54 protein-coding genes, 1 tRNA gene and 1 pseudogene are annotated in these 52,443 nt (G+C 71.2%); 37 read left to right on the top strand and 19 right to left on the bottom strand.

Annotation, left to right across the window (positions count from 1 at the left end):
* Positions 1-202: 202 nt before the first annotated feature.
* A complete protein-coding gene (locus tag ACFFCA_RS04385) occupies positions 203-709 on the top strand; it encodes a heme-degrading domain-containing protein (RefSeq protein WP_375482186.1) in 507 nt (168 codons plus the stop codon).
* Between the two features lie 247 nt (positions 710-956).
* Positions 957-2,240: an ice-binding family protein gene (locus ACFFCA_RS04390; RefSeq protein ID WP_375482188.1), complete on the top strand. Its 1,284-nt coding sequence runs from the start codon at positions 957-959 to the stop codon at positions 2,238-2,240.
* 32 nt (positions 2,241-2,272) lie between these two features.
* Here ACFFCA_RS04390 and ACFFCA_RS04395 read toward each other — a convergent pair whose 3' ends face one another.
* Together ACFFCA_RS04395 and ACFFCA_RS04400 are read right to left on the bottom strand one after the other, a co-directional pair.
* Positions 2,273-3,301: a hypothetical protein gene (locus ACFFCA_RS04395; protein WP_375482189.1), complete on the bottom strand. Its 1,029-nt coding sequence runs from the start codon at positions 3,299-3,301 to the stop codon at positions 2,273-2,275.
* Positions 3,301-3,819: an RNA polymerase sigma factor gene (locus ACFFCA_RS04400; RefSeq protein ID WP_375482191.1), complete on the bottom strand. Its 519-nt coding sequence runs from the start codon at positions 3,817-3,819 to the stop codon at positions 3,301-3,303. The genes ACFFCA_RS04395 and ACFFCA_RS04400 overlap by 1 nt, the downstream gene beginning before the upstream one ends.
* Positions 3,820-4,521: 702 nt before the next feature.
* Between ACFFCA_RS04400 and ACFFCA_RS04405 the strand changes: the two genes are divergently transcribed.
* Both ACFFCA_RS04405 and ACFFCA_RS04410 read left to right on the top strand, forming a co-directional pair.
* Positions 4,522-5,331 (top strand): TIGR04255 family protein, encoded by an 810-nt coding sequence (locus ACFFCA_RS04405; RefSeq protein WP_375482192.1) that lies wholly within the window; start codon positions 4,522-4,524, stop codon positions 5,329-5,331.
* Positions 5,328-5,873: a hypothetical protein gene (locus ACFFCA_RS04410; RefSeq protein ID WP_375482193.1), complete on the top strand. Its 546-nt coding sequence runs from the start codon at positions 5,328-5,330 to the stop codon at positions 5,871-5,873. Before ACFFCA_RS04405 ends, ACFFCA_RS04410 begins: the two co-directional genes overlap by 4 nt.
* 556 nt (positions 5,874-6,429) lie before the next feature.
* Here the strand turns inward: ACFFCA_RS04410 and ACFFCA_RS04415 are convergent.
* Entirely contained in the window at positions 6,430-6,555 is a 126-nt protein-coding gene (locus ACFFCA_RS04415; RefSeq protein ID WP_375482194.1) for a hypothetical protein, read from the bottom strand.
* Between the two features lie 216 nt (positions 6,556-6,771).
* Between ACFFCA_RS04415 and ACFFCA_RS04420 the strand changes: the two genes are divergently transcribed.
* A complete protein-coding gene (locus ACFFCA_RS04420) occupies positions 6,772-6,969 on the top strand; it encodes a hypothetical protein (protein ID WP_375482289.1) in 198 nt (65 codons plus the stop codon).
* Positions 6,970-7,273: 304 nt separating this feature from the next.
* On the opposite strand, the pseudogene ACFFCA_RS04425 reads toward ACFFCA_RS04420, so the two are convergent.
* Together ACFFCA_RS04425 and ACFFCA_RS04430 are read right to left on the bottom strand one after the other, a co-directional pair.
* Positions 7,274-7,420, bottom strand: a pseudogene (locus ACFFCA_RS04425) (DUF5615 family PIN-like protein); the annotation flags it as partial.
* A gap of 117 nt (positions 7,421-7,537) precedes the next feature.
* Positions 7,538-7,768 carry a DUF433 domain-containing protein gene (locus ACFFCA_RS04430; protein ID WP_375482195.1) on the bottom strand — a complete coding sequence of 77 codons (231 nt, stop codon included), beginning with the start codon at positions 7,766-7,768 and terminating at the stop codon, positions 7,538-7,540.
* A gap of 104 nt (positions 7,769-7,872) precedes the next feature.
* On the opposite strand from ACFFCA_RS04430, the gene ACFFCA_RS04435 reads away from it, so the two are divergent.
* Both ACFFCA_RS04435 and ACFFCA_RS04440 read left to right on the top strand, forming a co-directional pair.
* The gene (locus ACFFCA_RS04435) at positions 7,873-8,061 is read left to right on the top strand and encodes a hypothetical protein (RefSeq protein ID WP_375482197.1); all 189 of its coding nucleotides are present in this window, start codon (positions 7,873-7,875) and stop codon (positions 8,059-8,061) included.
* Positions 8,062-8,085: 24 nt separating this feature from the next.
* Positions 8,086-8,970 (top strand): tyrosine-type recombinase/integrase, encoded by an 885-nt coding sequence (locus ACFFCA_RS04440; RefSeq protein WP_375482199.1) that lies wholly within the window; start codon positions 8,086-8,088, stop codon positions 8,968-8,970.
* Between the two features lie 59 nt (positions 8,971-9,029).
* Here ACFFCA_RS04440 and ACFFCA_RS04445 read toward each other — a convergent pair.
* A tRNA-Lys gene (locus tag ACFFCA_RS04445) sits at positions 9,030-9,102 on the bottom strand.
* A gap of 162 nt (positions 9,103-9,264) precedes the next feature.
* On the opposite strand from ACFFCA_RS04445, the gene ACFFCA_RS04450 reads away from it, so the two are divergent.
* Entirely contained in the window at positions 9,265-9,900 is a 636-nt protein-coding gene (locus tag ACFFCA_RS04450; RefSeq protein ID WP_375482201.1) for a GNAT family N-acetyltransferase, read from the top strand.
* A gap of 18 nt (positions 9,901-9,918) precedes the next feature.
* Here the strand turns inward: ACFFCA_RS04450 and ACFFCA_RS04455 are convergent, their stop codons facing one another.
* Both ACFFCA_RS04455 and ACFFCA_RS04460 read right to left on the bottom strand, forming a co-directional pair.
* Positions 9,919-10,143 carry a hypothetical protein gene (locus ACFFCA_RS04455; RefSeq protein ID WP_375482203.1) on the bottom strand — a complete coding sequence of 75 codons (225 nt, stop codon included), beginning with the start codon at positions 10,141-10,143 and terminating at the stop codon, positions 9,919-9,921.
* A 102-nt stretch (positions 10,144-10,245) separates the two neighbouring features.
* The gene (locus ACFFCA_RS04460; protein ID WP_375482205.1) at positions 10,246-11,073 is read right to left on the bottom strand and encodes a class I SAM-dependent methyltransferase; all 828 of its coding nucleotides are present in this window, start codon (positions 11,071-11,073) and stop codon (positions 10,246-10,248) included.
* 23 nt (positions 11,074-11,096) lie between these two features.
* Between ACFFCA_RS04460 and ACFFCA_RS04465 the strand changes: the two genes are divergently transcribed.
* Positions 11,097-12,116, top strand: a complete 1,020-nt coding sequence (locus ACFFCA_RS04465) for a UDP-N-acetylmuramate dehydrogenase (protein WP_375482207.1) — start codon at positions 11,097-11,099, stop codon at positions 12,114-12,116.
* Positions 12,117-12,122: 6 nt separating this feature from the next.
* Here ACFFCA_RS04465 and ACFFCA_RS04470 read toward each other — a convergent pair whose 3' ends face one another.
* Entirely contained in the window at positions 12,123-12,905 is a 783-nt protein-coding gene (locus tag ACFFCA_RS04470; protein ID WP_375482209.1) for an SDR family NAD(P)-dependent oxidoreductase, read from the bottom strand.
* A gap of 82 nt (positions 12,906-12,987) precedes the next feature.
* On the opposite strand from ACFFCA_RS04470, the gene mshA reads away from it, so the two are divergent.
* The 5 genes from mshA to ACFFCA_RS04495 all read left to right on the top strand — a co-directional run bounded on the left by mshA (position 12,988) and on the right by ACFFCA_RS04495 (position 18,029).
* Positions 12,988-14,247 (top strand): D-inositol-3-phosphate glycosyltransferase, encoded by a 1,260-nt coding sequence (mshA, locus tag ACFFCA_RS04475; RefSeq protein ID WP_375482285.1) that lies wholly within the window; start codon positions 12,988-12,990, stop codon positions 14,245-14,247.
* Entirely contained in the window at positions 14,244-14,735 is a 492-nt protein-coding gene (locus tag ACFFCA_RS04480; protein ID WP_375482211.1) for a YbjN domain-containing protein, read from the top strand. The genes mshA and ACFFCA_RS04480 overlap by 4 nt, the downstream gene beginning before the upstream one ends.
* A 110-nt stretch (positions 14,736-14,845) precedes the next feature.
* Entirely contained in the window at positions 14,846-16,654 is a 1,809-nt protein-coding gene (locus ACFFCA_RS04485) for an MFS transporter (protein ID WP_375482213.1), read from the top strand.
* Entirely contained in the window at positions 16,651-17,235 is a 585-nt protein-coding gene (locus ACFFCA_RS04490) for a TetR/AcrR family transcriptional regulator (protein ID WP_375482215.1), read from the top strand. Before ACFFCA_RS04485 ends, ACFFCA_RS04490 begins: the two co-directional genes overlap by 4 nt.
* Before the next feature lie 50 nt (positions 17,236-17,285).
* Positions 17,286-18,029: a phosphoglyceromutase gene (locus ACFFCA_RS04495; protein WP_375482217.1), complete on the top strand. Its 744-nt coding sequence runs from the start codon at positions 17,286-17,288 to the stop codon at positions 18,027-18,029.
* Positions 18,030-18,044: 15 nt separating this feature from the next.
* Here ACFFCA_RS04495 and phoU read toward each other — a convergent pair whose 3' ends face one another.
* Complete coding sequence (gene phoU / locus ACFFCA_RS04500; RefSeq protein WP_375482219.1) at positions 18,045-18,716, bottom strand: phosphate signaling complex protein PhoU; 672 nt, start codon at positions 18,714-18,716, stop codon at positions 18,045-18,047.
* A 144-nt stretch (positions 18,717-18,860) separates the two neighbouring features.
* Here phoU and ACFFCA_RS04505 point away from each other — a divergent pair, with 144 nt between their 5' ends.
* Both ACFFCA_RS04505 and ACFFCA_RS04510 read left to right on the top strand, forming a co-directional pair.
* Positions 18,861-20,159 carry a sensor histidine kinase gene (locus ACFFCA_RS04505; RefSeq protein WP_375482221.1) on the top strand — a complete coding sequence of 433 codons (1,299 nt, stop codon included), beginning with the start codon at positions 18,861-18,863 and terminating at the stop codon, positions 20,157-20,159.
* 54 nt (positions 20,160-20,213) lie between these two features.
* Positions 20,214-20,894 carry a response regulator gene (locus ACFFCA_RS04510; RefSeq protein WP_375482223.1) on the top strand — a complete coding sequence of 227 codons (681 nt, stop codon included), beginning with the start codon at positions 20,214-20,216 and terminating at the stop codon, positions 20,892-20,894.
* A gap of 13 nt (positions 20,895-20,907) precedes the next feature.
* Here the strand turns inward: ACFFCA_RS04510 and ACFFCA_RS04515 are convergent, their stop codons facing one another.
* Positions 20,908-21,735: a hypothetical protein gene (locus ACFFCA_RS04515; protein WP_375482225.1), complete on the bottom strand. Its 828-nt coding sequence runs from the start codon at positions 21,733-21,735 to the stop codon at positions 20,908-20,910.
* A gap of 57 nt (positions 21,736-21,792) precedes the next feature.
* On the opposite strand from ACFFCA_RS04515, the gene ACFFCA_RS04520 reads away from it, so the two are divergent.
* The 8 genes from ACFFCA_RS04520 to ACFFCA_RS04555 all read left to right on the top strand — a co-directional run bounded on the left by ACFFCA_RS04520 (position 21,793) and on the right by ACFFCA_RS04555 (position 28,124).
* Positions 21,793-22,725: a hypothetical protein gene (locus tag ACFFCA_RS04520; protein WP_375482227.1), complete on the top strand. Its 933-nt coding sequence runs from the start codon at positions 21,793-21,795 to the stop codon at positions 22,723-22,725.
* 28 nt (positions 22,726-22,753) lie between these two features.
* Complete coding sequence (locus tag ACFFCA_RS04525; protein WP_375482229.1) at positions 22,754-23,581, top strand: sugar phosphate isomerase/epimerase family protein; 828 nt, start codon at positions 22,754-22,756, stop codon at positions 23,579-23,581.
* A gap of 24 nt (positions 23,582-23,605) precedes the next feature.
* Positions 23,606-24,550 carry a proline dehydrogenase family protein gene (locus ACFFCA_RS04530; RefSeq protein ID WP_375482230.1) on the top strand — a complete coding sequence of 315 codons (945 nt, stop codon included), beginning with the start codon at positions 23,606-23,608 and terminating at the stop codon, positions 24,548-24,550.
* Between the two features lie 5 nt (positions 24,551-24,555).
* Positions 24,556-25,368: a pyrroline-5-carboxylate reductase gene (gene proC, locus ACFFCA_RS04535; protein WP_375482232.1), complete on the top strand. Its 813-nt coding sequence runs from the start codon at positions 24,556-24,558 to the stop codon at positions 25,366-25,368.
* A 194-nt stretch (positions 25,369-25,562) separates the two neighbouring features.
* Positions 25,563-25,829, top strand: a complete 267-nt coding sequence (locus ACFFCA_RS04540; RefSeq protein ID WP_375482234.1) for a helix-turn-helix domain-containing protein — start codon at positions 25,563-25,565, stop codon at positions 25,827-25,829.
* 92 nt (positions 25,830-25,921) lie between these two features.
* On the top strand, positions 25,922-26,020 hold the full coding sequence (locus ACFFCA_RS04545) for a 30S ribosomal protein bS22 (protein WP_012854759.1): 99 nt from the start codon (positions 25,922-25,924) through the stop codon (positions 26,018-26,020).
* A 14-nt stretch (positions 26,021-26,034) separates the two neighbouring features.
* The gene (locus ACFFCA_RS04550; RefSeq protein ID WP_375482236.1) at positions 26,035-27,069 is read left to right on the top strand and encodes an NAD-dependent epimerase/dehydratase family protein; all 1,035 of its coding nucleotides are present in this window, start codon (positions 26,035-26,037) and stop codon (positions 27,067-27,069) included.
* Between the two features lie 26 nt (positions 27,070-27,095).
* Complete coding sequence (locus ACFFCA_RS04555) at positions 27,096-28,124, top strand: lysophospholipid acyltransferase family protein (RefSeq protein WP_375482238.1); 1,029 nt, start codon at positions 27,096-27,098, stop codon at positions 28,122-28,124.
* A 22-nt stretch (positions 28,125-28,146) separates the two neighbouring features.
* On the opposite strand, the gene ACFFCA_RS04560 is transcribed toward ACFFCA_RS04555, so the two are convergent.
* The 3 genes from ACFFCA_RS04560 to ACFFCA_RS04570 form a co-directional block, all read right to left on the bottom strand.
* Entirely contained in the window at positions 28,147-29,079 is a 933-nt protein-coding gene (locus tag ACFFCA_RS04560) for an HAD family hydrolase (RefSeq protein WP_375482240.1), read from the bottom strand.
* Positions 29,080-29,122: 43 nt separating this feature from the next.
* Positions 29,123-30,304, bottom strand: a complete 1,182-nt coding sequence (locus ACFFCA_RS04565) for a DUF5667 domain-containing protein (protein WP_375482242.1) — start codon at positions 30,302-30,304, stop codon at positions 29,123-29,125.
* 145 nt (positions 30,305-30,449) lie between these two features.
* Positions 30,450-31,283 carry a sigma-70 family RNA polymerase sigma factor gene (locus ACFFCA_RS04570; protein ID WP_375482244.1) on the bottom strand — a complete coding sequence of 278 codons (834 nt, stop codon included), beginning with the start codon at positions 31,281-31,283 and terminating at the stop codon, positions 30,450-30,452.
* Positions 31,284-31,509: 226 nt separating this feature from the next.
* Between ACFFCA_RS04570 and ACFFCA_RS04575 the strand changes: the two genes are divergently transcribed.
* The 7 genes from ACFFCA_RS04575 (at position 31,510) to ACFFCA_RS04605 (ending at position 38,488) form a co-directional block, all read left to right on the top strand.
* Positions 31,510-31,758, top strand: a complete 249-nt coding sequence (locus ACFFCA_RS04575) for a glutaredoxin family protein (RefSeq protein WP_375482246.1) — start codon at positions 31,510-31,512, stop codon at positions 31,756-31,758.
* Positions 31,759-31,931: 173 nt separating this feature from the next.
* Entirely contained in the window at positions 31,932-32,627 is a 696-nt protein-coding gene (locus ACFFCA_RS04580) for a redox-sensing transcriptional repressor Rex (RefSeq protein WP_375482248.1), read from the top strand.
* The gene (locus ACFFCA_RS04585) at positions 32,624-33,922 is read left to right on the top strand and encodes a glutamyl-tRNA reductase (protein ID WP_375482250.1); all 1,299 of its coding nucleotides are present in this window, start codon (positions 32,624-32,626) and stop codon (positions 33,920-33,922) included. The genes ACFFCA_RS04580 and ACFFCA_RS04585 overlap by 4 nt, the downstream gene beginning before the upstream one ends.
* On the top strand, positions 33,919-34,839 hold the full coding sequence (gene hemC / locus ACFFCA_RS04590; RefSeq protein ID WP_375482252.1) for a hydroxymethylbilane synthase: 921 nt from the start codon (positions 33,919-33,921) through the stop codon (positions 34,837-34,839). The genes ACFFCA_RS04585 and hemC overlap by 4 nt, the downstream gene beginning before the upstream one ends.
* Positions 34,836-36,413: a uroporphyrinogen-III synthase gene (locus tag ACFFCA_RS04595; RefSeq protein ID WP_375482254.1), complete on the top strand. Its 1,578-nt coding sequence runs from the start codon at positions 34,836-34,838 to the stop codon at positions 36,411-36,413. The genes hemC and ACFFCA_RS04595 overlap by 4 nt, the downstream gene beginning before the upstream one ends.
* A gap of 99 nt (positions 36,414-36,512) precedes the next feature.
* Positions 36,513-37,511, top strand: a complete 999-nt coding sequence (gene hemB, locus ACFFCA_RS04600) for a porphobilinogen synthase (protein WP_375482256.1) — start codon at positions 36,513-36,515, stop codon at positions 37,509-37,511.
* Entirely contained in the window at positions 37,508-38,488 is a 981-nt protein-coding gene (locus ACFFCA_RS04605) for a GNAT family N-acetyltransferase (protein ID WP_375482257.1), read from the top strand. Before hemB ends, ACFFCA_RS04605 begins: the two co-directional genes overlap by 4 nt.
* Here the strand turns inward: ACFFCA_RS04605 and ACFFCA_RS04610 are convergent.
* Both ACFFCA_RS04610 and ACFFCA_RS04615 read right to left on the bottom strand, forming a co-directional pair.
* The gene (locus tag ACFFCA_RS04610; RefSeq protein WP_375482287.1) at positions 38,451-39,371 is read right to left on the bottom strand and encodes a DUF389 domain-containing protein; all 921 of its coding nucleotides are present in this window, start codon (positions 39,369-39,371) and stop codon (positions 38,451-38,453) included. The genes ACFFCA_RS04605 and ACFFCA_RS04610 overlap by 38 nt on opposite strands.
* Before the next feature lie 23 nt (positions 39,372-39,394).
* Positions 39,395-40,216, bottom strand: a complete 822-nt coding sequence (locus ACFFCA_RS04615; protein ID WP_375482259.1) for a hypothetical protein — start codon at positions 40,214-40,216, stop codon at positions 39,395-39,397.
* Between the two features lie 94 nt (positions 40,217-40,310).
* Between ACFFCA_RS04615 and hemL the strand changes: the two genes are divergently transcribed.
* From hemL to ccsB, 6 genes are all read left to right on the top strand, one after another.
* Entirely contained in the window at positions 40,311-41,618 is a 1,308-nt protein-coding gene (hemL, locus tag ACFFCA_RS04620; RefSeq protein ID WP_375482261.1) for a glutamate-1-semialdehyde 2,1-aminomutase, read from the top strand.
* Between the two features lie 164 nt (positions 41,619-41,782).
* A complete protein-coding gene (locus tag ACFFCA_RS04625; RefSeq protein ID WP_375482263.1) occupies positions 41,783-42,409 on the top strand; it encodes a histidine phosphatase family protein in 627 nt (208 codons plus the stop codon).
* Positions 42,410-42,502: 93 nt separating this feature from the next.
* Positions 42,503-43,075 (top strand): TlpA family protein disulfide reductase, encoded by a 573-nt coding sequence (locus tag ACFFCA_RS04630; RefSeq protein WP_375482265.1) that lies wholly within the window; start codon positions 42,503-42,505, stop codon positions 43,073-43,075.
* Positions 43,075-43,860: a cytochrome c biogenesis CcdA family protein gene (locus ACFFCA_RS04635; protein WP_375482267.1), complete on the top strand. Its 786-nt coding sequence runs from the start codon at positions 43,075-43,077 to the stop codon at positions 43,858-43,860. Before ACFFCA_RS04630 ends, ACFFCA_RS04635 begins: the two co-directional genes overlap by 1 nt.
* A 52-nt stretch (positions 43,861-43,912) precedes the next feature.
* Positions 43,913-45,490, top strand: a complete 1,578-nt coding sequence (locus ACFFCA_RS04640; protein ID WP_375482269.1) for a cytochrome c biogenesis protein ResB — start codon at positions 43,913-43,915, stop codon at positions 45,488-45,490.
* Between the two features lie 2 nt (positions 45,491-45,492).
* Positions 45,493-46,566, top strand: a complete 1,074-nt coding sequence (gene ccsB, locus ACFFCA_RS04645) for a c-type cytochrome biogenesis protein CcsB (RefSeq protein ID WP_375482271.1) — start codon at positions 45,493-45,495, stop codon at positions 46,564-46,566.
* 82 nt (positions 46,567-46,648) lie between these two features.
* Here ccsB and ACFFCA_RS04650 read toward each other — a convergent pair whose 3' ends face one another.
* From ACFFCA_RS04650 to ACFFCA_RS04660, 3 genes are read right to left on the bottom strand one after another with little or no spacing between them, the layout of a single operon-like run.
* Positions 46,649-48,880 (bottom strand): ArnT family glycosyltransferase, encoded by a 2,232-nt coding sequence (locus ACFFCA_RS04650; protein WP_375482273.1) that lies wholly within the window; start codon positions 48,878-48,880, stop codon positions 46,649-46,651.
* Positions 48,881-51,058: an ArnT family glycosyltransferase gene (locus ACFFCA_RS04655; RefSeq protein WP_375482275.1), complete on the bottom strand. Its 2,178-nt coding sequence runs from the start codon at positions 51,056-51,058 to the stop codon at positions 48,881-48,883.
* Positions 51,055-52,365, bottom strand: coding sequence for a glycosyltransferase (locus ACFFCA_RS04660; protein ID WP_375482277.1), 1,311 nt, complete (start codon positions 52,363-52,365; stop codon positions 51,055-51,057). The genes ACFFCA_RS04655 and ACFFCA_RS04660 overlap by 4 nt, the downstream gene beginning before the upstream one ends.
* Positions 52,366-52,443: the final 78 nt, after the last annotated feature.

A 52,443-nucleotide genomic window follows, 5' to 3' on the forward strand; every position in this document is an offset into this window, starting at 1 on the left:
CAACTGCCCCCCCGGCCGCAACGCCCGCCCCGCCCCCCCGCCTGGCGCGGCATTTCGCTGTCCGGGGGTCGGCCGTGCGCGTCAGGTGCCGAACCCACGCAGCCGCCTACGCAGCCGCCCGCGCTGCCGCCCGCGTAGGCCACGGTGGGAGACCGGCCGAGTAGCGTCCGCACGTCCCACCGTCCGTTCGACAGGAGTGCTCGTGGCCGGCACCGAATCACCCGTCCCGACGATCGCCGAGCTGGAGGAGCAGGAGTCGCGGCTGGAGTTCACCCACTTCGACAACCTCGACGCCTGGAACCTCGGCGTGCGGCTCGTCGGCCTCGCGACGGAGCGCGCGCTTCCGGTCGCGATCGACATCCGCCGGCACGGCCAGCAGCTGTTCCACGCCGCGCTGCCGGGCACGACACCGGAGAACGACGCGTGGATCGAGCGCAAGATCCGGGTGGTCGATCGCTTCGCCGCGGCCTCGTTGCTGGTCCGCCTGCGGCTGGCCGAGTCGGGGCAGGCCCTCGACGCGGGTCTCGGCGTGGACCCGGCGCAGTACGCCGCGCACGGCGGCTGCGTCCCGCTGCGCATCCGGGGCGTCGGGGTCGTCGGCACCGTCACCGTGTCCGGGCTGCCCCAGGTCCAGGACCACGCGCTCGTCGTCGAGGCGCTCGAGGGCGCGTTGGCCGCCGCCACCGGAACGCACCGGCCTGAGGAATAGCGACGACCGCGACGGTCCCCGATCGACGACGGCGTCGCGAACGGTGTGAAGCTTTCGTTCAGCGCACACGTGCGCGGGCTGCTATGTTCAGCGAGGCGTCGGGCAAAGGCGCGAGAGCTCTGGGATTTCACCCGACCGCACGAGCGGTTCCGTGCCTTTCATTGCCCTGTCACGAAGTGTGACCACGCCGGGGTACCCGGACGTGACTTTCCCGGCCGGGGGGCGGGTCCGAAGACAGGCGTGCCTCATGGGCTTCCCCACCCCTTCGCAATCCACCGCGGCCTCCGCCGGCTCCACCCGGCGACCGGCCTTCCGACGACTGGCCGGGACACTGGCCGCAACGACGAGCGTCGCGCTGCTGATCGCCTTCGGGACAGCGGGTTCCGCGGCAGCGGCCGGCGCCCAGGTCGATCTCGGCACCGTCGCGGCGTACTCGGTGTTGGGCGGCCAGACCGTGACCAACACCGGGCCCAGCCGGTTGAACAACGATCTGGGTGTCAGCCCCGGCACCGCCATCACCGGCTTCCCGCCAGGACGGACCGCCGGCGCCACCCACGCCGCCGACGCTCCGGCCGAGCAGGCCCAATCAGATCTGACCATTGCCTACAACGATGCCGCGGGTCGCGCCAAGACGGCGAGCGTGGCCGGTGACCTGGTCGGACGCACCCTGACCAGCGGGGTCTACAACTCGACCGGACCACTGTCGTTGAGCGGCACGCTCACCCTGAACGGTCAGGGCGACCCGAATGCGGTCTTCATCTTCCAGGTCGCCTCCACGCTGATCACGGCCTCGGCCAGCTACATCAACATGATCAACGGCGCGCAGGCGTGCAACGTCTTCTGGCAGGTGGGCAGTTCCGCGACGTTGGGCACCGCGTCGGTGTTCCGCGGAAGCATCCTCGCGCTCACCTCGATCTCGGTCACCACGGACACCGTCGTCCAGGGCCGCGCGTTGGCTCGCAACGGCGCCGTCACCCTCGACAACGACACCTTCACCTCGCCGGCCTGCGGCACGACGGTCGAGGCCACTCCGAGCACCACCACCGCGTCCGTCACCCCGTCGACGACCGCCACCGGCGGCACCGCCACCGTAACGGCCACCGTCACCGGCGCCGGCTCCCCGACCGGAACGGTCGTGTTCACCAGCGGCGGCACGCAGGTCGGTTCCGCGCCCGTCGACAGCACCGGGCACGCCACCGTGACGATCCCTGCGGGTGATCGCGCCGGCACGAAGACCATCACCGCTACCTACACGGGCAGCACGACCCTGCTGCCGTCGACGTCGCGCCCGACCTCGCTGACTGTTCGCGCCGCCCCGTCCTCCGGGTCGTCGACGAGCCCTGGGTCCCCAGGGGTTACGGGCGGCGGTACGTCACCCGGCACGCCGTCGCCCTCCGCGACGTCGCCGCTTGCCTCCACCGGAACGACGCACCTGGCTGCGTTGATCTCAGCCGCTGTCGCGCTGATGGCGCTGGGCGGGGTGTTGAGCTGGACGGGCCGAGGGCGACGCCGCGCACACCACCGCCGATAGACGTTCCCTCGTTCGATGCGGACCCGGATCGGTCAACGCGGCTGGCGGACCGCTCTGGCGCGGACGGACGCCGGCACCGAAGCGGTCTGCCTCTGCTCGATCAGGGTCTCGGTGTAGTGGGAGCGCTCGGCCCGGCAGACGTTCGGGTCGGCGACCGGGGCTTCGCTCTTGCGCGGCGGGTCGGGCGGACAGGAGCCTGCGGCGAGGTCCAGGTCGATCTCGGTCTCGAGCAGCTCGGTGCTGTGCGGGTCGAAATACAGCGACTCCTTCTCACCGGGCCGGTAGGTGGGGTCCACGAAGTCGGCGCGGACGGCTGGCCGCCCCAGTGAGTCGGTGGTGGTGCTGGTCGTCACGCGCCCGGTGTGTTGCAGCACCGTGAGCGCCGCGGCACGCAGGTCCGGTGAGGCCCAGCCCGACCCGACGATGGTCTGGACGTAGTCGAAGACCGCCTCATCCGTAGACGTGCTGCCGCTGACATGAGCTCGCAGCGTCCGCTCCAGGGCGACGGGATCTGTCGGCAGGTGGCTCAGCGTGCGCGGCGTCGGGTCCTCGAAGTCACCGGTGCCGGGAGCGAACAGCAGGTACGAGACGCTGCCGTCGTGCTCGGTGTCCCTGCGCCAGACGCGGCCGCGACCGTCGGTCCAGCTCTCCTGGACGGCCGTCCCGCCGTCTTCGGTGTCATGGCGGACGACGTGCCAGTAACCGCCGGTCACCAGTGCCGGAGCCACCCGCGCTCGCGCAGCGAGCAGGACGAACTGGTTGCGCGTCGGGCTGACCGCTGGGCTCGAGGCGGGTGACGGGTGGTTCGCCTCCGGATTGTGACCTGCGGTTCTGCTCGTAGCGTTGCCGACCAGTGCCACGCCGGCGACCACGGCCACTACGGCCGCCGCGGCGAGACCGCCGGTGAGCGTCGCCGGCTTCCACCGCAGGCGCATCGACGTCGCGGTCTGCGCACGATCGAAGACAGCCGCGCGACGGTCGGCAGGCCATAGATCGTCGAGCTGCTCGTCGGTGGGCCGGTACCCGGACACGACACTGACGGGATCGAAGGGGTGGCTCATCAGGCTTGCTCCAGATCCGTGAGATGCGCAGAAGCCATGTGGTGAAGTCGCTGCCGCGCCCGTTGGAGGCGAACGGTGAAGGCATGCGGGGAGCACCCGGCCACCGTCGCCGCCTGGACGGCGGTCAGGCCGTCCCAGGCGACGAGCAGCACCGCCTCCCGTTCGAGGTCGGTGAGTGCGGCGAGCGCCGACAGCACGTCCTGGCGGGCCAGCACGGCGCTGTCGGCAGACGACACCGGCGCCGCTAACCGCTCCAACGCCATCAGCTCCAGGGTCAGACGGGCCGACCGTGCCGTGGTGCGCCGCCGGTTCGCGATGGTGTTCCTGGCGACCACCAGCAACCAAGGAAGAGGGTCGTCAACAGGGACGTCGGGCAGGCGGCGCCACGCCACCAGGAAGGTGTCGGCGACGACGTCGTCCGCTCCCGACGCGTCCGTCTGCCGGCGCGCGAAGGCGTAGACGCGGGTACTGCACTCGGCGAACAGCTCGGTGAACCTCTGATGGTCCCTGCTGCGCACCCTCACAATGAGTACTGTCCGCCACCACCGGATAAGTCACACCGGCCCGACGATCAGACCCCGGCGTGTGGCGCGCTCGGTAGGTCAGCTGCGGACTCTTTGCGTACCAAGCTGAGTTGATCATGTTTCCGGAGCTGGACCGAGACGCTGCAGGCCGGTGATTACGGGGGAAATATGAGTGGGCCCCGTCGGGCTCGAACCGACGACCTACGGATTAAAAGTGTCATGCGCAGGCTCTTTGGCGCTCCCAGAGATTCGGGCTCAAGTGCCTGCAGGTCCCAGCTTCGCTGGGCTACGTTGTGTTGGCCCGTGTTGGCCGATCACGGCTCGTGACGGCCAGTTATGAACCTCTTGCGGACTTTTTGCGGACCAGATCAAGATCATCCTCACCAAGGAGCCGAAGATGCCTCGATCGGCTTCGACCGAGGTTCTGACCTCCTCAAGTCCGCGAGTCGTAAAAGCGGCCCCAGCCGCGTGGGACCGCTGCGCCATGGCCGCCACGCTCGATTGTCCGCGCCACTGTGGTCGATGAGTCGACCCTGACAGCGAGTCCGAGCGATCGTCGATCCGCTGCCCGGAACGGGAACCGGTGCCACCCGCCTTCCGTTGCGTTAATGTAAGGCCATCTAAGTTAGGGAGCCGTCACATCACGCAGATGAGCCGAGGGGCGGCTACAGTCCGAGTTCGTGAGAGGCGGGTCGAATGACGGTCTATGAGCCGCAGCAGGTTCAATTCTTGAGACCGCCAGTGGTCGAGGTTGCGCTCTCGTTGCAAAGCTTGCCAGTTCCTGGCGTCACGACGGCGCATTTTGGACTTTTCTGGAATGCATATTTGCGTGACGACTACCCGTTTGTTCAAGAACAACCCCCGATCATGTCTCCACCGGAAATAAACGAGGACGGATCGTTTTCGCCGCAGATTTTTTTCGGTGCTCCCAACTTCAGTCGGCATTGGTACCTATCCCCCGACAACACGCGTCTAGTACAGTTGCAGCAGGATCGCCTCGTCGTCAATTGGCGCCGGCTGCATACCGATGTTTATCCGCGTTATGATGTTCTTCGCGCGGAATTCGTGAGGATCCAAAACGCATGGACGCAATTTCTCAGGGACAGCGGTTTCGAGATCTATCAAACTACCCGCATAGAAGTGACTTATATAAATCATCTTGCTCGGGCGTCAGTCGATGGTCGTAGCTCGGTGCTCGATATTCTGGATGGCACGGTGCGGCCGCATTGGCCCACTAAGATGGGTAATCCGCGCGATCTACAGTTGACGCAAACCTTCGCGTTAGGGGAGCTTGCGAAAGGCGGCAGCCTCACGGTAACTGCTGGGCCCGCAGTCGATTGGACGAGCCAACCGGTCGTGGGCCTAAACCTCGTTTTCCAAGCCTCTGGTACAAATGAGTTGGAAGCGTGTATGGATTTGATGGACCGAGGACATAATCAAATTGTTAATAGCTTTGCGCAGATAACGGCTGCCGATCTGCGCGATGAGTGGGGAGAGGTCGTATGACCGCGCCGCAGACGACCACCACGTCTGAGCTGAAACAGGGCTACGAGATACCCGACGATTCGACAGTGGAACAACCTTATTCCCGCGTGCCGGCCAACGACGTTCTGGCGACAATTGGGTACACAGAATCGGGTTGGCCCGCTGTCTCTTCCGTCGTCGTTCCGGCTAATACTAGCCGTGACCCCGAGTACCGTCGTCGAATCATCGAGTTCCTGAGTGAGCTCAATCGCGTAATGAGCACGCCCTCGACGATAGACACTAACCTGGCGGCAATCGACCAGGTCATTGGAAAGCGCGTTACGGAATACATGCTAACCCTATCGGTGACCAGCACGATGATTCCGTCTATCTACCCACTCTCCGATCGCGGCGCTCTCCTTCGTTGGACGCGAGGGTCCGACAGCTTAGATGTTGAATTCGACACAGAAGGTGACGTTGTCGCGTTGCTTAAGGTCGACGGCCGAAAGAGCTCGGGTTTCTTGCATAGCGTTTGGCGTGACCTAACGCAATGGATGTTTCAGACGGTGGCAGCTGCAGCGTGACAAGCGAAGCCTCTGAGCCATCTCAGGGGGATTCTGTGGCGGAGACGGAGGTCTATCTCCGATTTAGCCCGCCGACGCCCGCTCAGTGGGATTCAGATGGCCGACCCACTCTGGCTGCTCTATCGCTACAGCGTGGAGAAGATGGACTCTCGGGTAACGCCCAACACCTGATGGCGTCGAAGGGGCTCGGCCCTAATGCAATATTGGCTAGCCGTGAGGGGTATGGTCTATTCGCAGTACCGGTGATGAACATCATCTCTACCGGTTGTCAGCCCGTACACAAGCCAATCGACCCGCCCAGTCGCCCTGAGGATTTCAGTCATGTGGTCGTGCCGCGGCCTAACGTCACCAAACCGGCGTGGCAACGAATACGCGACGAATGGATAGAAGCGGCAACTGTAATTCGTCCGCCCCAAGCGCCTCTTGGGGCGAGGGGTACTGGTAGCGCAACCGCTACGTGAACAGCGACTGACCGCAGGCCATCCTAGGGTCGATCTAAGCTATTCATTATCCGACGGTCGAATGCCAAAAATTGCGCGTCGGCTGTGGCTATAGGTTAGGCATTAGTTCGGCGCTCGAAAGCGGTGAGCACGTTGTTCAGGGCGCGAGCGAGGGGCTGGATGTCACGGCTGTAGATCGCGCCGGTGTCGAGCTGGTGGGCGAGCTCGGCGAGCACTGCCACCCACTTGTCGTGACGAGGCGTCGACGCAGCGGCGCCTTGCACCTGCCGTTCGACGATCTCAACTGCTGACCGGCCGGATCGGGCGGCGCGCTCCTGCTCCCAGGCTCGCTGTCGACAGGTCGCGGAACACCACTTGGGGATGCGCCCTCGGGCCTTTGGCTCGATGGGTCCCTTGCACCAGCCGCAAGTCAGCGCGGCTCGCCGGCGGGGTCCAGCTTGAGCGAGAACCGCATCGCGTCGCTCGGCGTCACTAGGTGGCCCGACCTCGCGTTTGATCGTTCGCTCGAACTCGCGCCGGTCCCGCTCCTGCTGCCGCAGGCGGGCTCGACGAAGAGCTTCCTGTTGTCTGCCGACCTTGCGCGCCATCGACGGATTCTAATTCGTCACGACGGATTCGACGGCCTGAATGCATGAGGTGTGTCGGGCCAATTCGGACGTGTGAGGTGTCCTTGGCCTGGCCAGATTGGAGGGGCTGTTCGCTCGGGCTTGGATTACAGACGTCAGCGAGGCGTTTAGGCAGGGTTAGCCGGTGTTCAAAGTTCGGCGTGGCCTGTTCGGGCTCGCGCGCGGCCAAGACGAAAGGCCCGCATGCGAGGCCTCCGCTCTGGGCGGAGTGGCTACACCAGCGGTAAGCGGCGGATGCGCAGGGGCGTTCGCCCAGGACGACGACGGCCCCGGCGTCGAGATCCTCTGCGACGGCCGCGAGGTCGTTCAGCACCAGCGCGGCCTGCTCCGCCGGCCGCTCATTTGCAGCGCGCCGCATGAGGATGAAGGACGGCGACGCAGCTTTCGTGCGGGCGAGGATGGCGCCGAAGTCCGTGTCTGCGCTGACGAGCACCCGCTGCTCCGCGCGAGCGGTCGCCATGACGACGTCATCGGTGGCCCGACTCAGCCCCGACCTCGCAAGCGACAGTCACGTCGTGCCCCGCGGCGCGCAACGGCTCGGCGACCTTTGGCGAGATGTTCTTGTCGAGCAAAGACCTCATGCCGGTTCGCGCAGCGGCAGCTCTCGCTCGCGGACAGCAGCGGCGGCGTATCGCAACGCCTCGGCTACGTCCTCGGCCTGGAGGTCCGGGAAGTCGTCGAGGATCTCGGTCACCGACATGCCGTCGGTGACCATGCCGACCACCGTGGCCACCGGCATGCGCATACCGCGGATGCAGGGCAGTCCGCCCATCACATCCGGGTCGGTGGTGATGCGCTCGAAGGCCACGGATGAAGCGTAACGGCGTTGGTGTCGTTGGCGGCGAATTGAGCCCTGGGTCGTGGCAGAGGCTCGTGGTACACGCAACGCACCGACACCACTCGGAGGCGACCATGGCCAGCCTGGCGAAGCGTGCAGACGGACATTGGCGGACGCGGTACCGCGACGCTGCGGGCAACCAGCACTCGCGGCACTTCAAGCCCAAGGTCTACGCCCAGCACTGGCTGGACGAGGTGACGACAGCTGTCACGACCGGCATGTACGTCGACCCAGGCCGCTCGTGCATCACCTACGGCGATTGAGCCGCCAAATGGATCGCGACCAAGGTGGACCTCAAGGCCACAACCCGCGCTCGGTACGAGGGCATCCTGCGCGCGAACGTCCTGCCGCAGTGGCGCACGGTCCGCCTCCGCGACGTCACCCATGGCGACGTCGCGGCCTGGCTCGTTGTGCTCACCGCCTCGGGTCTCGCGCCGTCCACTGTTCGGGAGATCCGCCGCGTCTTTTCGCTTAGCCTCACGCTGGCGGTCCGCAACGGCCAGTTGGCGCGCAACCCGGCCGACCACGTGCCGCTGCCGCGTCCTCGGCCACGCGAGAAGGTCTTCCTCACCGTCGACCAGGTCGAGGACCTCGCCGTGGCCGCCGCCGACTACCGCGTCGCGATCCTGTTCCTCGCCTACACCGGTGTCCGCTTCGGCGAGCTGTCGGGACTGCGGGTGCGCCGGCTCGATCTGCTGCGCCGCCGTGCCGAGATCGTCGAGGCGGTGGCCGAGGTGTGCGGCGCGGCGATCTTCAGTTCGCCGAAGTCCCACCAGGTCCGCAGCGTGCCGATCCCGCGCTTCCTCGTCGACGACCTGGCGCAGCTGACCGCCGGCAAGGCGCCGGAGGACTTCGTCTTCACCTCACTGCGTGGGGGACTGCTGCGGCTGACGAACTTCCGCCCGACGGTGTTCGACCCCGCGGTGCGCGCGGCCAGGCTGGACGGGCTGACACCGCACAGCCTGCGCCACACCGCGGCGTCCCTGGCCATCACCAGCGGCGCCGACGTCAAGGTCGTGCAGCAAATGCTCGGGCACGCCAGCGCCACGATGACCCTCGATCTGTACGGCCATCTCTACGGCGATCGGCTCGACGAGGTGGCCGATCGGATGGACGCGTTGCGGACCGCCCGCGGACCTGCTGCGGACTTTTGCGGACCAAAGGCGAGTTGATCATGTTTCCGGAGCTGGACCGGGACGCTGCAGGTCAGTGATTACGGGGGATATATGAGTGGGCCCCGTCGGGCTCGAACCGACGACCTACGGATTAAAAGTCCGCTGCTCTGCCAACTGAGCTAGAGGCCCGCAACGGAGCCGAGACTACGGCAGGCCGGGGTCGCCGGCACCCGCGCCGCCGGCGGACCCCCGGTACACCGACACGCCCGGCGGACCAATTCTCGGGAACGTGTTGCACGCCGGTACACGGGCCGACATGTTGCGGAAACGCCGCGGTGTGAACGTGTCCTCATGCCCAGCGCAACCCAGACGACCTGCATCCGCCCGGTGATCGACAACGACCCGGCCGAACCGACCCGCACCGAGATGACCGCCCTCGTCGAGGTGTCGCGCCAGCCGTGGGCGACGCGCGTCGGCAACAAGCCGCTCATCGTCCGGCCGAGCACCGCACGCGACATCGCCGGGGTCGCGCAGATGCACCGCCGCTGCTCCGCTCGCTCGCTGCTCGACCGCTACCGCTCCGGTGGTCGCCCGCCCGCCCCGGCCGCCCTCGACTGGACGCTGCGCAACCCGCTCAGCTTCGTCGCCGTCACGACCGACGGCTCGGTCATCGCGACCGTCAGCGCGCAACGCGACACCTCGCACGGCTACCTCTGCGCCGAGGCGCAGCTGCTCGTCGAGGACCGCTGGCAGCGGCTGGGCATCGGCACCGAGCTGATCTCCCACATCGCCGGGGTCGCGCAGGTCGCGGGCTACCACGAGCTGATCGCCTACCCGGCGACCGCGGTGCCCGCCGCGCAGCGGCTGATGGTCGACGTCGGGCGCACCCGGATGGTGCCCGAGGCCGGCAACGCCCACCTGCACACCTACCTGCCCGACGACGCGACCCTCGGCCTGGGCTCGGTGCGGCAGCGCCTGGCCGGCTGACGCCGCCGCACCCCGGGCTCAGCCCTGCTTCTGGCCGAGTGCGACGAGAACGCCGGCCAGGGCGAAGTACTTGTTGCTGCCCAGGTCGGCGATGGTCTTGATGTTCAGCGCATCCGCAAGCGCTGCGTCGTGCTTCTCGGTGAGCCCGGCCAGCGCGGACGGCGGCGCGGCCAGGATCTCGTCGAGCGATTTGTTCTCCCAGGCCTTGTCGAGACCCTTCTCCAGGTTGACGGACACAGCCATGTGTTCCTCCTCGGGTCGTGCAGCGGTGTTGCCGACCGGCTGGTGGCGTGACCCAGCGTCGTCCTCCGCGACGGACCCGGCAAGGGCCGCATCGGCCGAGGCTCAGGACGGCGCGACGGCCGCCCACGGCACGCCGAACTCGCCGTGCCGGGCCCGGCCCGTGTCCACCGCCCAGCCGCGGGCGGCGAGCCCGTCGACGGCCGCGACCCACCGCTGCCGCGCCCCGAACGGCGTCAGTGCGGCCGCTGCGTCCCATGCCGCGTCGAGGTCGCGCAGCAACGCATGGACGGCCTGCCCGGGCACGTTGTGGTGGATCAACGCCTTCGGCAGCCGCTCGGCCAGTGTCGACGGCCGTTCGAGATGCTCGAGCGAGCAGGCGAAGGTGACGCCCCGCGGGCCGGCCGCGTCCAGCAGCACCCAGCAGCCGAGGCGGCCCAGCTCGTCGCACGTGCCCTCGACGAGCAGCCCACCCGGGGCCAGGCCGTCGCAGATCGTGCGCCACGCGGCCAGCGCCTCGTCCTCGGGATACTGCCGCAGCACGTTCGCGGCGCGGACGAGGAACGGGCGGGCGCCGGCCAGCTCGAAACCCCCACGCGCGAACGTCAGCCGGGGCGCGTCGGTGGCTGACTGCGCCGCCGCCACCCGGGCGGGGTCGATCTCGAGCCCCAGCACCCGCACGTCCGTGCGCACCCGGGCCAGCCGCGTGGCCAGCTCGACCGCGGTCACCGGGGTGGCGCCGTAGCCGAGGTCGACGACGAGCGGGTCGGCGGCCGCGCGCAGCGGCGCCGCGAGCGCCGAGCAGATCCAGTTGTCCATGCGCCGCAACCGGTTCGGGTTGGTGGTGCCGCGCGTCGGCAGGCCGAGCGCGCGGGCGCGGCCGGCCGCGAGCCGCGGACGGCGCCCGCCCGCCACGGGTGCGCCAGCCGCCATGCCGGGAACGGTAGCGTCGAGCCGTGTCGCAGCCGCTCGCCGAGTTCACCACGCTGCGCCTCGGCGGTCCCGCCGAACGAGTCGTCACCGCGACCTCGACCGCCGACCTCGTCAACGCCGTCCGCGCTGCAGACGCCCGGCGTGAGCGTGTCCTGGTCGTCGGCGGCGGCAGCAACCTGGTCGTGGGCGACAACGGTTGGGCCGGCCCCGCCGTCCTCGTCCGGACGACCAACGTCGCGGTACGGACCACGGCCACGCAGGCGACCGTGACCGCGGACGCCGGCGTCACCTGGGACGACCTCGTCGCCGACAGCGTGGCCGCCGGGTGGTCGGGGTTGGCCGCGATGTCCGGCATCCCCGGTTCCACCGGCGGCACGCCGGTGCAGAACGTCGGCGCCTACGGCAGCGAGGTGGCCGACGTCGTCACCGGCGTGCAGGTGCTCGACCGGCACACCGGCGCCGTCGAGGACTGGCCCGCCGAGCGCTGCGCGTTCAGCTTCCGCAGCAGCGCGTTCAAGCACACCGACCGCTTCGTCGTCCTGACCGTCACCTTCGGCCTACCGGTCGAGACGGACGCACCACCGATCCGCTACGCCGAGCTGGCCCGGCGGTTGGACGTCGAGGTCGGTGAGCGGGCCGCGTCGAAGGACGTGCGCGAGGCGGTGCTGGCGCTGCGGGCGAGCAAGGGCATGGTGCTCGACGCATCCGACCACGACACCTGGAGCGTCGGGTCGTTCTTCGTCAACCCATTCGTCGACGAGACGCTCGTGCCCGACGGCTGCCCGCACTGGCCGACCGACGAGGGCATCAAGCTCTCGGCCGCCTGGTTGATCGAGCACGCCGGGTTCGGCAAGGGCTTCGGGCTCGACCGCGGCGACGGGCGGGTCGCGCTGTCGACCAAGCACACCCTCGCGCTGACGAACCGCGGCGGCGCCACGACCGCCGAACTGCTGGCGCTGGCCGCGGTGATCCGCGACGGCGTCGAGGGCCGCTTCGGCATCCGGCTGCGCCCCGAGGCGCACCTGGTGGGCGTCGAGTTCTAGGCGGTCCTACCCGATCGGGCCGCGCGCCACCTTGTACGGCGCGGCCTGCGCGATGGGCTTGACCACCAGCAGGTCGACGTTGACGTGCGCCGGCCGCGTCACCGCGAAGCTGATGACGTCGGCGATGTCGTCGGCGACCAGGGGTTGTTCGACGCCCTCGTAGACCTTGTCGGCGGCCGCCTGGTCGCCGCGCAGGCGGGTCAGCGAGAACTCCTCGGTGTGCACCATGCCCGGGGCGACCTCGGTGACCCGCACCGGCTGCCCGTTGAGCTCGAGGCGCAGCGTCTCGGCCAGGGCGGTCTCGGCGTGCTTGGCCGCCGTGTAACCCCCGCCGCCCTCGTAGACCAGGTGCCCGGCGATCGACCCGACCATGACGACGTGCCCGCCGGCGCCGGCGCGCAGGGCCGGGAGCAACGCCTGCGTCACCCGCAGCGTCCCGAGCACGTTCACCTCGTACATCCATCGCCAGTCGTCCGCGGCGGCGTCGGCCACCCGCTCGGTACCCAGTGCGCCGCCGGCGTTGTTCACGAGCACGGCGACATCGTTCAGCGAGGCCACGAGCTCCGCGACCGAGTCGTCGGAGGTGACGTCGAGCGTCACCGCCCGGACCCCCGGCACCGTCGCGGCCAGCTCGTCGAGCCGCTCGCGGCGCCGGGCCGCGGCCACCACCGCAAACCCGTCGGCCGCGAGCCGGCGGGCCGTCGCGGCTCCGATCCCGCTGCTCGCGCCGGTGACGACGGCCGTGCCGCGAGAGGTGGGCGAGGGGGTTGCCGGTGTGCCTGACGTCATGGCGCGATTCTCCATCGCGGCGAGGAGGGCATGATGCAAGGGGCCGACCGAGGGAGGGCATGTGGGGCTGCACCGCGTGGCCATGCTCAGCGTGCACACCTCTCCGCTGGACGCACCGGGCGGCGGCGACGCCGGAGGCATGAACGTCTACATCGTCGAGACGGCCCGGCGCCTGGCCGATGCCGGCGTCGAGGTCGAGATCTTCACCCGTGCCACGTCCAGCGAGCAGCCGCCCGAGTACCCGCTGTGCCCGGGGGTCTCCGTCCGTCATGTCACGGCCGGGCCGTTCGAGGGCCTGGCCAAGAACGACCTCCCGGCCCAGCTGTGCGCCGTCACCGCGGGCGTCATGCGCGCCGAGGCGCGCCACGAGCCCGGCTGGTACGACCTCATCCACTCCCACTACTGGCTCTCCGGCCAGGTGGGCTGGCTGGCCCGCGAGCGTTGGGGCGTGCCGCTCGTGCACTCCGCGCACACCCTGGCCAAGGTCAAGAACGCCCTGCTCGCCGACGGCGACGAGCCGGAGCCGCGGGCCCGCGTCATCGGCGAGGAGCAGGTGGTCGCCGAGGCCGACCGCCTCATCGCCTCGACCGTGGACGAGGCCGGCCAGCTCGTCGAGCTCTACGGCGCCGACCCGCGCAAGGTCCGCACCATCGCGCCGGGCGTCGACCTCGACACCTTCGTCCCCGGCGACGCCCTCGCCGCGCGCCGCCGCCTCGGCCTGCGCGCCGACGCGCTCACCCTGCTGTTCGTCGGCCGTATCCAGCCGCTGAAGGCACCCGACGTGCTGCTGCGCGCGGCGGCGATCGCGTCCGCCGATCCGGCCCTCGCCGGGCGGCTGCAGGTCGTGATCCTCGGCGCGCCCAGCGGGTCCGGTCTCGAACAGCCCCAGCGCCTCGAGCAGCTGCGCGACGAGCTGGGTCTCGGCGGCGTCGTCGAGTTCCGGCCCCCGGCCCCGCGCTCCGTCGTCGCCGACTACTACCGCGCGGCCGATCTCACCGTGGTGCCCAGCTACAACGAGTCCTTCGGGCTGGTGGCGCTGGAGTCGCAGGCCTGCGGGACGCCGGTCGTCGCGGCGGCGGTCGGCGGCCTGCCGACCGCGGTCGCCGACGACGTGTCCGGGGTCCTGGTCGACGGGCACGACCCGGACCAGTGGGCCAAGGTGCTGCTCGAGGTGCTCCGCTCGTCGGACGTCCTGGCGCGGCTCGCCACCGGGGCGCGCGCCCACGCCGAGCGGTTCTCGTGGGAGCGGACCGCCGACGGCCTGCTCGTGGCCTACCGCGAGGCGATCCTCGAACTCCGCAGCAACTCCGCAGCGAACCAGGAAGTGGTGATCCGGTCATGACGTCCGTCCCGGAGACGATCGAGGCCGCACTGCGTGACCTCGACCTCGAGTGGGAACGCCTCGACGACGCCACCTTCGCGGTCGCCCTGCCCGGGGAGAAGCGGCTCAAGACCGCCTGCATCCTCACCGTCGGTGCCCACGCCCTGCAGATCGAGGCGTTCGTGATGCGGGCCCCGGAGGAGAACCGCGAGCAGGTCTACACGTGGCTGCTGCAGCGCAACGCCCGCATGTACGGCGTCGCCTGGTCGATCGACAGCACCGGCGACGTCTACCTCACCGGCCGGGTGCCGCTGGGCGGGGTCACGGCCGACGAGCTGGACCGGCTGTTCGGCGCGGTTCTCGAGTACTCCGACGGGTCGTTCAACCTGCTGCTCGAGATGGGCTTCGGGTCCTCCATCCGCCGGGAATGGGCCTGGCGGGTCAAGAACGACGAGCCACTGCACAACCTCATGGCCTTCAAGGACTTCGCGCAGCGCGCCGTGGACTGAGCCGTTCGGACCGGCCCGTTTTACGCAACGCTTGCGTAGCGGAAGTACTCGTGCTTCACTGGTCGCATTGCGCTACGCAGGTGTAGCGAATTGATGCGGCGGAGGTCGACATGGACGACGAGACCATTCAGAAGCGGCGCTGGGGCATCCTCGGCGTGCTCGTCCTGTGCCTGCTGGTCGTGATCCTCGACAACATGATCCTCAACGTCGCGTTGAAGACCATCCAGGCCGACCTGAACGCCTCGCAGACGGCGATGCAGTGGGCTGTCGACAGCTACGCGCTCGTCTTCGCCGGGCTGCTGATCACGTGGGGCGTGCTCGGCGACCGGCTCGGGCGCAAGAAGGTGCTGCTCACCGGGCTCGTGCTGTTCGGTGCGATGTCGGCGCTGTGCTCGTTCGCGAGCTCGGCCGGCGAGCTCATCGCGTTCCGAGCCCTGATGGGCATCGGGGCGGCCGCGGTCCAGCCGCAGACGCTGTCGATCATCCAGAACGTCTTCGAGCCCAAGGAACGACCGAAGGCCATCGGCATCTGGGCGGGCGCGTCCGGCATGGCGATCGCGCTCGGGCCGATCACCGGCGGCCTGCTGCTGCGTTACTTCTGGTGGGGCTCGATCTTCCTGGTCAACGTCCCCATCGTCATCGTGGCCGTCGTCGCCATCGTGGTGCTCGTCCCCGACTCGAAGGACCCCAGGCCCGGACGCCTCGACCCGTTCGGCGTGCTGCTCTCGATCGTCTCGCTGGCCGTGCTCGTCTACGGCGTGATCCAGGGCGGGAACAAGAACGACTGGCTGCAGTGGGACACCAGCGGTGCCATCGTGCTCGGCCTCGTTCTGCTCGCGGTGTTCGTGTGGACGCAGAACCGCAGCACGCATCCGACGATCGACGTGTCGCTGTTCACCAACCGCGCGTTCAGCGCCGGCTCGTTCGCAATCGCCATGGCGTTCTTCGCGCTGCAGGGCGCGACGTTCTACCTGGCCTACTACCTGCAGGCCATCCGCGGCTTCTCGCCGCTGTCGGCGGGGCTGTGCCTGATCGCGGTCGCCGCGGCGGTGATGACGGCGGCCCCGCTCTCGGCGCGACTGTCCGCACGCTTCGGGCCGTCGAGGGTCGCGGGCACCGGCCTGTTGATCTTCGGCCTGGCGCTCGCCGGGTACGGCGTCGTCGGCCAGTCGACCCCGATCTGGGCCATCGAGGTCATCCTGGCCGGCACCGGTCTCGGCATGGGCCTGACGATGTCGCCGGCCACCAACGCGATCATGAGCGCGGTCCCGCGGGAGAAGGCCGGGGCGGGCTCGGCGGTCAACAACACCGTCCGTCAGGTGGCCGGTGCCCTGGGCGTCGCCATCCTCGGCTCGATCCTCGCCGTGCTGTTCCGCGGCCACCTCGGCAGCGACGCCCCGCAGCAGGTGGCGAGCACGCTGGACCGGCCCGCGGCCGTCGTGCAGCAGCTGCCCGCGAACCAGCGGGTCGGCACCTACGTCAGCGGCGACACCAGCCAGTCCATCGGCGACGCGCTGCCGTTCGCGCAGAAGGCCCAGCAGGCGTTGCAGCGCCGGCAGGCCGCGAGCAGCTCGCAGCCGTCGCCGCAGCAGGTCGCCGCCGCGCGGTCGGCGCTCGGCGGGTTCGTCGACAAGTCCCGCAGCTCGTTCATCTCGGCCATGCGGCTGACGTCCGTGCTCGCCGGCATCATGGCGTGGATCGGGGCCGTGGTCGCGTTCCGCTACCTCCCCAACCGGCGCGCCTTCGCCCAGGTCAACGCCTCGCCGCCGCAGGCCGAGGACGAGATGATCGAGCCCGCCGGCACGTCGGCGGACCCGACGCTCGACGACGTGCCGGCCGCGGAGCCGCGCCACCTCGACACCGAGCACCCGCCGGTGCCCGAGCACGCGGACCACGAACCGCAGCACGCGCAGTCATGACGGCGACCGAGACGCGGCGCGGCCGCCCGCGCAGCGAGGCCATCGACGCGGCCATCCTGGACGCGACGGTCGACGAGCTGGTCGACCACGGCCGCAACGGCTTGTCGATGGAGCGGGTGGCCGACCGGGCCGGCGTCGCGAAGACGACCGTGTACCGCCGCTACCCGGACGCGGACGAGATGATCGTCGCCGCGCTGCGCGGCATGAAGGGCGGGCCGCCGACGATGCCGGACGCCGGCGTCCGCGACCAGCTCGTGGCGTTGCTCGACAGCATGCGGCAGACGTGGAGCGAGCCGCGGTTCGCAGCGGTCATGCGCCGCGTCGCGGCCGACGGCACCACGGCGCCCGAGGCCTACGCCGAGCATCGGGAGCGCCTCGTCGGGCCGCACATCGCGCGGTTCCGCGAGGTGCTCGAGCAGGGTGTCGTCCAGGGGCTCATCCGTGGCGACGTCGACCTCGAATGGGTGCGCACCATGATCGTCGCGCCGGTGACGGCGACAACCATGACCCTGCGCCCGGCCATGACCGCCGCCCAGGTCGAGACGACCGTCGACACCGTGCTGCGCGGCGTCGCGCCCTGACCTGCCGCGGTCCCTCGGACCGGCCGGACCGCCGCTGGCAGGATGACGGTATGGCGACTTTGGTGCTGCTGCGGCACGGCGAGAGTGACTGGAACAACAAGAACCTGTTCACCGGGTGGGTCGACGTCGACCTGACGGCCGAGGGCGAGGCCGAGGGCCGGCGCGGCGGTGAGCTGCTGGTGTCCAACGACCTGCTGCCGGACGTGGTGCACACCTCGCTGCTGCGCCGGGCGATCCGGACCGCACAGATCTCCCTGGACGCCGCCGACCGGCACTGGATCCCGGTGCGCCGGTCGTGGCGGCTGAACGAGCGCCACTACGGCGCCCTGCAGGGCAAGGACAAGGCCCAGGTGCGTGACGAGTTCGGCGAGGAGCAGTTCATGCTGTGGCGCCGCTCCTACGACCAGCCGCCACCGCCGCTGGCCGACGACGACCGCTACAGCCAGGTCGGCGACCCCCGCTACGCCGACCTGCTGGAAACGGTGCCACGGACCGAGTGCCTCGCCGACGTCGTGACGCGGATGCTGCCGTACTTCTACGACGCGATCGTGCCGGACCTGCGCGCGTCGGGCGTCGTCCTCATCGCGGCCCACGGCAACTCGCTGCGCGCGCTGATCAAGCACCTCGACGGCATGTCGGACGAGGACGTCGTGGGGCTCAACGTGCCCACCGGCATCCCGCTGCACTACGACCTCGACGACACCACGCTGATGCCGACCGGCCCGGGCACCTACCTCGACCCGGACGCAGCGGCTGCGGCGATCGAGGCCGTGGCCAACCAGGGCAAGAAGTAACCGGCAGGCCGGCCGTCAGCGGGCCGTCGTGCCGTTCGCGACCGGGCCGGGTCGCACACCCGTGACGATGAAGATCGTGCGCCGGGCCACGGCCACGGCGTGGTCGGCGTAACGCTCGTAGTAGCGCCCCAGCAGCGTCATGTCGATCGCGGCCTCGGTGCCGTGCGCCCACCGGGGCGAGAGCACGAGCGTGAACAGCTTGCGGCGCAGCGCGTCCATCGAGTCGTCCTCAGCCTCGATGGCCTGGGCCAGCGAGAGGTCGCGGCCCTCGACGACCTCGCCGACCTTGAGCACGAGCGAGTGCGCGACCTCACCCATCTGGCTGATGACGTCGCGCGCCTCGTCGGGGACCGCGACGTCCGGGAAGCGCAGCCGGGCGATCTTCGCGACGTGCAGGGCGAGGTCACCCATGCGCTCGAGGTCGGCCACCAGGTGCAGGGTCGTGACCACGACGCGCAGGTCGGTGGCCACCGGCTGCTGCAGCGCGATGACCTGGAAGGCGCGATCCTCGAGAGCGACCCGCAGGTCGTCGACCTGCTGATCGGCATCGATGACGCGCTCAGCACGGTTGAGGTCGGCGTCGAGCAGCGACCCCGTGGCCTGTTCCATGGCGACGGCCACCAGGCGGATCATCTCGGCGACGCCGGCGCCGATCTCGTCCAGCTCGTCGTGGAATACGTCACGCATGGTGGCGACGATCCGTCGGGCGGACGACGTTGCCGTGCTCGTGCGGTGAACGGCACCGCTCGTTACGGTGAACAGCAAGTAGCGGCACGGCGCCCCACCTCTCGGGTTGCCGCCCAGTTTAGTCCGCGCCCGTACCCTGATCCTGTGCCCACGCTGGCGATCGTCGCGGTGGTGGCCCTCGTGCTCGGCGGGGCCATCGGGTTCGCGCTCGCCGCGTCGCGTCGTCGTGTCGAGGACCCGGCGCCGCCGCCCGAGCGGGAGACGTTCCCCGACACCGGCGTCGACGTGCTGCGGCGGCGGATGAGCCAACCGCTCGCCTCGCTCGTCGTGCAGGCCCTGGATCACGGCGTGATCGTCGTCGATCGCGAGGAACGCGCCGTGCTGGTCAACCCGGCCGCCCGCAGCATGCGGGTGCTGGACGTCGACACGCTGGCCTTCCCCGAGCTCGTCTCGCTCGTACGCAGGTCGATGGAGACCGGTGACTACCTGACCCGCTCCGTCGACCTGCCGATCGGCAGGCTGGGTCGTGAGCCGATCGCCCTCTCGGTCACCGCGGTCCCGCTGCGGCCCGATGCCGACGAACGGGTCGCCGGCGTGTGCCTGCTGCTCGCCGACGTCAGCGAGCTGCGCCGCCTCGAGGCCGTCCGTCGTGACTTCGTGGCCAACGTCTCGCACGAGCTCAAGACGCCCGTCGGCGCGCTCACCCTGCTCGCCGAGGCCATCCAGGACGCCGCCGACGAGCCGGAGATGGTGGCGCGCTTCGCCGGTCGCATCCAGCACGAGGGGTCACGCCTCGCCAAGCTCGTCGGCGAGCTGATGGAGCTCTCGCGGGTGCAGGGCGCCGACCCGATGCCCGGCGCCACCGAGGTCGACGTCCGGACGGTGCTCGACGAGGCCATCGCCCGTACCAAGCTGGCGGCCGAGCAGGCCTCGATCACGGTGACGGTGTCGTGCCCGGAGGGGTTGCGCGTGCGTGGCAACGAGGCGCAGCTCGCCACGGCCGTCGCCAACCTCGTCGACAACGCCATCGCCTACAGCGGCGGCGGGACGAAGGTCGCCGTCACCGGGCGCGCCGACGACGAGAGCTCGGCACCGCTCGTCGACATCTCGGTCACCGACCAGGGCATCGGCATCGCCGAGGCCGACCGCGACCGCATCTTCGAGCGGTTCTACCGCGTCGACCCGGCGCGCTCCCGCGCCACCGGCGGCACCGGGCTGGGCCTGGCCATCGTCAAGAACATCGTCACCAACCACCTGGGCTCGGTCTCGGTGTGGAGCGCGGACCGCTCCGGGTCGACATTCACCATCCGGTTACCGCGCGTTCACCCGGGTCGGACATCGTCACCGCAGGACGGACCGGCGGGCGACCGCGAGGTGAACGACCGGTCGACGGACAGGTCCGTGACGGCCCCGGCCGTCGCGACGGAGGGATCGCACACCTGATGACTGAATGTCCAACCCGGAGGGATCTCGCATGACCGAGCTTGCGAGGGGCGAATGACGCGGGTGCTGGTGGTCGAGGACGAGGAGTCGTTCTCCGACGCGCTGTCCTACATGCTGCGCCGCGAGGGTTACGAGGTCGAGGTGGCGGGCACCGGCATCGACGCGCTGACCAGCTTCGACCGCAGCGGCGCTGACCTGGTGCTGCTCGACCTGATGCTGCCCGGGCTGTCGGGCACGGAGGTCTGCCGCGAGCTGCGCACCCGCTCGCACGTGCCGATCATCATGGTCACCGCGCGCGACTCCGAGGTCGACAAGGTCGTCGGCCTCGAGCTCGGTGCCGACGACTACGTCACGAAGCCGTTCTCGTCACGGGAGCTGGTCGCGCGGATCCGGGCGGTGCTGCGGCGCGGGATGGAGCCCGAGGAGCTGATGCTCAACGTGGTCGAGGCCGGGCCGGTGCGCATGGACGTCGAGCGGCACGTCGTGTCCGTCGACGGCCAGCAGGTACAGCTGCCGCTGAAGGAGTTCGACCTGCTCGAGCTGCTGCTGCGCAACGCCGGCCGGGTGCTCACCCGCGGCCAGCTCATCGACCGCGTCTGGGGCGCCGACTACGTCGGTGACACCAAGACGCTGGACGTCCACGTCAAGCGGCTGCGGGCCAAGATCGAGCCGGACCCTGCGAGCCCGAAGTACCTCGTCACCGTGCGCGGGCTGGGTTACAAGTTCGAGAGCTGACCCGCAAGGACGGTTAGCGGGACTTCGTGGGTCTGGCAGCCGCGCCCTTGGCGTTCTTGGCCGCCGCTGCCGTGGCCGGGTGCACGGCCACCAGACCCAGCTTCAACCGCTTGGCGCAGATCGCGGCCAGCTCGTCGTAGGCCTTGTCGCCGATCAGCGCGATCAGCTCAGGCCCGTAGGACAGGTACATCGGCTCGCCGCCGACGTGCGCCTCGGGCGACGACGTGCAGTACCAGTCGAGGTCGTGGCCGCCCTCGCCCCACCCGCGCCGGTCGAATTCGGCCAGCGTCGAGCGCAGGATGCGGGTGCCGTCCGGCCGGTCGATCCACTCCTGCTCGCGGCGCACCGGCAGCTGCCAACACACCTCGGGCTTGGTCTCGAGCGGGTTCATCCCGAGCCGCAGCGCCAGCCCGTGCAGCGCGCAACCGATGCCGCCGGGATGGCCCTCGCGGTTGGCGAAGATGCAGGCGCCGTCGACGGTGCGGGTCTTGCGCCGCTTCTCGCCGTCCTCCAGCTCGTCCTCCGGCACCTTCTCCGAGAACCGCAGCTTGCCGTTGGCGTTGTGCCCCTCGTCGTAGAGCTGCCAGTCGTCGCGGGTCAGCTGGGCGGCGAACCGTTTGGTGCGCTTCTCGTCGTCGCTGTCGGTGAAGTACGCGCCGTGGTTGCAGCATCCGGTCGACGCCTGACCCTGGACGGTGCCGTGGCAGCCGCGGCCGAAGATGCAGGTCCAGCGGGAGCACAACCAGGTCAGGTCGGCGCGCACCACGTGCTCGGTGTCGGCCGGGTCGAAGAACTCGACCCACTCTCGGGCGAAGTCGAGGGACACCTCACGCTGTGGCACGGGACGAGCCTACGAGACGATGTCGATCAGGCGACGACATGACATAGTCTGCGCGCCATGAGATTGGGAGTACTGGACGTGGGCTCGAACACCGTCCACCTCCTGATCGTCGACGCGCACCGCGGTGCGCAACCGACCCCCCAGCACTCGGACAAGGCCACGCTGCGGTTGGCCGAGAACCTGGACAAGCGCGGGAACCTGAGCACCCGCGGCGCGGACGCGCTGGTCGCCGCAGTCTCCGACGCCCGGCGTGAGGCGCTCGCCCAGGGCTGCGACGAACTGCTTGCCTTCGCGACCAGCGCCGTCCGCGACGCCAACAACAGCGCGCAGGTGCTCAAGCGCGTCGCCCGCGAGTCCGACGTCGACCTGCAGGTGCTGTCCGGTGACGACGAGGCGCGGCTGACGTTCCTGGCCGTGCGCCGCTGGCTCGGCTGGAGCGCCGGGACGATCTTCTCCCTGGACATCGGTGGGGGGTCGCTCGAGCTGGCGGCCGGCGCCGACGAGGACCCGCGGGTCGCGGTGTCGGTACCGCTCGGCGCGGCGCGCCTGACCCGTGAGTGGTTCGACGACGACCCCCCGGCGAAGCCGGCGATCGCCCGGCTTCGGCAGTACGTCGAGTCGGAGCTGGCCCGACCGGCCAAGCTGCTGCTCGAGTCGGGCCCGCCCGATCACGTCGTGGCCACCAGCAAGACCTTCCGCACGCTGGCCCGCCTGGCCGGCGCCGCGCCCAGCTCGGCCGGCCCGCGAGCCGTGCGGATCTTGACCCGCACCGGGCTCACCCAGGTGACGTCGTTCATCTCCCGGATGGCGTCGACCGACCTCGCCGAGCTCGACGGTGTCAGCGTCGGGCGGGCGCACCAGACCCTCGCCGGCAGCATCGTCGCCGCGGCCGCGATGGACGCCCTCGGCACCGACCATCTCGAGATCTGCCCCTGGGCGCTGCGCGAAGGTGTGATCCTCCGGCGCCTGGACTGGCTCGAGAGTCCGTGACCCGTCGTCACGGGCTAGCGTTCGGTCCATGATGCAGGCGGGCGAGTCACGCAGCCTGCGCACCTCGCGGGCCAAGGTGGGCCTGTCGACCGCGTCGGTGTACCCCGAGTCGACCGCCGTCGCCTTCGAGCTGGCCGCGAAGCTGGGGTACGACGGCGTCGAGGTCATGGTCTGGACCGACCCGATCAGCCAGGACGCCTACGCCCTGCAGCGGCTCTCCCAGCACTACGGCGTCGCCATCCTCGCCATCCACGCGCCGTGTCTGATCATCACCCAGCGGGTGTGGACGACCGATCCGTGGACGAAGCTGCAGAAGGCGCAGTTCGCGGCCGAGCTGCTCGGTGCCCAGACGGTGGTGGTGCATCCGCCGTTCCGCTGGCAGCGCGACTACGCCCGCTCGTTCCGCAAGGGCGTCCAGCGGCTGTCGCAGGAGACCGACATCCGGTTCGCGGTGGAGAACATGTTCCCGCTGCGGGTGCGCGGGCGCGAGGTGTCGGCCTACCAGCCGTCGTGGGACGTCGCGGCCGAGGAGCCCTACCGCGACTACACCCTCGACCTCTCGCACGCCGCGGTCTCGCACTCGGACTCGCTCGCCATGCTCGACGCGATGGGCGACCGGCTCAGCCACCTGCACGTCGCCGACGGCACGGGGCTGCCGAAGGACGAGCACCTGGTCCCGGGCCGGGGCGACCAACCCTGTGCGGACGTGCTGGAACGGCTCGCGCAGCGCGACTACGACGGGCACGTCATCGTCGAGATCAACACGCGCCGGGCGCTCGACCGCGCCGAACGGGAGCGCGATCTCGCCGAGGCGCTGGCGTTCTGCCGGCTGCACCTCGTGGCGGCGCCCCGATGAACCACCATCATTTAGCCTGAGTCCATGCTGCGAACGGCGATCCTGGCGGCGGCCCGGAACCAGACCATCGAACGCGTCGTCACGAAGGCTCCGGTGTCGCGGTCCGTCGTCCGGCGCTTCGTCGGCGGCTCCGGCCACGAAGCGGTCGTCGAGGCCAGCCGCGACCTGATCGGCCGTGGCCTCACCGTCACGCTCGACCACCTCGGCGAGGACACCACCGAACGCGCGCAGGCCGACACCGTGGTCACGGCGTACCGCACGCTGCTCGACGCCCTGAACGACGCCGGCCTGACCGAGCGTCTCGGGCCGCTGACCGCGCGCGCCGAGGTCAGCGTCAAGCTCAGCGCCGTGGGGCAGGCGCTCCCGCAGGACGGGGAGAAGATCGCCCTGGACAACGCCCGCAGCATCAGCGAGCACGCCCGCCGGGTCGGGGCGACGGTCACCCTGGACATGGAGGACCACACCACCACCGACTCGACACTGGGCATCCTGCGCGACCTGCGTCTCGACTTCCCCGACACCGCCGCCGTGCTGCAGGCCTACCTCAAGCGCACGGAGGGCGACTGCCGCGACCTCGCGTACGCCGGCAGCCGGGTTCGGTTGTGCAAGGGCGCCTACGACGAGCCGTCAACGGTCGCCTTCGACAAGCGCATCGACGTCGACCGCTCCTACGTCCGCTGCGTCAACGTTTTGCTGGCCGGCGACGGCTACCCGATGTTCGCCACCCACGACCCGAGGCTGGTCGACATCATCGCCGACCGCGCCCGCACGGAGGGCGTCACCGACTTCGAGTACCAGATGCTGTACGGCATCCGCCCCGACGAGCAGCAGCGGCTGGCCGAGGCCGGCGACACGGTGCGCGTCTACGTGCCCTACGGCGCCCAGTGGTACGGCTACCTCATGCGGCGCCTCGCCGAGCGCCCCGCGAACATGGCCTTCTTCGCCCGCGCGCTGGTCTCGAAGAGCTGACGGCCATGTCCGACGGTGACTCGGTTGCGATCCTGGGCGGCGGCAAGATCGGCGAGGCCCTGCTGTCCGGCCTGCTGCGCGGCACGCGCACGGCCGCCGACGTCGTGGTGGGGGAGAAGTACCCCGAGCGCGCCGAGTACCTGAGCGCCACCTTCGGCGTGCAGGTGCTCGAGGCCGCCGACGCGGTCCGTCGGGCGGGCGTCGTGGTCATCGCCGTCAAACCACAGGACATCGACGCGCTGCTGGCCGAGATCGCGCCCGCGGTCGGTCCGCAGCACGTCATCGTCTCGGTGGCGGCCGGGATCACCACCGCTCATCTCGAGGCGCGGCTGCCCGACGGGGTGGCCGTCGTGCGGTGCATGCCCAACACCCCGGCGCTGGTCGACGAGGCGATGACCGCCGTCAGTGCCGGGTCGCACGCCGACGCCGCCCACCTCGAGGTCGCCGAGGCGCTGCTGGCCTCGGTCGGCAAGGTGGCGCGCGTGCCGGAGTCGCAGCTCGACGCCGTGACGGCACTGTCCGGGTCGGGCCCGGCGTACTTCTTCTTCCTGGTCGAGGCCATGATCGACGCCGGGATCCTGCTCGGCCTGCCGCGGGCCCTGGCCGCCGACCTCATCGTGCAGACCGCGATCGGCTCGGCCGTCATGCTGCGCGACTCCGGGGAGCACCCGGTGCAGCTGCGCGAGGCGGTCACGAGCCCGGCCGGCACGACCATCTCGGCCATCCGCGAGCTCGAAGTCCACGGTGTGCGCGCGGCGATCCTGGCCGCGATCGAGGCCGCCGCGCACCGTTCGGCCGAGCTGGGCGCGTCCGGCTGACGGTCGGACCGCGTCCCGCTGGCCGACAAATCCGGCAATACGGCCTTAGTTGGGTTGGTGTCACCAATTTGGTATTCGCTCAGGTATCGCATAGGCCACACGAGTACCGCTAGTCTCAGGGCAGCACGTGCGTGTCCCGTTGCGAGGTGGGGAAGCCGCGCACCGACACGTGCCGAAAGCGTTCGGTGACCCGTATGTCCGATGACCCGTCAGCCCAGCCACGCAAACCTGCCCGGAAGCAGGCGACGCCGGCCGAGCTCCGACCGGCCGACCCGGCCCTGTCCGACGTCAAGTTCCTGACCGTCGCCGAGGTCGCCTCCGTCATGCGCGTGTCGAAGATGACCGTCTACCGCATGGTGCACGCCGGTGAGTTGCCGGCCGTACGCGTGGGCCGGTCGTTCCGGGTGCCCGAGAAAGCCGTCCACGACTACCTGCGCGACGCCTTCATCGAAGCCGGCTAGTACGATACGCTGGTAGTTGTAGGCAACAGCGAGCCTTTCGGCCAAGGCTGGGTCGCAACGACAACAGTTAAGGTCCGGAGAGGCGGTCAAGCATGGGTTCTGTCATCAAGAAGCGGCGCAAGCGGATGGCGAAGAAGAAGCACCGCAAGCTGCTGAAGAAGACCCGCGTTCAGCGACGCAACAAGAAGTAGCCCGGCGGCGGCTGATGTCCGACGTCGTCCTCGTCACCGGAGTCAGCCGCTTCCTCGGCGGTCGGCTGGCCGCACGCCTGAGTGCCGACCCCGCCATCGAGCGGGTCATCGGCATTGACACCGTGCCGCCCCGCACCATCGACCTGCCCCACCTCGGCCGCACCGAGTTCGTGCGGGCCGACATCCGCAACCCTTTGATCGCCAAGGTCATGGCGCAGGCCCGGGTGAGCGTGGTGGTGCACGCCGCGGTGGTCGCCTCGCCGCGCGCCGTCGGCGGGCGGATGGCGATGCAAGAGCTCAACGTCATCGGCACCATGCAGCTGCTCGCCGCGTGCCAGAAGTCCGAGGACGTGCATCGGTTCGTGCTGCGCTCGACCACCGGCGTGTACGGCAGCACCAGCCGGGACGCGGCGGTGTTCACCGAGGACATGGGTCCGGACGGTTCGGTCGACGCCGGCTACGCCCGGGACGCCGTCGAGATCGAGGCCTACGTGCGCGGGTTCGCCCGCCGCCGGCCCGACGTCGACGTCGCCGTGCTGCGTCAGGCCCGCCTCATCGGGCCCGCCGTCGACACGTCCCTGACCCGCTACCTCGCCGGGCCGCTGGTGCCGACCGAGCTGGGGTTCGATCCGCGCCTGCAGCTGCTGCACGAGGCCGATGCCGTCGAGACGCTGCGCCTGGCCGCCGTCAGTTCCCGGCCCGGGGTCGTGAACGTCGCCGCCGACGGGGTCCTCACGCTCTCCCAGGCCGTCCGCCGGGCCGGCCGGATCCGGGTGCCGGTTCCGCGGCTGGCCGGCGCGGGCGCGCTGAACCGCGCCGTGACCGAGCTCGTGCACGAGGAGCACCACTGGCTGCGCTTCGGACGCGTCGTCGACACTGCGGCGCTGCACGCCCGGTTCGGCTACACCCCGCGCTACACCACCGGCACGGCCGTCGACTCCTTCGCCGCCGGCCAGCGTCCACTCCCGCACGTGGCGCAGGCCGGTGTGCGCGTAGGCTCGAGCGCACTGCGGGCCCGGCGTGCGCACCAGGCGGCGATCGCCGAGTGACCCGCCGGCCGGACGCGGGAGGCGAGTTGGACGCCGACCCCGACGACGCGCGCGTCATCCCGCTGCGCGGGGCACAGCACCCCTCCCGGGGGCACCACCCCTCGCGCGGCCGGCACCCGTCACGGGGGCGCGCGTCCGTCACCGCGCTGCCCGCGTCGGCCTGGGCCGCCGCGCGCGACCTGCCGACACTGCCTGCTCTGCCGCCGGCCGCGAGCACCGCGGCCGACCGGCTCGACGAGCTGCTGACCTTCGTCACGCGTCGGCTGTCCGGCAACTACGCGGTGGACGAGTTCGGGTTCGACCCCGACCTCACCGACCACGCCGTGCTGCCCGCACTCAAGCTGCTCTACGACCACTGGTTCCGCGTCGAGGTCAACGGCGTCCAGCACATCCCCGCCGAGGGCGGCGCGATGCTGGTCTCGAACCACGCGGGTGGGCTCTGGGCCCTGGACTCGACGATGGCCGCCGTCGCCGTGCACACCGAACATCCCGCGCACCGCCACCTGCGCCTGCTGGGAGCCGAGCTGGTGTTCCGCACGCCGGGCGTCGGCACCGTCGCGCGCAAGGCCGGGGCGACCATGGCCTGCGTGCCCGACGCCGAACGGCTGCTGCGCGCCGGGGAGCTCGTCGGGGTGTTCCCGGAGGGGTTCAAGGGGATCGGCAAGCCGTTCAGCGAGCGCTACAAGCTGCAGCGCTTCGGCCGCGGCGGGTTCGTGCACGCCGCCCTGCGGACCGGCACGCCGATCATCCCCGTCTCGATCATCGGGTCGGAGGAGATCCACCCGGTGCTGGGTTCGGCCCGGACCGTCGCCCGGCTGCTCAACCTGCCGTACTTCCCGCTGACGCCGACCTTCCCGTGGCTCGGCCCGCTCGGGCTCGTGCCGCTGCCCAGCAAGTGGTACATCGAGTTCGGCGAGCCCATCGTCACGGCCGACCTGGGCCCGGCGGCCGCGGACGACCCGGCCGCCGTCTTCGACCTCACCGACCAGGTCCGCGAGACGATCCAGACCACCCTCTACCGGCTGCTCGGCCAGCGCCGCTCCGTCTGGCGCTAGGCGCCCCGCTGCTGCCGAACGGTCAGAGCGCGAACCGGCGGAACACCTGACCGACCGACGACCCGGCGCGCCCGGCCGTGCGGGCGGCGCGGGCCGGGACCGACGGCTGCGCCTGCGCCCGGCGCACGGCGATGCCGGCCGCGAGACCCCCGGCCGCGGCCCCCACCCCGAGCGCGGTGGGGATGCCGATTCGGGCCGCCTTGCGGCCGGTCCGGAAGTCGCGGATCTCCCACCCGCGCCGCTTGGCCTCCGCGCGGAGCGCCGTGTCGGGGTTGACGGCCACGGCGCGGCCGACGAGCGAGAGCATCGGCAGGTCGTTGATCGAGTCCGAGTACGCCGAGCAGTGGGTGAGGTCGAGCCCCTCGCGTGCCGCCAGGGACCGGACGGCCGCCGCCTTGGCCTCTCCGTGCAGCACGTCACCGACCAGCCGTCCGGTGTAGACGCCGGCCTCGGACTCGGCCACGGTGCCCAGTGCCCCGGTGAGCGAGAGCCGGTCGGCGATGATGGTGGCCAGCTCGACCGGGGTGGCGGTGACCAGCCAGACGCGCTGGCCGGCCTCGAGGTGCAGCCGGGCCAGCGCCTGCGTCCCCCGCCAGATCTTGTCCGACATCGACTCGTCGTAGATCTCCTCGCCGAGGACCCGGACCTCGTCGACCTTCTTGCCGGCGACGAAGGCCAGCGCCGACTCGCGGGTGGAGTGCATGTCGCCGTGCGACTCGCCGCGCAGCCGGAGCCGCACCTGCCGTGCGGCGAAGGTGGTGAGGTCGCGCCAGGTGAAGAAGTCGCGCGCCGCCAGCCCCTTGGCGAAGTGGTAGATCGACGCGCCGATCATCATCGTGTTGTCGACGTCGAAGAAGGCGGCGGCAGTGGGGTCCGGCGTCGGCCGGACGACATCGTCGACACCCTCGGCGGTCAGCTCGATCGTCGGGTCCGCCTCCGCGGGCAGCTCGGCCATGGAAACGAGCCTATCGAGGTCGGCTGAGCACTCGATGGGATCGTCACTTATGTGACGGGCACCCGCCGACGCCGACACCGATGGGGCCGAGCCCGATCGAGATGCCGCAGCTGCCGACCGAGATCGGCGCCTTGCTGGGGAGTAGTCGCGGCAACGTCGGGACGCCGCGGCCACGCGACGAGGGCGCCGAGCGCGTGGGCTGCGGAGCGGCCGGTCGCCCGCTGGCCGGTGCGCCCGTACCGGACGAACCACCGCGGTGCGTGGCGCCGCTGCGGTTCGAGTGCGTCGCGGGCGTGGACGGTGTCGCGGGGGTGCGTGTCGTGGGAGCACGCGTGGCGGGCGCCGACCCCGTCGAGCTGCAGGTCGGCACCGGCCCGAGACGGTCGGACCTTGCGCCGGACGCGCACCCGTTGGCAACGGCCGGCGCGAGGCTGCGAGCCCGGGTGAGCGCGGAGTTGGTCAGCGCCCACGAGGACAGGGTCTGCGATCGCACCGTGCTGGTGGGCAGGGCGTCGGCCAATGCCTTCAGGCGGACGAGCTGCCCGGGCGCCCAGTCGGTGATGATCGTCAACGGGGTCTGCGACTTCGACGTGACCGCTTTGGTGTTGAGCAGGTCGCTGCCGTGCCGCAGGTCGGAGTTGGCCGAGGCCAGGTTCTTGGAGATCAGGCCGGCACTGTGCGCGGACAGGCCGCCGGCCAGCGGCCCGCGTCCGGACGCCGAGGCCGAGTCGCGGCGGAGCAGGGCCCGCGCCTCCTGCACCCGGGTCTGGGCGAGGGACAGGTAGGCGTGTCCCTTGTCGGTGCCGCCGGAGGTCAGCGACAGCTGCACGTTCTCGCTGGCCCGCTTCAGCCCGTACAGCGAATCCCCGGGCAGTGCCTTCTGGCTCATCCACACCGCGCCGCCGAGCAGGACCAGGAAGGCGGCGGCCACGGTGCCCGCGACGGCGAGCGGCCGGACGAAACGACGGCGGCGCGCGGGCTCGCGGTGCCGGGCCGTGGCCACGGGGGTCGGGGCGGTGTCGGGTGCGCTCTCGGCGATGAGACGGGGGGCGACCGCGACGAGCTGGGCGCGCAGCTCGCTGCGGAACCGCGGGTCCGGCGCCGGTGCGTAGTCGACGGCGCGCAGCGACGCCACCACCTCGCGCACGCGTGGGTCCCGGGACTTCTCGGGGTCCTCGGCACGGCGCAGCGACGAGCCGAGCATCGACACTCGATGCGGGCTCATGTCGTTGTACCGGGGGTCCATGGTGGGGCCTCTCGTGCCGTGAGCGACGGGATCCTTCCGTCACCCACGGAACTCAACGACCCAGCTGCCCGGATGTTACGGGCGCGGCCGGGCCCGGATCCACGTCCCGCCGGGCGGTGCACGCTCATCGCAGGTCGTCGCCCAGCAAGTCGGCGAGTTTGCGCACCGCCCGGTGCTGCATGGCCTTGATCGCGCCGTCGTTCTTGCCCATGACCGCAGCGGTCTCGGTGACCGACAGGCCCTGCATGAAGCGCAGCACGACGCACTCGCGCTGCTCGTCGCCCAGCTGCCCCACGGCTTCCATCAGCCGGTCGCGGGCCAGCGAGTCCAGGACGGCGCTCTCGGTGCTCTGCTCGTGCTCGGGCCCCTCGATGGTGTCCCCGGTCGTCCGCTCCAAGCGGTTCCGGGCCGACTTGACGTGGTCCAGGACGATGTTGCGGGCGATCGTGACGAACCAGGCGCCGATGTCGCGGCCCTGGTAGCTGATCGAGCTGATGCGACGCAGGGCCCGGACGAACGTCTCGCTGGTGAAGTCCTCGGCCAGGGCGCGGTCGTTGACGCGGTAGTAGATGAACCGGAACACCGAGTCGACGTAGCGGTCGTAAAGCATCCCGAAGGCCTCGCCGTCGCCGTCCTGGGCCAGCCGCACCAGGCGCCAGGTCTCGACGTGGTCGTCCTCCATGGCGGGCTCGTCCGCGCGGCTACGGGAGGCCTCGTCGGGCCCGTCGACGCGACCGTCGCCCGGTGGGGTGGGCACCGGCTCGAACGCGCGGGACGCCCGACCGCGCACGGTGGAGGGACGGGAGGCGGGTGACTCGACCGCCGAGAGCATGAGCCCGGTGGTTGTCAGCGGCTGCGTACCCCGGCGGGCGAGTACGTCGTTGATCAGGTCGGCGAGGGCGTCCAGGCCACCCCGGCCGTTGCCGCGCCCTGGAGACGGGACGTCGCGTCGCGGCATCGACAACGTCCTTCCCCCTGCCCGCCGGGACGGAGCCCGGATGCGGTCACCTGACGTGTAAAGATTCTGCTAACTATAGGATCGACCCCGGGTGATTGACCAGCCCCCGGCGGCTGACGTCCAGCATTCCCGGCATGTCCTGGCGGGGAACAGGACCCTGACGCACATTCTCGGGTCTGCCTACCCCCTAAAATCGGACAAACAGGACTCTACGCGCGGAGGAACGATGGCGCCGACCGATCACGTCGTCACCCTGCTCACGCGGGTGGGCTGTCATCTGTGCGAGGTCGCCGAGCAGCAGCTGCGCGCCCTGCGCTCAGAACTGGGGTTCGACTACCGCGAGGTGGACGTGGACACCTCGGCGCCGTTGCGGGCGGAGTACTCCGACCGCGTTCCGGTTGTGCTCGTCGACGGCAAGGAGCACGGGTACTGGCGCGTGGAAGAGGCCCGGTTCCGCAGGGCCGTCGCCCGCTGAGCGATCCTTAGCACGGGCCCCCACGATTTGGGAAAACTTTCACGAGCGGCGTAGCGTCCGGAACAGATCCAATCAGCCCTACCACACCCGTCCCGGCATCGATCTAGCGGACCGCGAGCAGCCCTCGTGAGCACCCGTCGCGCTGCCCGGACGAGCTTCGTTCCGAGGTGTCGATGTCCGCTCCGCGCGAGTCCCGCGGTGACGCCCGTGCCGTGCCGGAGGCGACCGTCGCCCGGCTGGCCACCTACCTGCGCGTGCTCACGACCTTCGGCGACGACGCCATCAGCACGGTGTCGTCGGAGGAGCTCGCCTCGGCCGCGGGGGTCAACTCGGCGAAGCTGCGCAAGGACCTGTCCTACCTCGGGTCCTACGGCATCCGCGGCGTGGGCTACGACGTCGGCACCCTGACCGAACAGATCTCGCGCACCCTCGGGCTCACCGTGCACCACTCCGTGGCCCTGATCGGGGTCGGCAACCTGGGCCAGGCCCTCGCCGGCTACGCCGGCTTCGCCTCGCGCGGGTTCCGCATCGCGGCGCTGCTCGACGCCGACCGGACCCGCGTCGGCTCGCGGATGCGCGGGCTCACCGTGCGCGACATCGGCGACCTCGAGGACGTGCTCGCCGAGCATGCGATCACGATCGCCGTCCTGGCCGTTCCCGGCTCGGCCGCCCAGTCGGTCTGCGATCGCCTGGTGCAGGCCGGGGTCAGCAGCATTCTGAACTTCGCCCCGGTCGTGTTGTCCGTCCCCGCGCACGTGCACCTGCGCAAGGTCGACCTCGCCGCGGAGCTGCAGATCCTGTCCTTCCACGAGACGCGCAAGGCCGCGTCCGCGTTGACGATCCCCACCCTGAGCGAGGCCAGCCGATGAGCCTGTTGGTGGTCGGACTGTCGCACCGGACGGCACCGGTGTCGGTCCTCGAGCGCGCCGCCGTCCCCGTCGACGACGTCCGCAAGACCGTCGAGGAACTGCACCACGCCGAGATGATCAGCGAGGTCATGCTGGTCTCCACGTGCAACCGCGTCGAGGTCTACGCCGACGTCGCCCGCTTCCACCCCGCGGTCGCCGAGATCACCAGCGTCCTGGCCCGGCACGCCGGGCTGGCGGTGTCCGCGCTGTCCGACCACCTCTACGTGCACTTCGCGGAGGCCGCCGCCGAGCACCTGTTCACCGTCGCCTCCGGCCTGGACTCCATGGTCGTCGGCGAGTCCCAGATCCTGGGCCAACTGCGCAACGCCTACGCGCTCGGCACCGAGATCGGCTCGGTGGGCAGCGTGCTGCACGACCTCGCCCAGACCGCGCTGCGGGTCGGCAAGCGGGTGCACACCGAGACCGGCATCGACCGCGCCGGGGCGTCCATCGTGTCCTTGGCGCTCGACCGCGCCGAGGGCGTGCTCGGCCCGCTCGCCGAGCGCACCGCCCTGGTCATCGGCGCCGGCTCCATGGGCGCCCTCGCCGGAGCGACCCTGCGGCGTCGTGGGGTCAGCGAGATCGTGGTCGCCAACCGTTCCGCCGAGCGTGGCGCGCTGCTGGCCGAGCGCCTCGGCGGCACCGCCGTCGCGCTGTCCGCGCTGCCCGAGGCGATCGCGAACGCCGACCTGGTGCTGTCCTCCACCGGCTCCACCGGGCTGATCGTCGAGGCCGAGGCCGTCGGCCCCCGCGACGAGCGTCCGCTGGTCGTCCTGGACATCGCCCTGCCCCGCGACGTCGACCCGGCCGTCGCGGTGCAGCCGGGCGTCACCTACGTCGACCTCGAGGCGCTGCGCGACGGCGGCGCGATGGTCAGCGACGCCGAGGTCGCGTCCGCGGTCTCGATCGTGGTCGGCGAGCTGCAGGACCACCTCGCAGCCCAGCAGCAGCTGGCCGTGGCACCGACCGTCACCGCGCTGCGCGCCCGGGCCAACCAGGTCATCGAGGGCGAGCTGACCCGCCTCGACGGGCGGGTCCCCGACCTGACGGCCGACGAGCGGCGTGCCGTCGCCGACGCCGTCCGCCGCGCGGTCGAGAAGGTGCTGCACGCCCCGACCGTGCGGGTCAAGGAGCTGGCCGCGACGCCGGGCGGCGACTCCTACGCCGCCGCCCTGCGCGAGCTGTTCGACCTCGACCCGGCCGCGGCCGAGTCCGTCGCCGCCGTCAAGAAGACCGACGGCGGAGCACGCTCATGACGAGTACCCGCACGCTGCGCATCGGCACCCGCGCCTCCGCGCTGGCCCGCACGCAGACCGACCTCGTCGCCGACGCCCTGGGCGGGTCGACGGAGATCGTCCCGATCGTCACCGAGGGCGACGTCTCGTCCGCGGCGCTGGCGCAGATCGGCGGCACCGGGGTCTTCGTGTCGGCCCTGCGCACGGCGTTGCTGGACGGCCAGATCGACGTCGCCGTCCACTCGTTCAAGGACCTGCCGACCGCCCCGGCCGACGGCATCGCGCTGGCCGCGGTGCCGGTGCGCGAGGACCCGCGCGACGCGCTGGTCGCCCGCGACGGCCTCACCCTCGGCGAGCTGCCGCCCGGCGCCCGCGTCGGCACCGGCTCCCCGCGCCGCGCCGCGCAGATCCACGCGCTGGGCCTCGGGGTCGAGGTCGTCGGGCTGCGCGGCAACGTCGACACCCGGATGCGCAAGGTCAGTTCCGGCGAGCTCGACGCCGTCGTGCTCGCCTACGCCGGGCTGCGCCGGCTGGGCCGGGAAGGCGAGGTCACCGAGGTCCTCGACCCGATCCAGATGCTGCCGGCCCCGGCCCAGGGAGCGCTGGCGATCGAGTGCCGGGCCGACGACGAGGACACGGTGGCGGTGCTGGCCGTGCTGGACGACGCCGACACCCGCACCACCGTCCTCGCCGAGCGGGCCCTGCTTGCCGGGCTCGAGGCAGGCTGTTCCGCGCCGGTCGGCGCGCTGGCCGTCATCGCCGAGGGCGACGACGGTCCCGAGATTTTCCTTCGCGGTTCGGTGACCGCGGCCGACGGCAGCGACGCCGTGCGGCTCTCGGTCACCGGGACCACCACCGATGCCGACGGTGTCGGGCGGCGGCTTGCCGCCGACCTGCTCGCCGACGGCGCTGACACCATGATGGGGAGCACCACATGACCCGCGCACGCAGAGCCTCCAAGGCCCCAGGTCTTATCACCTTCGTGGGGGCCGGTCCGGGCGACCCCGGCCTGCTGACCACGCGCGCTGCCGACGCGATCCGCGGTGCGGACCTCGTCGTCGCGGACACCGCGGTGCCGACGGCGATCATCGCCAGTGCCACCGAGGTCCGAGCCCCGGAACTGACGGCGGCCGACACCGCGAAGGCCCTGCTGGCCGACGCGCGCGCCGGGCTGACCGTCGCGCGGGTCGTCGTCGGGGACCCGTTCGCCGACGACTCCGTCGTCAAGGAGACCCTCGCGATCGCCCGCACCGTCGTGCCGTTCGAGGTCGTTCCCGGCGTCGGGCTGGGCACCGGGACCGCGGCTTACGCCGGCGTGCCGGTGGGGCCCGTCCGGACGGAGGCGGACCTGCGTGAGCTCGCCGGGGCCGGTGGCGTCGACTACGACGCGCTCGCGCACGCGGCGGGCACGCTCGTCCTCACCGCCGACGCCGCCGACGTGCAGTCCGCGGGCGAGCAGCTCGTCGCCTACGGCCTCAAGCCCGACACCCCGGTGACGGTGAGCTGCAACGGCACCACCACCGGCCAGCAGACCGTCGCCGGTGTCGCCGGTGACCTCGAGCTCGCCGCCGTCGGCATGACCGGGCCGGTCGTCGTCACCGTCGGCAAGGCCGCCGCCCAGCGCGACAAGCTCGCCTGGTGGGAGTCCCGCGCCCTCTACGGCTGGAAGGTCCTGGTCCCGCGGACCAAGGAGCAGGCCGGCACCATGAGCGACCGGCTGCGCGGCTTCGGTGCGGTGCCGGTCGAGGTCCCGACCATCGCCGTCGAGCCGCCGCGTACGCCGACCCAGATGGAGCGGGCGATCAAGGGCCTGGTCACCGGCCGGTTCGAGTGGATCGTGTTCACCTCGACCAATGCCGTCCGCGCCGTGCGCGAGAAGTTCGAGGAGTTCGGGCTCGACGCCCGCGCGTTCGCCGGTGTGAAGATCGCCTGCGTGGGCGAGGCCACCGCCGAGGCGGTGCGCGCCTTCGGCATCAAGCCCGAGCTCGTCCCGGCCGAGGACGCGTCGTCCTCGGAGGGCCTGCTCGCGATCTTCCCGCCGTTCGACGAGGTGCTGGACCCGATCGACCGGGTGCTGCTGCCGCGCGCCGACATCGCGACCGAGACGCTGGCCGCCGGCCTGCGCGAACTCGGCTGGGAGATCGACGACGTGACCGCCTACCGGACGGTGCGGGCGGCCCCGCCCGCCGCCGAGATCCGCGACGCGATCAAGAGCGGCGGCTTCCAGGCCGTCTGCTTCACCTCCTCCTCGACGGTGCGCAACCTCGTCGGCATCGCCGGCAAGCCGCACGCGCGCACCGTCGTGGCCTGCATCGGCCCGCAGACCGCGGCCACCGCAGCCGAGTTCGGCCTGCGTGTCGACGTGCAGCCCGACCAGGCCACCGTCCCCGCCCTGATCGACGCGCTCGCCGAGTACGCCGTCGAGCGGGCCGCGGCCGAGAAGGAGAAGGCCGCGGCGACCGCGGCCAAGAAGGCGTCGGGCCGCACCCCGACGCGGCGCGCCGCCCGCTGACCCACCCACCTTCCCGCCCGGTGTGGTCGCGATTCCTTGACGGATCACGACCACAGCGGGCGGGAAGTGAGCAGGGCGGTCGCGCGTAACCTTAATAGCGTGAGTTTGCCCGAGCTGCCGCCGTTCCCGACGTCGCGTCCGCGCCGTCTCCGTCGTACGCCGGCGCTGCGGCGGCTGGTGTCCGAGATCGAGGTCCGGCCCGCCGACCTCGTCCTGCCGATGTTCGTGCACGAGGGCCTCACCGAGCCGCACCCGATCGCCTCGATGCCCGGTGTGGTGCAGCACAGCCAGGAGTCGCTGGTGAAGGCCGCGGTCGACGCGGTCCGCGCGGGCGTCGGCGGCCTGATGGTCTACGGCATCCCGGTGCACAAGGACGCGACCGGCTCCGGCGGTGACGACCCGGACGGCGTGCTCAACGTGGCCCTGCGCAACCTGCGGGCCGAGCTGGGCGACGGCACCGTGCTTATGTCCGACCTGTGTCTCGACGAGTTCACCGACCACGGACACTGCGGCGTCCTGGATTCGAGTGGCGCTGTCGACAACGACGCCACGCTGCTGCGGTACGCGTCGATGGCCGTCGCCCAGGCCGAGGCGGGTGCCCACCTGCTCGGCACCAGCGGGATGATGGACGGCCAGGTGGGCACGGCCCGACAGGCCCTCGACGCCGCCGGTTTCGTCGACGCCGGCATCCTTGCCTACGCGCCGAAGTACGCCTCCGGCTTCTACGGCCCGTTCCGCGAGGCCGTCAACTCCTCCCTGCAGGGCGACCGCGCCAGCTACCAGCAGGACGCATCGCGTACCGTTGCCGACGCCCTCGCTGAGGTCACGCTGGACGTCGGCGAGGGCGCGGACATCGTCATGGTCAAGCCGGCGCTGCCCTACCTCGACGTACTGCGTGCCGTCGCCGACGCCTCACCTGTACCGGTGGCGGCCTACCAGATCAGCGGTGAGTACGCGATGGTCGAGGCCGCGGCGGCCAACGGGTGGCTGGACCGTGACCGGGTCATCGCCGAGACGCTGACCTCGATCAAGCGCGCGGGCGCCTCGATCGTGCTCACCTACTGGGCGGCCGAGGTGGCCTCTACCCTCACCGGGTGACGTCGGGGAGCGCGGACGCGGAGACCGACGAGGACGTCGTCTACCGCGAGGACGCGCGCAGCTACCGCAGCCTCGTCTGGTCCCCGCTGGTCGTCCCGGTGGGGTTCGGCCTCGACCTGCTGGTGTCCGGTCGGCACGGCGCGCTCGTGCACCTGCCCGGCTGGCTGGTCTTCGGCGCGATCCTCGTCGGCATCCAGTGGTTGCTGCTGCACGCCGTGCGCAGCACCCACTCCTTGCGGGTGACCGCGAACGAGTTGGAGGTCGGGGACGAGACCCTTCCGCGTGCGCAGATCGCCGGCGTCGCCGCGTCCACCCCCTCGCCGGACGTCAACACCCTCGGCTGGCCCAACGGCTTCCCACGGGGGCCGGCCGCGCTGCTGGTGCGCCTGGTCGACGGGAGCGACGTGCTCGTCCCGACCCGGTTCCCCGACCGGCTGCTGCAGGCGCTGGACGCGGCCCCGCTGGAGCCCGTCGCGAGCGCTGAGGTGCGGCCCGCCCTGGACGACGACTTCGACACCGTCCCACTGATCGACGAACGGGCCGACACGGTCTTCCGGGTGGCCGGCTTCGACCTCCCGTACGTGCCCTTCGACGACGGGGGCCTGCGCACTGCCGCGCTCGTGCTCGTCGTCGGGCGGCCCGCGGTCGGGTACGCCTGGGTGGACGAGGTCGACGGGGACGCGCACCTGCACCAGGTCGCCGTGCTGCCCGGCTCGATGCGCCGCGGCCTGGGCAGCCGGCTGCTCGAGGCGGCGTGCGACTGGGCCGCCGCGCACGGGTACGCCTCGATGACGCTGACCACCTTCGTCGACGTGCCGTGGAACGCGCCGTACTACGCGGCCCGCGGCTTCCGGCCCGAGCCCGCGCCCGGGCCGGGGTTGCAGGCCCTTCGTGCGCAAGAGATGGAGCTCGGCCTCGACGCGGTCGGCCCGCGGGTCGTCATGCGGCGTCCGCTGTCGACCGCGACGTCCGCCTGATCACGAGCAGGGTCAGCAGCCCCGCCGCGACGATCCCCACGAGGTTGATGCCGAGCTGGGCCAGCGACTGCCAGGTCTCGTAGGCATCGCTGAGCACGACGCCCACCGCGGCGTTGCCGGCGGCCGGGATCGTCGTCACCGAGATGAACACGCCGACGAGCGCGGCCGACTTGCTCGACGTCAGCGACAGCATGCCGGCCGTCCCGGCAACGAGAGCGGTGATCAGCGAGAAGCAGCCCGGGTGGTAGATGAAGTCCGTCTGGCGGTGGCTGCCCGAGATGTCGCCGGGGCTGATCAGCCCCGCCGCGCGGGCGACCAGGGCCAGCAGCCCCGTGACGACGATGGCGATCGGGAACCCGACGAGCAGGGCGACGACACTGCTGCGCACGATGCTCCACCGCCGGCGCATGACCCCCACGGCGAGCCCGGCCAGTGGACCGAACTCCGGGCCGACGACCATCGCACCGACCACGGTGACCGGCGAGTCGGTGACCACGCCGATCGAGGCCAGCACCGTGGCCAGCACCATGAAGGCCACGAAGGTGCCGGTGAGGGTCGAGTCCTCGCCGGTGCGCGTGGACAGCTCGTCCCAGATGAGGGCGTCGGCGCCCTCGCCGGGCGCGTCGTCCTCGGCCCGGTCGACGAGCGCACCCATCGCGGTGTCGAGCGGCTCCATCGCGATCATGCCGTGATCGCAGACGCGCAGTTCGTGCAGCGCCCGGAGGACCTCGTCGCCGATCTCACGGGCCAGGTCGGCACGCACCTCCCAGCCCGTCGAGGTCTCGCCGGCGGCGCGGATGTTGATGACGCCGACGTGCCGCGCGAGCTCGTCGACGACCCGGTCGGCCAGCGCCTGCGGGCAGACCACCCGCAGGTGCAGCATCGCCATGCGCCGACGCTACGTGCTCAGGGGTTCTGCGCGCGCTTCGCCACGGCAGCCAGGGCTGTGTTGGCCGCGGTGGTCTCCAGGCCTTGATTGAGCCCGACGTAGCTGAGCGTCCCGGTGAGCTGCGGGCCGGTGATGAACGCGACGCCGAGGTACACGACCGCTTTCTTTCCCTGCGCGGTGAAGTTCACGGTGCCTGACGCGAGGCCAGCGACGTTGCTGGGACCGCCGCCGGAACCCGGCGTGAGCTTGATGGCGGCGTTCGTGACGGTGGCCTTCGAGCCGAGCTCCCGGGCGAGTTCCTGCTTGAAGATGCTGTTCAGGCACGGGTTGATCTTCGGGCTCTGCAGCAGGGCGACATCGGCCTTGACGTCGGCCGCGCTGCGGTAGCTGGAGAACTCCGACGACACGGTCAGGTTGCCCTGGTTGTAGTCGCTCGACTGGGCGGTGTTGACCTTGTGGCTGTCGGGCGCGCCCTTGACCCCGGTGCAGGTCTGCAGCTGCGCCTGGGTGTTGTTGTCGTCGGAGTCCGGCTGCGCCGGGGTGGCCTTGAAGGTGGTCGGCAGGTCGGAGCGTTGCAGGACGATCTTGGCCAGCTGGGCCTTCGTCGCCGGGGTGCCCGACGACGAGCCGCCGGCCGCCGTGCTCGAGGCCGTGCTCGAGGCCGCGGTCGAGGACGCCGCGGGTGTGGCGGCGGTCGACGAGGCGGCCGACGAGCCGGCGCGCGACGCCGAGCTCGCACCGCCGCCCCCACCGCTGGACCCGCATCCGGTGAGCAGCACGGCGGACACGGTGGCCGCAGCGGTCACAGCGGCCGGGACGTACAGGCGAGACAGGCTCACGCGATCCTCCAAGGGGCGACGTGAGGAGCATGCCAGGCCACACCGGCGCCGTCCCGTCGACAGGGTCGCCCGTCCGCTTTGTCAGACTGGCGTCATGACCGAGCCGACGCAGTCCGCCGCCCTGTTCGACCGCGCGCGGACCGTGATCCCCGGCGGCGTCAACTCGCCGGTGCGCGCCTTCCAGTCGGTGGGCGGCACGCCGCGGTTCATGGTGCGCGGCTCGGGCCCGTACCTCGAGGACGCCGACGGCGTGCGCTACGTCGACCTGGTGTCGTCCTGGGGGCCGATGATCCTGGGCCACGCCCACCCCGAGATCGTCGACGCGGTGCAGTCGGCCGCGACCCGAGGTCTGTCGTTCGGCACGCCAACGATCGGTGAGGTCGAGCTGGCCGAGGAGCTGGTGTCGCGAGTCGCGCCGGTGCAGCAGGTCCGGCTCGTCAACTCCGGCACCGAGGCCACCATGTCGGCGGTCCGCCTCGCGCGCGGGTTCACCGGGCGGCACCGCGTCGTCAAGTTCGCCGGCTGCTACCACGGCCACGTCGACGCGCTTCTCGCGTCCGCCGGTTCGGGCGTCGTCACCCTGGGCCTGCCGGACACGCCGGGCGTCACCGGCGCGCAGACCGCCGAGACGATCGTGCTGCCCTACAACGACCTCGCTGCGGTCGAGGCCTGCTTCGCCGAGTTCGGCAACGACATCGCCTGCCTGATCACCGAGGCCGCGGCCGGCAACATGGGCGCGGTGCCGCCGGTGCCCGGCTTCAACGCCGGGCTGCGGGAGATCACCGCCCGGCACGGCGCCCTGCTGATCATGGACGAGGTGATGACGGGCTTCCGGGTCTCGCCGGCCGGATGGTTCGGCCTCGACCCGGTCGACGCCGACCTGTTCACCTTCGGCAAGGTCATGAGCGGCGGGTTGCCCGCTGCGGCGTTCGGCGGACGCACCGACGTCATGTCCCGCCTGGCCCCTGCCGGGCCGGTGTACCAGGCCGGGACGCTGTCCGGGAACCCCGTCGCCGTGGCAGCAGGGCTGTCCACGCTGCGCCTCGCCGACGACGCCACCTACGCCACCCTCGACGCCAACGCCCGCACCATCGGCGCCATGGTCGGGGCGGCCCTGACCCGCGTCGGCGTGACCCATCAGATGCAGTACGCGGGCAACATGTTCTCCGTGTTCTTCGCCGACGGGCCCGTGCAGGACTTCGCCGGCGCGCAGGCGGCCGAGACGTGGCGCTACCCGGCGTTCTTCCACGCCATGCTCGACGCCGGCGTGTACCTGCCGCCAAGCGCGTACGAGTGCTTCTTCGTCAACACCGCGATCGACGAGGAGGCGCTGGCCGTGATCGAGCGGGCGCTGCCGAGGGCCGCCGAGGCCGCGGCCACAGCCGTGCGATCACCGTCGTGACCGGCCTCCGCTTCCCTCCGGCCGCCGAAAGCCACGCCCGATTGTCACCGTCGTGACCGGCCTCCGCTTCGCTCCGGCCGCCGAAGGCCACGCCCGATTGTCACTGTCGTGACCGGCCTCCGCTTCGCTCCGGCCGCCGAAGGCCACGCCCGATTGTCACTGTCGTGACGGTCGTCCACCTGCTGCGGCACGGCGAGGTCTTCAACCCCGACGGCATCCTCTACGGCCGGCTGCCCGGGTTCCGTCTCAGCGAGCTCGGCGCCCGTCAGGCCGAGGCCGCGGCGCAGTGGTTCGTCGGGCGCGACATCGCGCACCTCGCCTGTTCGCCGCTGCAGCGTGCCCGCGAGACCGCGGCACCGCTCGCCGCCACCGTGGGACTGCCCGTCACCGTCGACCAGCGGCTCATCGAGGCCGGCAACGTCTTCGAGGGGCGCGCGGTGGCCGGCGGCAAGGGGCTCCTGCGCAACCCGTCGTATTGGAAGTACTTCCGCAACCCGTTCCGCCCGTCCTGGGGCGAGCCGTACACCGAGATCGCCGACCGGGTCATGGCCGCCGTCCGCAGCGCCCGCGACCAGGCCGACGGCCGGGAGGCGGTGTGCGTCAGCCACCAGCTGCCGGTCGTCATGGCCGCGCGCAGCGCCGAGGGTCTGCGGTTGTTCCACGACCCGCGGCGCCGCCGGTGCAGCCTGGCGTCGGTCACGTCGCTGACCTTCGACGGCGACGTCATCACGCGGGTGCAGTACACGGAGCCCGCCGCGGGTCTGCCGGCCGGCCACGGCGCCGGCGCCTGACCGCTCGGCTCGTCCCACGGTCGGGACGTGCGCGTCACACGTTGCTGAGCCCCGTTTTCACAGGGCCGAACCCGTGGCGCACACTGGTCTGCGATGCCTCACATCCGCCGAATTCCGCGCCTGCTCGCCGCCCTGGCCACCTGCGGCGCGCTCGTGCTGTCGGCGTGCTCGAGCGCCTCCGGCGGCGAGGAGTTCCACTTCGCGTCCAAGACGACAAAGGGCTCGCTGATCGCCCCCGACAAGCGCAAGCCGGCCCAGGACGTCGGTGGCACCCTGATCGACGGAGGGCACGTCAGCCTGGCCGACGAAAAGGGCAAGGTCACCCTGCTCAACTTCTGGGCCTCGTGGTGCGGCCCGTGCAAGGTCGAGACGCCGCAGCTGGACTCGCTGTACCGGCAGGAGAAGTCCAAGGGCATCCGGTTCATCGGTTTCGACACCAAGGACGACAAGGGCGCCGCGAAGTCCTTCATCGCCCAGAACGACATCAGCTTCCCGGTCGTCTACGACCAGCCGGGGGCGGTCCAGCTCAAGCTCGGCAACATTCCCGGCGTGCTGCCGTTCACCGTGCTCGTTGACAAGCAGGGCCGGGTCGCCGCCGTCTACCTCGACAAGCTGTCCCCGAAGGACCTGCAGGGGCCGCTGTCCACCCTGCTCGCCGAGCACTGATGGTCGCCGCCGCCCCCGGCCTGGCTTCGACGACCCTCGCGTCGTCGGGCTTCACCGGCACGGTGCAGAGCGGCCCCCTGCTCGTCGCGGTCGGCGTCGCGGTGCTCGTCGGCATCGTCGGTTTCCTGTCGCCGTGCGTGCTTCCGCTCGTACCCGGTTACCTGTCCTACGTCGCCGGCCTGGCCGGCACCGACGAGCGACCCAGCCAGCGCCGGATGGTCGGCGGCGCCGTGCTGTTCGTGCTCGGCTTCACCGCGTTCCTCACCCTGCAGGGCGCGCTGTTCGGTGAGCTCGGTGCGGGCATCCGTGAGCACGCCCTCACGATCGAGCGGGTGCTCGGTGTGGTCACGATCGTCATGGGCGTCGTGTTCCTCGGTGGTATCGGGTTCATGCAGCGCGAGTTCAAGATCCACCGGTTGCCGCGCGCCGGGCTGCTCGGTGCGCCGTTGCTGGGCTTCGCGTTCGGCCTGGCCTGGACGCCGTGCCTGACGCCGACGTTCACCGCCGTCCTCGGGCTCTCGCTGTCGCAAGGGAGCGCCGGCCGCGGCGCCCTGCTGATGCTGTTCTACTGCCTCGGCCTCGGTATCCCGTTCATCCTCGTCGCGCTGGGCTTCGGCTGGGTCTCGAGCGCGCTCAGCTTCGTGCGTCGGCACCGGGCCGTCGTGAGCGCCGTCGGCGGCGCGCTGCTCCTCGTCATCGGGGTCCTGCTCGTCACCGGCGAGTGGAACACGCTGATGATCAAGCTCCAGACGCACATCTCGCCCGGCTCGGGGATCGAAGTATGAACACCCCACGCGATCGCTCCGCTGCGCTCCAGGATCCCGCGGGGGCCCCGGCATGAGCGACACACTCACCCCGGTGCGGTTCGTCCGCACTCTGTGGCGGCGCCTGACGTCGATGCGCACGGCGCTGATCCTGCTGTTCCTGCTCGCCCTCGGCGCGGTGCCCGGATCCCTGCTGCCGCAGCGCCCGCTCAACCCCGGCAAGACCTCGAGCTACATCAAGGACCACGGCTCCTGGGGGCGGTTCCTCGACGCCATCGGCATGTTCGACGTGTTCGGCTCGCCCTGGTTCGCGGCCATCTACCTGCTCCTGTTCATCTCGCTGGTCGGCTGCCTAATCCCGCGTATCCGCGTGCACGCCCGCGCGATGGCCCGCAAACCGCTGCCCGCGCCGCGCAACCTGTCGCGGCTGCCGGAGTCCGGGTCGTTCGCCGTCGCCGACGCGCCCTCGACGTACGCCACCTCCGCCCGGGCCGCCCTGGGCCGGCGCTGGCGGGTGACCGAGCGGGCCGAGGACGGCGGCGCCGTCACGCTGTCGGCCGAGAAGGGCTACAGCCGCGAGACCGGCAACCTGGTCTTCCACGTCGCGCTGCTCGTCGCCCTGGTGCTGATCGCCGTCGGCCGCCTCTACACCTACGAGGGGCTGGTGATCGTCCGCCAGGGCCAGGGCTTCTGCAGCACCGCGGGCAACTACGACACCTGGAAGCCTGGACGCTTCGCTGCCGAGGGCAAGGTGAGACCGGCGCCGTTCTGCATCGACGACGTGCGGAAGTTCACGGCGACCTACTCCTCCGCCGGAGAGCCGCGTGAGTTCGCAGCCGACGTGGCCTACCACGACAACGGCGAGTCGGGGCCGACGAAGAAGGACACGATCAAGGTCAACCATCCGCTGCGGCTCGACGGCGACCGCGTCTACCTCACCGGTCACGGCTACGCGCCGAAGATCACCGTGCGCATGCCGGACGGTCGCGTGATCACCGACACCGAGGTGTTCCTGCCGACGAACGCCGCCACGCTGTACTCCGAGGGCGTCTACAAGCTCGACGGCAACGGCTCGACCACCGACATCGGGATCTCGGGCTTCTTCGCCCCCACCCCGGTCGACGAGGGAAACGGCATCATCTCGTCGTCGTCGGCGCGAATCGACCATCCCATGCTGGGGGTCATGGTCTACCAGGGCAATCTGAACCACACCGGCTTGCCCGAGTCGGTCTACACGTTCGACAAGACGAAGATGAAGCAGATCGGCGCCAAGAACCTGGTCATCGGGCAGACCGCCAAGCTGCCCAACGGCGTGACGGTCACCTTCGACGGGTGGACGCCGTGGGTGAACCTGCAGGTCTCGCACGACCCCGCGCAGGGCTACCTGCTGTTCGCCGCGCTGGCCATGGTGCTGGGCCTCGCCGCCTCGCTCGGCGTGCGACGCAGGCGGGTCTGGCTGCGCATCAGGCCTGGCGACGTCGCGGCTACTGTGGTGAGTGTCGGCGGGCTCGCCCGTAGCGACTCGGGCAACTTCACCGGCGAGTTCGGCACGCTGCTCGAGCGGTTGCGTGAGGCCGGGACGACGACAGCGCCACGGGCCGAGTCCCGCGACGTGATCCACGCAGGCTCCACTGCGGCAGGGAAGGACTGATCGTGGCTGGTATCGACGGCTCCATGGCCCATCTCTCGGACGGGCTGTTCACCACGGCGATCGCGACGTACGCGCTGGCCATGGTCGGGTACACCGCCGAGTTCGCGTTCGGTCGCGTGGGACGGGCCGGCCGCACCGCTGCCGTCCCTGCCGCTGCCACCACGCGAGCGTCGTCGGCACCGGCTCGCGAGCTGGTCGGCGCCGGCGGCCCGACCGTGCCGGGGTCGCCGTCCACCTCATCGACCGCCTCGGTCGCCGACCGGTCGCAGCCGCCCGTGGCACCGGCCGGCCGCCGCCGGACGGCCGAGCGCATCGGGCGCTGGTCGGTCGTCGTCACCGTCATCGGCATGCTCATCCACACCGGGTCGATCGCGGTGCGCGCCGGCGCTGTCGACGCCGTCCCGTGGTCGAACATGTACGAGTTCGCGTCGGTCGCCGGGCTCGTCGGCGTCGTCGCGTTCCTCGCCGTAATGTGGAAGGCGCCGCAGATCCGCTTCCTCGGCGGGTTCGTGCTGCTGCCCGTCATTCTCATGATGTTCCTGGCCGGCACGGTGCTGTACTCCAAGGCGCAGCCGCTGGTCCCGGCGCTGCAGTCGTACTGGCTGGCCATCCACGTGACGCTCGTGTCGGTGGCCGAGGGTGCGCTGATGACCTCTGCGGTGCTCACCGTGCTGTTCCTGCTGCGTTCGCGTTACGACAAGAAGGTCACCGAGCCCGGGTACCGGCCGGGGTCGGTGGGCACGCTCGCGTCTCGGCTGCCGGCCGCGGAGACGCTGGACAAGGCTGCGTACCGCGTCGTGGCGTTCTCCTTCCCGCTGTACACCGTTGCGATCATCTGCGGCGCCATCTGGGCCGAGGCGGCCTGGGGCCGGTACTGGGGCTGGGACCCGAAGGAGACCTGGGCGTTCATCGTCTGGGTCGTTTACGCCTGCTACCTGCACGCCCGCGCCACCGCCGGGTGGAAGGGCCGGGCTGCGGCCTGGGTCAACCTTGTCGGCTTCGGTGCGATCACGTTCAACTTCCTGATCGTCAACCTGGTCGTGTCGGGCCTGCACTCCTACGCCGGCCTGTCCTGAGACCTCTCCGCCTCCCCATCACCGTGGCCGCGTCCGGCGTGTGCCGGAGCAACCGCAGCGATGGGGAAGGCGAGGGTGACGATCAGGACGACGTCGTCAGGTCGTAGACGGTGGTGCCGCCGACGGTCCTGGCCGTGAAGGTCTTGGCCACCCACTGCTGGATCGCGTACGCCGTCGAGCCGCTCGCCGACGTCGAGCCGATGAAGCCCTGCCCGTCCGCCACGTAGTAGTGGACCTTCCCGGCCGCGACCAGCTTCTGGAACTGCGCAAGTGTAATCGCGTTGTCGGTGCCGTTGTAACCGCCGAGCGACATGACCGACTCGCCCGTCGCCAGCTCGAGAGACGCAGCCTCGTTGTCGCTCGTCGTGGCGGCTGCCCACGTGTAGCGGGACGCGTCGGCCTTGAGCGCAGTGGTGAGCGCCGAGCTGACGGTGCTGGCGCCACCGAGGCCGCCCATGCCGCCGCCCATCCGGCCGAAACCGGTCGGGCGGTTGCCGCCGCCGGGGAAGCCGCCGGTGGTCGAACCACCCGTTGTCCCGCCGTTGGTGCCGTTAGTGCCGCGGTTGGTGCCGGTAGTGCCGCCGGGAGCGCCGGGGAAACCGCCGGTGCCCGTGCGGGTGCCCCCGCCCGTGCCGGTGCCGTTCTGTCGCCCGGGGAACCCGCCGCGGGCTGCGCCGCCTCCGGTGCCGCCGGGTCCGCCGCGCCCGCCGCCGAATCCGCCCGTGCTCGCCGGGCCGGCCGTCGGCAACGCGCCGGTGTGGGCGGTCGACGCGGTCTGCACGGCGTACGCCGTCGGCGCGACGAGCAGGGTCAGCGCCACCAGCGGGGCCACGAGCCACGCCCGGGCCAGCTGCCGCACGAGCACGGTGACGACCGCACCCGCACCGGCGAGCAGCACGATCCAGCGCAGCTCCGGATGCCACGACGCCCGGCCGAGCAGGACGTAGGTCCACCAAGCGGTGGCGGCGATCAGCGCGGCCAGCGTCCACCGGGCGACCCCGTTGTCCTCGCCGCGCCGGCGCCACAGCTCGAGCACACCCATCCCGACCAGCGCCGCGATGCCCGGAGCGAGCGCCACCGTGTAGTAGGCGTGGATGATGCCGCTGGCGAAGCTCAGCACGATGCCCGTGACGAGCAGCCAACCGCCCCAGACGATCAGTGAGGCCCGCAGTGCGTCGGTGCGCGGCCGTCGCCACGTCGCCCAGGCCAGCGCCACGATCGCGATCAGCGCGGCCGGGATCAGCCAGCTGACCTGCGCGCCCATCTCGGTGCCGAACAGCCGCGTCAGCCCGGTCTCGCCGGAGGAGAAGCCGCCGCCCGTCGTCGCGCCGCCGCGTCCGCCGACCGCTCCGTTGTTGTCCGAACCGGTCAGCCGGCCGACGCCGTTGTAGCCGAAGACCAGCTCGAGGATCGAATTGTTCGTCGACCCGCCGATGTAGGGACGCGAGCCGGCCGGCCACAGCTCGACCAGCGCGACCCACCACCCCGCCGACACGACGAGCGCGACGAGGCCGGCGAGCAGGTGCAGCATTCGCGCTCGGATGGTTGTCGGTGCCGCGACCAGGTAGGCGACGGCGAAGCCGGGCACGACCAGCAGGCCCTGCAACATCTTGGTCAGGAAGGCCAGCCCGATCAGCGCGCCGACGAGCACGATCCAGCGCAGCCGCGCCGCTTCGATGGCCCGCACGGTCGCGTACCCGGCTGCGGTCATGAGCAGGACGAGCAGCGCGTCCGGGTTGTCGAACCGGAACATCAGCGCCGCGACCGGTGTGGTGGCGAGCGCCGCGCCCGCCAGCAGGCCGGCGGTCGGGCCGCTGACCCGCTTGACGGCCGCGTAGAGCAGGGCGACCGCCGCCACCCCTTCGAGGGCCTGCGGCGCCAGCACCGCCCACGAGTTGGTGCCGAACAGCTTGACGGAGAGGTCCATGACCCACAGCGACGCGGGCGGCTTGTCGACGGTGATGAAGTTCGACTGGTCCAGCGAACCGAACAGGAACGCCTTCCAGCTCTTGCTGCCCGCCTGCGCCGCGGCCGCGTAGAACTGATTCGCCCAGCCCGACACCGACAGGTTGACGAGGTAGAGCAGCGCGGTGCCGACGAGCAGGCCGCCGAACAGCGCGCGGTCCCTCGTCGGGTGCGTCCGCTGCGCGGTCGCGCCCGTCCCGTCCGGGTCGGTCCCCCTCGGGTGCGGCCCGTCGAGGGGCGCGTTGCCGGTCGAGTGGTGGGTCGTACTGCGCCACTCGTCGCGTGCGGCGCCGCTCGACGGAGGGGGCTGGGACGGGACGGGCTGGGCGGACGGGTGGGTCGTGGTCATCTACTTCGCCTTCGCGGTCAGGTCGTAGACGGTCGTGCCGCTCACGGTCTTGGCTGTGTAATGGGACACGACCCAGGAGGAGATCGCACTGCCGGTGCCACCGCCCCGGCCGCCGCCGAACCCACCGCCGCTGACGAAGTAGTGGATCTTGCCTTCGGCGACGTACTTTTGGAACTGCGCGAGGGTCGGGGTGGCGTCCGAGCCGCTGAACCCGCCGATGGCCATGACGGCCTTCCCGGAGGCCAGCTCGAGCGGGCCGGCGCTCTGCGAGCCGATCGTGGCCGCCGACCAGGTGTTCGACGTCTTCTTCAGCAGCGCGACGAGGGCCGAGTTGGCGCTCTGGCCGCCCCCGAACCCACCGGCGCCACGGGTGGTGCCGGACGGACGGTCGCCGGACGTGCCGGTCGGAGCGCTACCCGAGCCGCCGGTACCCGAGCCGCCGGTACCCGAGCCGCCAGTACCCGAGCCGCCAGTACCCGAGCCTCTGGTACCCGAGCCTCTGGTACCCGAGCCGCTGGTACCCGAGCCGCTGGTTCCGCCCGGGGCGCCGGGGAAGCCGCCGGTACCGCCCGGCGCGGAGCCACTGCCACCGGGGAATCCGCCCATGGGGAAGCCGCCGGTGCGGCCCTCGCCCGTGCGGCCGAATCCGCCTCGGGCACCCGTACCTCCCGGGCCGCCGCGTGCGCCGCCGCCGAATGCCGACCCGGTCGACGGACCGGCGGACGGGGTCGAGCCCTGCTGTGGCGTCGTCGCGGCGTCCACCGCGTAGGCCGCGGAACCACCGCCCAGGGCCACGATCCCGACCACTGCGGCCGCCGCCGCCAGGCCCCGGCGGGCGCGACCAGGCGGGATCAACAACGCGCCGGCCGCCAGGATCGCGGCGATCAGTACCACCCAGCGCACCCACGGGTTCCAGTCCGGCGCGCGGTCGAGCAGCCGGAAGCTCCAGATGCCGGTGACGAGCGCGCCCACGGCCAGGCCGACGCGAGCCGCCTGCTGCGCCCGTGCCCGCCACAGCGTCACGGCGCCGATGGCGACGACGGCGGCGATCGCCGGGGCGAGCTCGACGCTGTAGTAGGTGTGGATGATGCCGTCGGCGTAGCTGAGCACGCCGCCGGTGACGAGCACCCAGCCGCCCCAGAGGATCAGCGCGGCGAGCAGCCGGTCGGTGCGCCCGACCCGTCGGGTGACGACGGCGGTCGCGAGCACGGCGACGAGCGCTGTCGGCAGCAGCCAGGCGATCTGGCCGCCGTTGAGGTTGTTGAACAGCCGACCGACGCCCGCCGTGCCGCTGAAGCCGCCGCCACCGCCACCGCCGGGCCCGCCACCGGACGAGCCGGTGATGCGGGAGACCCCGTTGTAGCCGAACGCCAGTCCGAGCGCGGTGTTGTTGCCCGAGCCGCCGATGTACGGCCGCGACGACGCGGGCGTCAGGTCGACGGCCAGCACCCACCAGCCGGCGCCGACCACGATGGCGACGCCCGCGGCGAGCAGCTGCAGCACACGCCTCCACCAGGTCCCCGGCACGCACACCAGGAAGGCAAGCGCCAGGGCGGGCAGCACCGTGAACGGCTGCAGGCCCTTGGCCAGGAAGGACAAGCCCATGACGAGCCCGGCGATCACGAGCCACCGCGTCGACCCGTGCTCGATCGCACGGACCGTGCAGTAGGCGGCGAGCACGATGAGCAGGGTCATCAACGCGTCGGGGTTGTTGAACCGGAACATCAGCGCGGCAACCGGGGTGACGGCGAGCAGCAGCCCGGCCAGCAATCCGGCGCCGTGGCCGAACCACCGCCTGACCGCCGCGTACAGCAGCCAGACGGCCAGCACTCCCTCAACAGCCTGCGGGGCGAGCATCGACCAGGAGTTGAACCCGAAGATCCGTCCGGAGATCTCCATCGGCCACAGCGAGGCCGGCGGCTTGTCGACGGTGATGAAGTTCGACGAGTCGAACGAGCCGAAGAAGAACGCCTTCCAGCTCTTGGTGCCGGCCTGGACGGCGGCGGCGTAGAAGTCGTTGGCGTTGCCGGAGGCGCCGAGGTTCCACAGGTAGAGCACCGCGGTGCCGGCGAGCAGCGCGGCGAGCGAGGCGTGTTCGCGGTGGGCCCACCACCACGGGCGGGGCCGGACGGGCTCGGGCGGCACGACGACGTCGGGTCGGTAGGACACCGTGCTCATCGGGTCACCTCCGTCGAGACGCGCGACTTCCGGCGCCCGGACACGCGTCGTCCGAACACCCAGTGCCGCAGCAGCACGAAGCGCAGGGCGGTGGCCACCAGGTTCGCGGCGACGAGCACCACGACCTCGACCCAGCGGGCCGGGTGGGCGGACAAGGCGGTGAGCAGCCACAGCGAGCCGCTCGTCAACGCCAGGCCCAGACCGAAGACCACGAGGCCCTGCACCTGGTGCCGGCCGTGCCCGCTGCCGCGCACCCCGAAGGTGTAGCGGCGGTTCGCGGCGGTGTTCGCGATTGCCGTGATCAGCAACGCGAGCAGGTTCGCGCCCTGCGCACCCAGCGCCCCGCGCAGCAGCACGAACAGCAGCAGGTAGGCCAGCGTCGACAGCACGCCGATCACGCCGAAGCGCAGCGCCTGCACGGTGAACCCCGCCCCGGTGCCCGGGTCGGCCCGCGGCGCGGAATGGTCGCGCCCGACGGCCTGGCGCACGTCGCTGAGGGGCAGGTCTCCGCGCAGCAGCGCCCGCCCGACGCGGACGATGCCGCGCAGGTCGTCGCGGGCGGTGGTGCCGATGTCGACGCGGCTGTCCGGGTCGTCGGTCCAGTCGACCGGCACCTCGGCGATGCGCATGCCGCTGCGCTCGGCAAGCACGAGCAACTCGGTGTCCCAGAACCACGCGGTGTCCTGGACGTGGGGCAGCAGCAGTCGCGCCGCGTCGGCGCGCATGGCCTTGAAGCCGCACTGGGCGTCGCTGAACCCGGTGCGCAGCGTGGTGCGCAGCAGCAGGTTGTACCCGCGCGAGATCAGCTCGCGTTTCGGGCCGCGGACGACGCGTGACGTGCGCGAGAGTCGGCTGCCGATCGCGACGTCGCTGTGCCCGGACAGCAGCGGGGCGACGAGCGGCAGCAGGGCCGCGAGGTCGGTGGACAGGTCGACGTCCATGTAGGCGACCACCCGCGCCGTCGAGACGGCCCACACGCTGTTCAGGGCGCGACCGCGGCCCTTGGCGTCGAGGTGGACGGCCCGGACGCCGGGTGTCGAGTGCACCAGCCGCTGCGCGACGTCCCAGGTGGTGTCGGTGCTGGCGTTGTCGGCGATGGTGATCACGGCCTCGAACGGGAACCGCGTGCGCAGGTATTCGTGCAGCCGCAGCACGCTCGGCTCGAGGTCGACCTCCTCGTTGTGGACGGGGACGACGATCTCGACGTCGACGACCGGGGCGTCGGGGACGCGCGGGTCGGGGCGGGCCGCCGGTCCTGATTCGTCGGCGTGGCCTTCGGCGCTCGGAGCGGAGCGGAGGGCGGTCATGGTCTTTCCCTTCACGGACTGCATGGGTGGGGTCATCGGGAGGTGGCGGGTTCGAGGCGCAGGGCCAGGGCGGGGCAG

Source organism: uncultured Jatrophihabitans sp., from assembly GCF_964252635.1.
Taxonomy (GTDB): domain Bacteria; phylum Actinomycetota; class Actinomycetes; order Mycobacteriales; family Jatrophihabitantaceae; genus Jatrophihabitans.

What these genes read in the sequence shown, in the direction of transcription:
- ACFFCA_RS04390 (WP_375482188.1), top strand. Translation starts at nt 957, where the DNA reads ATGGGCTTCCCCACCCCTTCGCAATCCACCGCGGCCTCCGCCGGCTCC.
- ACFFCA_RS04395 (WP_375482189.1), bottom strand. Translation starts at nt 3,301, where the DNA reads ATGAGCCACCCCTTCGATCCCGTCAGTGTCGTGTCCGGGTACCGGCCC.
- ACFFCA_RS04405 (WP_375482192.1), top strand. Translation starts at nt 4,522, where the DNA reads ATGACGGTCTATGAGCCGCAGCAGGTTCAATTCTTGAGACCGCCAGTG.
- ACFFCA_RS04410 (WP_375482193.1), top strand. Translation starts at nt 5,328, where the DNA reads ATGACCGCGCCGCAGACGACCACCACGTCTGAGCTGAAACAGGGCTAC.
- ACFFCA_RS04435 (WP_375482197.1), top strand. Translation starts at nt 7,873, where the DNA reads ATGGCCAGCCTGGCGAAGCGTGCAGACGGACATTGGCGGACGCGGTAC.
- ACFFCA_RS04450 (WP_375482201.1), top strand. Translation starts at nt 9,265, where the DNA reads ATGCCCAGCGCAACCCAGACGACCTGCATCCGCCCGGTGATCGACAAC.
- ACFFCA_RS04455 (WP_375482203.1), bottom strand. Translation starts at nt 10,143, where the DNA reads ATGGCTGTGTCCGTCAACCTGGAGAAGGGTCTCGACAAGGCCTGGGAG.
- ACFFCA_RS04460 (WP_375482205.1), bottom strand. Translation starts at nt 11,073, where the DNA reads ATGGCGGCTGGCGCACCCGTGGCGGGCGGGCGCCGTCCGCGGCTCGCG.
- ACFFCA_RS04470 (WP_375482209.1), bottom strand. Translation starts at nt 12,905, where the DNA reads ATGACGTCAGGCACACCGGCAACCCCCTCGCCCACCTCTCGCGGCACG.
- mshA (WP_375482285.1), top strand. Translation starts at nt 12,988, where the DNA reads ATGCTCAGCGTGCACACCTCTCCGCTGGACGCACCGGGCGGCGGCGAC.
- ACFFCA_RS04480 (WP_375482211.1), top strand. Translation starts at nt 14,244, where the DNA reads ATGACGTCCGTCCCGGAGACGATCGAGGCCGCACTGCGTGACCTCGAC.
- ACFFCA_RS04485 (WP_375482213.1), top strand. Translation starts at nt 14,846, where the DNA reads ATGGACGACGAGACCATTCAGAAGCGGCGCTGGGGCATCCTCGGCGTG.
- ACFFCA_RS04490 (WP_375482215.1), top strand. Translation starts at nt 16,651, where the DNA reads ATGACGGCGACCGAGACGCGGCGCGGCCGCCCGCGCAGCGAGGCCATC.
- ACFFCA_RS04495 (WP_375482217.1), top strand. Translation starts at nt 17,286, where the DNA reads ATGGCGACTTTGGTGCTGCTGCGGCACGGCGAGAGTGACTGGAACAAC.
- phoU (WP_375482219.1), bottom strand. Translation starts at nt 18,716, where the DNA reads ATGCGTGACGTATTCCACGACGAGCTGGACGAGATCGGCGCCGGCGTC.
- ACFFCA_RS04510 (WP_375482223.1), top strand. Translation starts at nt 20,214, where the DNA reads ATGACGCGGGTGCTGGTGGTCGAGGACGAGGAGTCGTTCTCCGACGCG.
- ACFFCA_RS04520 (WP_375482227.1), top strand. Translation starts at nt 21,793, where the DNA reads ATGAGATTGGGAGTACTGGACGTGGGCTCGAACACCGTCCACCTCCTG.
- ACFFCA_RS04525 (WP_375482229.1), top strand. Translation starts at nt 22,754, where the DNA reads ATGATGCAGGCGGGCGAGTCACGCAGCCTGCGCACCTCGCGGGCCAAG.
- ACFFCA_RS04530 (WP_375482230.1), top strand. Translation starts at nt 23,606, where the DNA reads ATGCTGCGAACGGCGATCCTGGCGGCGGCCCGGAACCAGACCATCGAA.
- proC (WP_375482232.1), top strand. Translation starts at nt 24,556, where the DNA reads ATGTCCGACGGTGACTCGGTTGCGATCCTGGGCGGCGGCAAGATCGGC.
- ACFFCA_RS04540 (WP_375482234.1), top strand. Translation starts at nt 25,563, where the DNA reads ATGTCCGATGACCCGTCAGCCCAGCCACGCAAACCTGCCCGGAAGCAG.
- ACFFCA_RS04545 (WP_012854759.1), top strand. Translation starts at nt 25,922, where the DNA reads ATGGGTTCTGTCATCAAGAAGCGGCGCAAGCGGATGGCGAAGAAGAAG.
- ACFFCA_RS04550 (WP_375482236.1), top strand. Translation starts at nt 26,035, where the DNA reads ATGTCCGACGTCGTCCTCGTCACCGGAGTCAGCCGCTTCCTCGGCGGT.
- ACFFCA_RS04560 (WP_375482240.1), bottom strand. Translation starts at nt 29,079, where the DNA reads ATGGCCGAGCTGCCCGCGGAGGCGGACCCGACGATCGAGCTGACCGCC.
- ACFFCA_RS04565 (WP_375482242.1), bottom strand. Translation starts at nt 30,304, where the DNA reads ATGAGCCCGCATCGAGTGTCGATGCTCGGCTCGTCGCTGCGCCGTGCC.
- ACFFCA_RS04570 (WP_375482244.1), bottom strand. Translation starts at nt 31,283, where the DNA reads ATGCCGCGACGCGACGTCCCGTCTCCAGGGCGCGGCAACGGCCGGGGT.
- ACFFCA_RS04575 (WP_375482246.1), top strand. Translation starts at nt 31,510, where the DNA reads ATGGCGCCGACCGATCACGTCGTCACCCTGCTCACGCGGGTGGGCTGT.
- ACFFCA_RS04580 (WP_375482248.1), top strand. Translation starts at nt 31,932, where the DNA reads ATGTCCGCTCCGCGCGAGTCCCGCGGTGACGCCCGTGCCGTGCCGGAG.
- ACFFCA_RS04585 (WP_375482250.1), top strand. Translation starts at nt 32,624, where the DNA reads ATGAGCCTGTTGGTGGTCGGACTGTCGCACCGGACGGCACCGGTGTCG.
- hemC (WP_375482252.1), top strand. Translation starts at nt 33,919, where the DNA reads ATGACGAGTACCCGCACGCTGCGCATCGGCACCCGCGCCTCCGCGCTG.
- ACFFCA_RS04595 (WP_375482254.1), top strand. Translation starts at nt 34,836, where the DNA reads ATGACCCGCGCACGCAGAGCCTCCAAGGCCCCAGGTCTTATCACCTTC.
- ACFFCA_RS04610 (WP_375482287.1), bottom strand. Translation starts at nt 39,371, where the DNA reads ATGCTGCACCTGCGGGTGGTCTGCCCGCAGGCGCTGGCCGACCGGGTC.
- hemL (WP_375482261.1), top strand. Translation starts at nt 40,311, where the DNA reads ATGACCGAGCCGACGCAGTCCGCCGCCCTGTTCGACCGCGCGCGGACC.
- ACFFCA_RS04630 (WP_375482265.1), top strand. Translation starts at nt 42,503, where the DNA reads ATGCCTCACATCCGCCGAATTCCGCGCCTGCTCGCCGCCCTGGCCACC.
- ACFFCA_RS04635 (WP_375482267.1), top strand. Translation starts at nt 43,075, where the DNA reads ATGGTCGCCGCCGCCCCCGGCCTGGCTTCGACGACCCTCGCGTCGTCG.
- ACFFCA_RS04640 (WP_375482269.1), top strand. Translation starts at nt 43,913, where the DNA reads ATGAGCGACACACTCACCCCGGTGCGGTTCGTCCGCACTCTGTGGCGG.
- ACFFCA_RS04650 (WP_375482273.1), bottom strand. Translation starts at nt 48,880, where the DNA reads ATGACCACGACCCACCCGTCCGCCCAGCCCGTCCCGTCCCAGCCCCCT.
- ACFFCA_RS04655 (WP_375482275.1), bottom strand. Translation starts at nt 51,058, where the DNA reads ATGAGCACGGTGTCCTACCGACCCGACGTCGTCGTGCCGCCCGAGCCC.
- ACFFCA_RS04660 (WP_375482277.1), bottom strand. Translation starts at nt 52,365, where the DNA reads ATGACCGCCCTCCGCTCCGCTCCGAGCGCCGAAGGCCACGCCGACGAA.